This is a genomic window from Deltaproteobacteria bacterium, from assembly GCA_015233135.1.
Taxonomy (GTDB): domain Bacteria; phylum UBA10199; class UBA10199; order JADFYH01; family JADFYH01; genus JADFYH01.
This window is the reverse complement of record JADFYH010000004.1, coordinates 1-57671: the sequence shown is the minus strand read 5'-3', so window position 1 is coordinate 57671 and position 57671 is coordinate 1. Positions and strand designations below refer to the sequence as shown.

The following is a 57671-nucleotide window of genomic DNA, read 5'->3' as shown; positions in this document are numbered from 1 at the left end:
CAACTCTCCGCAGCGAGTGGGAAGACTACCACAGTGCCTTTTAGTATCGGCGGCACAGCTACTGACGGAACCGATTACACAATCACGGCTTCTCCTCTCACGATTGCTGCTGGGGAGACTACGGCCTCCACGACCATCAGCATTATTCCCGATGCAATTCATGAAGGCAATGAAACCGTGGTCTTGACAATGGAGGCTCCCACCAATGCCAGCCTGGGAGGCACCACAGTGCACACGGCAACGATTACCGACGATGACTTTGTGGGCGTCACTATTACCGAGTCGGGCGGAAGTACCAATGTCACCGAAGGCAGCGGCGTGACCGATTCTTACACCGTTGTGCTCACTTCTGAACCTACTCAAGATGTGGTGATTACAGTGACTCCGGATGATAAGGTATCTACTACTCCCCCAACCCTCACCTTTACTTCAGGCAACTGGAATAGCCCTCAAACCGTCACCGTGTCGGCGGTGGACAATCAGGTGGCTGATGGCCTGCACACGGGAACGATTACCCATACTGCCACAAGCTCGGATACTTTTTACAATGGGCTTTCCATTGCCTCAGTGGTCGCAAATGTTACTGACAATGATTCTCCTGGGGTATCGATTGCAGAATCTTCCGGATCCACCGTAGTCACCGAAGGAGGAAACACCGATACTTTCACGGTGCTGCTCAGCACTCAACCCATTTCCGATGTGACGATTACGATGCACCCCGACAGCCAGGTGACCACAAATCCTCCCAGTCTCACCTTCACTGCTTCAAACTGGAATCAGGTCCAAACGGTGACAGTCACCGCGGTGGACGATCACCTGGCACAAGGCAATCATACGGGACTGATCAGTCCCAGCGCCAGCAGCGGGGATAGTGCTTACAATGCGATTGGTGTTAATCCCATTACAGTTTCCATTATCGATAACGATTCTGCAGGGGTGACCCTCACGCAAAGTAATGGAAGCACTACCGTGGTAGAAGGTGGGGCCACCGATTCTTATACCATAGCCCTCACCAGCCAGCCCACCAGCGATGTAGTCATCACAGTAAACGCAGGCTCCGGAGTAACAGCATCGCCTACTTCCTTGACCTTTACGTCTGGTAACTCTGGCAACTGGAGCACGCCGCAAATGGTAACGGTTACAGCCGTGAACAACAGTATCGCCCAAGGCATACACACTGCCACAATCACGCACACGGCTGCCAGCAACGATACAAACTATGGGGCCAATCTTACTGTTGGATCCATCGTGGTCTCGATTACAGCCAGTGATTCGGCGGGAATCCACTTCAGTCCCAGCTCCCTTTCCCTTGCCGAGGGGGGAGACAATGCGACTTTGAGTATCCGTTTAAATTCGCAACCGACAAACACCGTGACAATCAACTATAGCCCCAATGCTCAAATTAATGTGACGCCGATCCAGATGAGCTTCACCGCCAACAACTGGAATCAGGCACAAAGCCTCTTGGTGTCGGCGGTGGACGACAACCTAGTTGAAGGTCAACACACAGGTGCCTTTACCTATCACAGTGTCAGTAATGATGCGAACTACAACAACCTGACCGGTTCTTATGCCAATATCAGCATTCAAGATAACGATTCCGAACCCAGTGGCGGTGGAGAAGGTGAAACTAACATCACTTTAAATGTGAATGCAGGCAGCAATCAGAGCCTGCGAGCAGGGGCCAGCATTGGTCTTTCTGCAAGCGTCACCCCTTCATCCACTCTGAGTTCAGGCAGCTATACTTATGTCTGGAGTGTGGACTCCACCTCGACAGGCAGTGGAACCTTGAGCGACACAAGCCTTGCAAATCCTGTGTTTACTGCAGGCTCTGACAGTGGAGAAGTACATCTCACTTTGAATGTCACTCACAGTTCGGGGGCCAGTGGATCAGGCACCCTCACCTTGTATGTGATTGCGGTCTCTGGTGTGCGCACCGAAGACCAGGAAGAACATGTCGTGGGAGTTCATGGATCCACTCACCTACTTCAAACCACAACCACGGTAAACACGAGTAACGGAAATGAAACGAGCAGCTCTCAGCGGGTAGCCTTGGGAGTAGGATCAGCCCAAATCACCCTCCCCGCGTCTGCCAATACCCAGTATAGCTTTACCGTAACAAATTCTGGACGTCTGATTATCGGAGTTCCTGGAGAAGAAGGCGGCGCAGGACGTGTGTATTTTTCTGAAGTAGCGCTGCAAGATCTTTCTCACAATATAAACTTGGGAGAATTGAATTTAAATAACTCGATCTCGAGAGTCTTGACCCAAAACAGCTCGGATCCCTCCAGCCCTCGTCGAAGCATCAGTAGTATAAACAACTCCTCCGACTTCACCTATGTCTCGGGTTCTCAAGCCCAGGGGGAATTTGGAAGCTATCTCGCCAGCGGAGATATCAATGGGGATGGAGAAGATGAAATTTTAGTAGGAGCCCCAAACTCTGGCCCCCACGGAATGATTTATATTTATGATTCCAGCTACAATTTAACGAGTACCATTTTTGGATCCGCAGAACATCCTGTCAGTTCGGTACTGGTTTCAAATTATTTAAATAGTTCTAGTAAAGCCGATATTTTACTGGGACCTGACAACCCTGCCCTAAACCAGAATCTCATGCAACAGGGAGCGCTGGATAGCGGCCAATTCCGATCAAACATCGCCCTGTTATCCTCGGATGCCCGAAGTCTTTCAGGCAGCGTGGAGTTGTCTTCTCGGGGAGTAGATGCCGATTTTGGAAGTGCTTCTAGTGAAACGGATTCCATCACGGGTTATCAATCGCTGGCGGTGGGAGATTTGAATGGAGATGGAGATCCGGATTTAGTGGTAATGGGAAACGATGGAACTGCCTACATTTATTTGGGACGAAAGAGTTTGGGAGATCATCTGAGTGCCAGTGACGCGAATGTACGGATCACAGGAGGCAGCGCGACTAACGGATTCGGACGAATGATCGCCATTGCAGATGTCAGTGGAGATGGCATTGCCGATTTGATAATTGGGGCGCCGGATTATGGGGCCAATCATAGCGGGGCAATCTACGTAATTTTCGGATCCAGCAACCTGGGATCAACTTCCACTCTCGATGTTACAAGCAGCTCCCAAGTAATCGTTGTTCCTGGAGCTTCCGCTGCCGATGCCATAGGCTCTGATCTCTTGTTGATCGCCAATCCGAACAATCCCAATTCTGCAGCGGACATTTATACGCTCAAGAGTAATAACACCGTGGTAAAACTCAGCGTGGCCAGCGCCTTATCCCCCCGAGCGGGCCAGACAGACGATTCCCGAGTCTCGGGATCGGGAGGCTGTAGTTTGTCGAACAACGCTGCACCCAATTACTTCTGGGCTGCTTCAATATTTTTAATGTGGATTTATCGAAAAAAACAAAAGCGTTGGCTTAATCACTAACTTGCCCCTGCCATTCTGTACCCTTAAAATTTCAAATTAGCCCCCTCAAAAATCTCAAAGCTGGAGAAACGCGTATCCCCTCTTTCGACAAATAATCTTTTTGACCAAACGCCGAGATCTGCCAGCACTCTGCCTGAGGGAATTTCGCTTTAAAATAAAGCAGCCCTTTTCCAAGCTCCTCATCTTTCAATTTACATTCGATGGCCTGAGTCACTTTCCCTTTTCGCGTCAAAATAAAATCTACTTCTCTTAAATCAATATCCCTAAAATAAAGCAGCTCATCGTCATAACCTTCTACATCTTGCTGATAATGCACCCATTTTTGTAGATGAACCGCGACGAGGTTTTCGAAACGGGGGCCGTCTTCGTCGAGTAAATTCCAATCAAAATGATAATGCTTCTGATCTTTTTTAATGGCCCTTAATTTTTTTGCACCGAAGGGTTTAAGACGAAAAATAAAATAAAGCCGCTCCAAAATTTCCAGCCAATTCGAAACCGTCTTATGAGCCACCTGCAGATCTTCTCGTAAACTATTAATGGAAAGGGGTGAGCATACACGTGAGGGCAAGGCAATCATGAGAGCTTCCAGGTTTCCTAGATCTTGAACTTGCTCGAGTTGCGTGATGTCTTCTTCGAGAATGCGAGTGCGATATTCCCGGGTCCAACGACGGGCTTCTTTTTGGGATTGGGAAAAATAGGGTTCTGGGAAACCACCTAATTTGAAAAGGGTTTCGAAATCTTTTTGATTTTCAATTTTCAATTCTGCAACGGTGTAGGGATAAAGGCGCAAAAGATGATAGCGACCCTGAAGTGAATCGCCTCCACGACGGTATAAATCAAGACGTCCAGAACCCGTCACCAGGATTTGATGCGTTTTGGCGTGGGCGTCGTAAATGCCTTTAAGGCTATTTCTCCAGGCTCTATACTTGTGAATTTCATCAAAGACCCAGAGTTTTTCTTCTGAAAATTCCTGCTTCAAAAAGCGTTGTCGCTCGTTCGGAATATCCCAATTGAGATAAAGCCCACCTTTTTCTTTGAGAAGCCTTTTCGAAAGCGTAGTTTTACCTACTTGTCGTGGCCCACTCAAAAAAACCATCTTCTTTTTGAGATCTTCTTTGATTTGTTTTTCGAGGTATCGAGGGTTTTTATTCATAAAAAAAAGCATACGAGTAATTTAGATAGGTGTCAAATTTACTCGCGAGTAATTTAGACAGGGGGCAAAACCACTCGAGCAGGGGGGCTGGGAATTTTTCAAAAAATATTGTAATCACGTGGTTTTCCCCTCCCTCGAGGGGAGGGGATCAAGGGGAGGGTGATCTCAAGTGCACTTAGGGTCACCCTCTCCCTAACCCTCTCCCCTCAAGGGAGAGGGGACTTTGCTCAAATACTTTTTTAGGAAACTCCCCGACCACGCAATTACTCGTACCTGAATAGTTAAAAATGACTTTTCTTTCCCATTTTAAATGCTAGTCTGGAGGGTATGAATTCTAATTCTTTTGATGATGAAGAGGACCAGACAATTGTAGAAGAAAAAGAGAAAAGTAAGGGAACGACTCCTCCTGCTAATCCACAAGCGGAAGAGGAAGCGGAGGGAACAGTTGCTTTCGTAAAAAAAAGTGACCTGTCTTCGCGTCCTTTGCATCGCAGTACTTTAGAAGACCTGGGCCCCCTGCCCTCTTTTTCTCAATACATTGAACGTTTTCCCATTCAGGCAGCCCTTCCCAAACAACGCTTTGCCGCTTTTTTCATTGATAGTCTTTTGCTTTTTTATCTTGTTTTTGGCTTTAAACTTATCCTCGAACATTTTGTGTTTCCACAAAGCTTTTTAAAAAATTACCCCAATGGAGTTTTAAGTTTTTCAGCCTTTCTTATTATCTTTTTGTATTACCTGCTATTGGAATCTCTCTGGGGGATAACCTTTGGAAAATGGCTCTGCCACTTAAAGGTGGTGGATTTAGAAGGTTTTCAACCCAAACTTTCCAGTATTTTCCTGCGTAACTTTTGCCGTCTTTTTGATTATCCTTTTGCCTTTCTGGTGGCGCTCCTTTCTATGGAAAGTTCTCCTTTCTATCAGCGTCTGGGAGATAGAGCTGCACAAACGGTGGTCATCGACAAAGCTCAAGCCAAACAAGATAGCATCGATTTACGCTCTGTCCCTCTAAGTTCCACTTACATCCGCATGCTTTCCTTCAGTTTCGATCTGGTCTTTTATTTCTCTTTGCTTTATCTCACCGCATCCACCTTAAATCCGGAAAAACCATACACCCTCTACGTTTTTGGATTCTTCCTTTCGATTTTTGTTCTAGGTTATTTTCCCCTGTTTGAATTTTTCACTGCGACCACGCCAGGAAAATTTATTTTAGGGCGTCGGGTGATTATGGAAAATGGCGAAGCCATTGATGCCACAGCTGCTGTCATTCGAAATTTTTTTCTTCCGATAGATGTCCTCATTGCCTATTTACTCATTGCCCTCAGCCGACGCAAACAACGCTTGGGAGATTTGGTAGCCGATACCCTGGTCATCAAAAAAATGAATCATCTTCGGGGCAGATACGGCTTCATTTTTCTGTTGCTGCTGCTGGGATTTTTTTCTTACACCAGTTACAAGAATCCGCAAAAACACTGGTGGATGGGGGAACTTAAAAATCTAAGTTTAAAAACCTCAGAACTTCTCTACCAAAAAACCCAGTTCTTGATGTTGGACGATACTGAAGACACTTCCGCAAAAAACATCTCCTCTTCTAGGCAAACCCTAGTTCCAGCTCCTACGGTAAACACGACAGCCTCAAGCCTCTCCCCCCCTCCGTCTTTGGCACAGGGGAATTTAAGTATTCCCGAATTTTATCTTTCTTCAGGCCCTAACCCCGCCCAAATCCGTCGAGAGGGTCAGTTTCAGGCAGGAGAAGAGGTTTACTTATTCTTTAAAGTAAGCGGATTTCAAATAGGAAAAATCCAAGATGTCAACGTAAGCGAAGATGCCCAAATTCTGAATCCGGATGCGAGCACTTTTTTAGCACAAAAGAAAGTGGTGGAATTCAACCAGACGCTTGCGGCTAACGTCTCTGCCTTAAATATTGCCAACTCTTTTAAATTACCCAAAGAAATGAACGCGGGGGTCTACAAGATTATTCTCACTTTGAGGGATCAATTGAGCGGGCAAAATTTGAATTATGAAAAGGGATTGATCGTGCAGAGCCCCTAACTACCCCACCACCCAAGTCTCTCCGCTATTCATTAACTTTTCAATATTCCCCTTGCCCTTATGTTCAATCGCAGACTGGACCTGATCTTCTAACAATTGCTCATAGCTAGGTTTCAGGATGGATCGAAACACACCGAAGGGAACTGGATATTCAGGCAGCTCAAGTCTGGCAAGAATAGACGCATAGGTAGAATCTTCCAGGTGAGTTTGATGAAGCATCAAATCGGAGGGAGGATTTGCCGCATCGAATTCAACGACTTCGACTTTAAAGCCTTTTAAGCGAAGGCCCTTGTTTTTTTCTTTTCCAAAAATAAGAGGTTGGCCTTCCACCAATTTGATCGACAGGTCTTCTTTGGTCGCTTTGTCACTGACGCTCGCATGAGCCCCGTCGTTAAAAATCACGCAGTTTTGTAAAATTTCTACAAAGGCAATCCCCTTGTGACGACCTGCTGCCTCAAAAACTTCACTCATGTGTTTCACATCGGTATCCAGCGTACGCGCCACAAAAGTGGCCTCAGCGCCCAAGGCCAACGCAATGGGACGCAAGGGATAATCCAAAGCTCCCTGGGGAGAAGATTTGGTCTTTTTGCCCCTCTCAGAAGTAGGGCTGTACTGCCCTTTCGTCAGACCATAAATACGATTGTTGAAAAGTAAGACCTTCAAATCGATATTTCGTCGCATCGCATGGATAAAATGATTGCCGCCAATGCTCAATGCATCGCCATCTCCAGTAATCACCCACACGGAGAGATCGGGTCTGTAACTTTTTAGGCCGGTCGCAAAAGTGGGGGCACGGCCGTGAATCGTATGAAAACCATAGGTGTTCATATAGTAAGGAAAACGGCTTGAACAGCCAATCCCCGACACAAAGGCATATTTTTCCCGAGGAATATTGAGCTTGGGTAGGGTATTTTGCAATTGAGCCAGGATGGCATAATCACCACAACCGGGACACCAACGTATTTCCTGGTCACTAATAAAATCTTTACGGGTTTGATTGAGAGAGATGGAGTTTTCTTGAGTCATAAATTTTTCTCCTAACCCACTCTTAAGCTAAGAGGGGGACAGGGGGCGTTATGGCAATTTGATCCAATTGGACCATAACCCCTCCTAACCTCCCCTTAGCTTAAGGGGAGGGAAATTATTATAAATATTTCTTCGCCTCTTTGACAATTTCCTGGATGCCAAAAGGCTTCCCTTGAACCTTAGTAAACGAGGCCGCATCTACCAAATACTTGGCCCGAATCAGAAAAGCAAGCTGCCCCAAATTCAATTCGCAAATCATTACTTTTTTGAAGTTCTTGAGAATCTGCCCCAAATTCCTGGGGAAAGGATTCAGATAACGGAGATGCACACTGCTTACCTTATGCCCCTGAGCACGCAACTGATCCCCCGCCGAAGTGATCGCTCCATAGGGGCCACCCCAACCTAGCAAAAGGACGTCTCCACTCGCTCCACCTGTCACTTCCAAATCAGGAACATCCTGGACAATCGCTTCTATTTTAGCAGCTCGTAAGCGAACCATTTTATCGTGGTTGATGGGATCATAGCTCACAGTTCCCGTTTTATCCGCTTTTTCTATGCCGCCGATGCGATGTTCCAAACCCGCTGTACCGGGGATAGCCCAAGGTCTGGAAAGAGTTTTTTCATCGCGCAGAAAAGGCATGAATTTGCCTTCACCCTTTTCGGCATACTTGATTTCAAATTTTTGGAGCGATTTTATCGAAGGCAGCAACCAAGGTTCCGATCCATTGGCAATGTAGCCGTCGGTGAGAAAAATAACAGGCGTCATATATTTGATGGCAATGCGCGCTGCTTCAATCACCATCAAAAAACAATCGGAAGGAGAAGCCGCCGCCAAAACAGGGACAGGACTTTCACCATTTCGACCGAACATACTTTGAAGCAGGTCGGATTGCTCGGTTTTGGTCGGTAACCCCGTACTTGGCCCACCCCTCTGAACATTGATCACCAGCAAAGGCAACTCGGTCATGACGGCCAGGTTAATGGCTTCAGACTTCAAAGCCAAACCCGGACCACTGGTGCTGGTAACCGCAAAAGCTCCTCCAAATGCGCCTCCAATGGCAGCTCCAACGGCTGCAATTTCGTCTTCCGCCTGAATGGTTTTTACCCCAAAATTTTTATGCTTTGAAAGTTCATGCAGAATTTCAGAAGCGGGGGTAATCGGGTAGCTGCAAAAGAAGAGTGGTTTTTTTACCAATTCCGATGCTACCACCAAACCCAGTGCTGTTGCCTCATTCCCCATAATATTTCGATATTTTCCAGGCTTCAATTGGGCAGGTTTTACCTTGAAATGAACGGACATAATTTCAGCCGTCTCCGCATAATTGAACCCCGCCTTTAAACTCAAGATATTGGCCTTGGCCACTTCTGGTTTTTTACTGAATTTTTCTTCAATCCATTTCAGCGTTACATCCAGAGGACGGTCGTACATCCAGTACATCATCCCTAGAGCAAAAAAGTTTTTAGAACGGTCTTTTTCTTTCCCTGTAAGACTTAACTCTGCCAGGCCATTTTGGTTCAAGGTTCCAATGGGAACCCGAAACAGCCTGAAACCCTTGAGGCTTCCATCTTCTAGAGGATTGGAAGTATAACCTGCACGCTCTAAATTGCGGTCGATGAAGGCATCTTCGTTGGCAATAATAATTGTATCTGGAGCCATATCTCCCAGGTTAGCCTTCAAGGCAGCGGGATTCATTGCCACCAAAACATCCGGCAAATCGCCGGGAGTTCGAATGTCTCTGGAGGAAAAATTCAATTGGAAGGAACTCACTCCCGCCAGGGAGCCCGCAGGAGCACGAATTTCAGCCGGATAATCGGGTAGGGTGGAAAGATCATTTCCAATGGACGCCGTGGTATGCGTGAATTGAGTTCCCGTAAGCTGCATCCCATCCCCGGAATCCCCCGCAAAACGGATAATGACATTTTCTTTTTCTTCTATTGTTTTTTTCTTTTGCATTGCTGCACTCGCCTGACTCATGATGGTAAAATCTCCTTTTAGTTTTGTCTATAGCTCCCTGTTCTTGCCTTTACAAGGGGGCTTCTGTTTTTTTAAAAAGATGGATGAGTTAATTAGCCTTCTGGCTTTGAGCAGAATCATTTCCCGAAAGAGAATAGCTCAACAAAGCAAGCCCTGCTTCTTCACGGACCACTGGTAAAACGATCGCACTCTCCTGCGATAATTCTTCAAACACTTTTTTTGCTTCCTCTTTTTTGGACTGGGCCTTCAACACGTAAGCTTGTCTCAGGCGGGCCATATCCTTCAGGGGATTTGTAGAATCTGAATAGGCCCTTTCATAAATTTCGATTGCTTTGCCCCAATCTTGTTTGTTCTCCAAACAAGCCCCCATCTTAAGGTAAGTCAGGCCTCTCAGGGGGGAACTTTCTCCATGCCCCACATAATCGGAAAGGGTTTTAATCACCTCGTCACAATCATTCGATTGCAGATCAGCAAGCTGCAAGGACATCCATATTCCCAGGGGGGCATAGCGATATTTTTTCACCAAATCAGAATAAAGCTGTTTTTGTTCCCCGGGTGTTTTCTTTTTTACTTCAAAAATCTGACTGGCTAATTGCTGTTCCTGGTTGGAATGATAAAACCTCCAAAACCAGGTACTACAAGCAACAAACAAAATGACAGCCGCCGTAAAAAGCACGACTGCACTCCTTTCCCGGGCATAGATCACAAGTTTATCTACAAGAGAGACAAATTCATCGGGTTGTTTTTTTCGAGGCCTGGGGTCTTGTCGGTAAATTGGCATGGCCGCTCCTTTAAAGGGTTTTGCACAAAGCGTCAATTGTCAAGATCGCTTTCGTCCTCCAGGCGGAAAAGTTTTTTCAGAATGTCCTGGTACAAGGAGGAAGGCTCCTGTTGTTCGGTTTTTAAGACCAACAAGGGATCATGCAACATTTTACTCACCATGGCCTGGGTGCAGGCCCGTATCTTCTGCTGCTGCTCTGAGGAAAGAGGCGCGAGTTGCAAAACAAGCTTTTCCAGCTCTTTTTCGCGAATCTGATTAAATTTTTGGGTGAGTTTGGCAATGGTGGGGCTTAGAGAGCGATGTTTTTCTTCTTCTTTAAACAATTGCACTTCATGGATTAAAATTTGTTCGGCCTTCAAGGCCTCTTTTTGTCGTTCTTTCAGATTTTGATCGACCACTTTTTGAAGATCATCCAGATTATAAAGATAAACATTATAAAGATCATTTACCCCTTCTTCCACATTTCGGGGCAAGGCAATATCGATGATAAAAAGGGCCTTGTTTTTGCGAAGCTTCATACTTTCTTGAACCGCTTGAACCTTCAAGATTGGCTCCTGGGCCCCCGTGGAAGTAATGACCACATCCACTTCGCTGAGTGAGCCCAGATAATCTTCAAAAGGAACCACCTGCGCCGCAATCTGAGAGGCCAGCGCCTTTGCTTTTTCAATATTTCGATTGCTGATTAAAATTTCCGAACAGCCCTGGCTTTTCAGGTTCTGCAAGGCCAGCTCGCTCATCTTACCAGCCCCCAACAAAAGGGCTTTTCTGTTTTCCAGAGAACCAAAAATTTTTTTAGCCAGCAAAATCGCGACATAACTCACGCTGACGGGATGAGCCCCCAACTGGGTTTCGTGTCGAATTTTTTTGGAAACGTTAAAACAGCGCTGAAAATATTTATTGAGACTGGTCCCCAAGCTGCCTTCTTGCTCTGCCTGACGAAAAGATTCTTTCATCTGCGATAAAATTTGATTCTCCCCCAACACCATCGAATCGAGTCCGCTCACCACTCGAAAGCCATGTAAAAAAGCATCCCCCTGATTGAAACTATAAATAATATCTTCATCAAAATCCGCTGAATTTGGGATTTCTTTCAAACAAATTTTAATTTGTTGGAGGGCCTTATCTTCCGCTGAAGCAAAGGCATAGACCTCCAGGCGATTACAGGTGGAAACCAGCACACACTCCTCCACCGCGCTCAAGGAAGAAAGCCTTTGGAGCAGCTGAATCTGCCTTTCGTCCGATAAGGCAAACTGCTCGCGTAAGGCAAGATTTGCGGTTTTGTGGGAGATCCCCACGATGATCAAGCTCATGAGTGACGAACCTCCAAAAACGTAAAGAGAATCACTACAAAGCCTAATAAAGAAAGTAAAACTCCTCTCCTTCCCCGCCAATTTGCGCGCACATGCACTTGAAGGAATAAAAGGTAGACGAGCCAGGCCACTAACGTCCAAAGCTGCCTGGGATCATTAAAAAAATAAAGCCCCTTCACCGTCTTGGCCCAGGCAGAACCGCTCAAGATACCCAAGGTCAGAAAAATAAAACCCAGGCGCAAGGCCTTGAAATGAAGCAGGTCGAGCAGTTCCAGGGAAGGCATTTTTTCTAGCTCCAAAAAATTTCTTTTGGACTTGAGTTGATATTCTTGAAGCAGAAACAAGAGCCCCATCAGGAAAGTAAGGGAAAAAAGCGAAAAGGCCAAAAAACTGAACACAATATGGATGGAGGCCCAGGGCGAATGAAACAATAAAACATTTTGGGCATAGTGCTCATTGGAGAAATGAGAAAGGGAATATAAAACAAGCACCGCAGGCATGAAAAACAAACCCAGCCAGGGAAGATGATATTTAAGGGAGAGAACCAGATAAAGAAAAGCCAATATCCAACCACTGAACAAGAAGGCCTCGTCGGCCTGTTGAAGCAGGGGGAAGCCCACCTTGGCAAAGTGGAGCGCAAAACCAAGGGCCTGAACCCCCAAACCCAGCAATAAAGCCCCTTGGGCCAGACTCCAAAGTTTTTTTCGCTTAGAGATGAAACTCCCCAGATAAAGAAGAGTCGCGAAGGCAAAAAACAGGGCGCTGGTGTGTGCGAATGTAGTGAGCATAAGTATTTTTCAACCACTCCACTTGGATTAGAAATCCCCTCCACCTTGAGGAGGGAGGGTTAAGGAGGGGGTGATATTTGATTCCACCAATATCACCCTCTCCCGTCGAGGGAGAGGGGGGGGGGAATAAAAATCGCGTAAGGTCAGTTAATTATTTAACCTCTTAAACCTCTCCAACATTTTCTCCCAATATTTTTCCAAAAAGGGCTTAATTTCCTGTTCGCGCCCTTGCCTGATAAAGCACTGACGGATTTTCTTAATTTTTCTGGAAAGTAGGCCATACTCCAACCCAAAACTTTTCTCCAATTGTTTTCTAAGCCTTTTTGATAAAAAGGGAGCTTCCCCCCCGGTAGACACCGTGAGCAGGAATTCTCCCCTGGACACTCGGGCGGGAATAATAAAATCGCAAAGCTCGGGTTGGTCGACTGCATTCAATAGAATCTTTCTTTGCTGAGCCTCCTCTAAAATTTTTTGATTTACCTCTCTATTATTTGTTGCAGCAAAGGCAAGAAAAGCCGATTTCAGATCTCCTTTTTTATATTTTCTTTGCTGCCATTGGATACGACCCTCACTCACCAGGCACAAAAGGTCTTTATGCAACAAGGGAGAAATAATTTCAATGATTGCCCCTGCCCCGAGCAAACCCAGAATCTTCTGCAAGGCCACAGAGCCGCCACCCACCACGACTACAGATTTATTTTGTATCTTCAAATTGAGGGGATAATAATTCATGGAATTCGTCTTATAACCGAATTGAACTTGACTTCAAGTCATAGAATTCGCAATTTCATTTCCGTCACACAATCACAAATCAGGAGGAAAATATGGCATCCGAACACGTAAAAGAAGCGAGTGATGGTAACTTTGAACAAGAAGTCTTGAAAAACCCCCTGCCCGTCCTCATCGATTTTTGGGCCGAATGGTGTGGCCCTTGCCGAGCGCTAGGCCCCACGGTAGATGCCTTGGCCAAAGATTATGCGGGCAAAGTGGCCGTCTATAAAATGAATGTGGATGAAAACCAGGGGGTTCCAGTCCAATACGGAGTGCGCAGCATTCCTACCCTTATTCTCTTTAAGGCAGGACAAAAAGTAGATCAGATCCTGGGATCGGTTCCCCGGGCTACGCTGGAAGATGCGATAAAAAAAGTATTATAATTTATACGGTTGTGTCTTTAAATAAAACCCATCTCTTACATTGATTCAATAACAGTAAGGATGGGTTTTGTTGAAATTTCAGGCAACTTTTCCCAGCTCTTACCGATAATGCCCTCATGTCGATAGATCGCAGCTTATCCCAATTTCATCATTCTTTTTACCAGACCTACGAAGCCCTGGTTGACACCTGCTCTCGCCCTGAGTTTTGGCGGCAGGTGAAGGATGAAGTGTGTACGCCCGAGATGCTGAGGAGTATTGCCTTTACGATAGGTACTGGCTTTGCGGGTGGTTTGATAGGCGGTGCGGTGGAACGCAAAATCCTTCGCACTTGTGGCCTTCGGGTGTTTGAGCGGTTGAGCTTTTCCCAAGTGGCCAGCATGGCCCTTCGCCGGGAGGGTTTCATTCGCTTTGCGGCACATATGACCAACACCTTTCTGGCCGCTGGGCTCTGCGAAGCCCTGGGCGGGCATTGGAGCCTTAGAGGAAACACAGCAGGTTTAATCAATTTTAACTCGTCTCATTTCATGAATTGGTTGGCCTTTCCCTTTTTTAACAATTCTATACAAAGTACTACTTTGCGCTATGTGCTGCAGCGCCTGTTTGGCGGTGCGGTGTTTACGGCGGCCAGTCATTTGCAGCAGGGGTTTGAGAGAAGGGTGGGGTGGAATCCGAGTGAATCCGAGACCACCCTCTCCCTGACCCTCTCCCCTCGAGGGAGAGGGGAAAGAGTTCCCTCCCCCCGTGCGCGGGAGGCTCAGGGAGAGGGGCAAATTGCAGATCTCCTGAGGGAATACCTCCACAACACCGTCATGGACGCGGGGGTGCACCATGGTAATCAAATCGCCCAAGTGGGCATACAAGTGAGTGCCCGGCATTTGTTGCGTTTTGCCCGCCAAGTGGGGCGGGCGACCTTGTGGAGCAGTCTGGGCTGCTTTGTAGGAATGGGACCTGGAGCGGTGATGCGAGCGCCTACTGAAAGGAAAACTTATCCTTCAGGGATAGAGAGCTTGGATCTTGCCTCCGTCTCTCGAGAAGTTTTTTTGGAGGTGACGGAGAGGGCCATCGCAAGTGAGGATGCAGACGAAAGGGCCCTGGGATTTACAAAAAGAGTGCTGCCCTTGAGTTTGCCGGGTTGGGATGAAGCGGAGATTTTTCCGGATTTCATTGTGGAAGCTCTTGAGAGAGAAACATCAGTACTGGGTCCACCAGCGGTGCAGGAAGCAGCATTTCAGGCAACGGCCAGGGCTTTAAGTCGTCTCAGAGAAAGCCCGGAAATTTTTCGAAGATTATTATATTCTTTTACCCTGGAATTGTCAGACCTTCCAAGATTAACAGCACAGAGAATAAGTTTGAGTGAGGCAATATACAAAAACCCACTCTTTAGGGGTTGCAAACTTACATTTGAATCGGGTTTGTTTGAGGCCTTGGAATTTATTACCTCTGATTTTGTTGATCGTCCTGAATCTACCCAAGAAGCTCGAAGGCTATTGAGCACTTTCCCTGCTGAAACTTTGGATTTGGAACATCCGAAGATGCTTAAACGGCTGTGGTGCTATCTTTTTTCCTGCCAGGTTTCATGCGACCATGAAACTGCCTTTTCTGAAGGTTCTCCATCTCTCGATTTATCTCGACTCAGACCGGATCAATGGAATGCGATTGTTGAACATTCGATTGAAGAATTATGGACTAGTGAATCGGTAGCAACTTTTTATCAAAAAGTGATTGAGCTTCTTTTGAGAGAAAAAAGAATTAATGCAGAGCAAGCCGAAAGAATTTGTTCGCGAATTGAAGAGAGGGTTCAAAAAGATGGAGTTTATGGTTATCTGCCTCTCATCCCTTTGCTAGCCCTTTTGGGTTACGAGACCAAACTTGGATTTCGGCCTGGATATACAGCACTGGGCGCTGACTCTGATGAATTGATAATTTTGTCACCCTTTATTCCAGAAAACAGGAGAGCAAGAAATTTATTGATAGAGCGGTTGAGCGCTTCGTTAGAAGGAGTAAAAGGAGATTTTTTATCGGCCTTTCAAGGGGTTTTATTTATACCTGGTTTTCGCTTTGATGAGAGCGAACTTGCAAAAATATTAGAAAACCCTTTGTTCATGAATCAATTGCCAACGCTTTTAGAGATGTTGGTTTTTAATTACGATCGCGAAGAATTCTTCAATGAAAAAAATCGAACAACGAGACGGGAAGATTCAATTTATTATTTGGAATTTTTGGCTCAAAAAATGTCGCTTTATAATTTCGATCGTTTTCTTGGAACGATACGGGGTCTTCGAGTTAGTCCACAAGCGAAAGAAACTTTTATCCTTAACGTGGTTCGAAATATTCGATTAGCTCAAGAATGTGATGTTTGTGTGGAACAGGTAGCTGAATTCAAGGCGTTACTGCAGGAAATGGAGGATCATTCTATTGTACTGAAGGGTAGTGACGCAATTTGGCGGGGCTGGGTTGTTGAAGTAAAAAATGCAGCCTTTGGAATTTTAGAAAAGCGTTTGGAGGAAATCCCTTCGAAAGACGCTGAACCTGTAGAAGATCGTAGAACTTCAGTTGTTGAAAACAATCCTGACCCCTATGCCCCTGCTCAAGAAGCGGCTCAAAGATTTGCCGAAAGATATCGTCTGTTGCCCAATGGGACTATAGTTTTAAGAAAAGATGCTGATCGAATTGAAGCTGAGCTTATTCGGAGATTTGAATTAGAAAGCCCTCAAACACCGCCACGTCCAGGCATTTTCGAAAGAATGAGAGCGGGGCTTCGTCGATTTTTGACCCGTGATGAAGAAGAATAGTTTTTGTCCTGTTGACCGTTATTTAATCTACGCTCGAGCGCTATTCCAAGCACCGGGGATTGCTCATTTTTCCCCCTGACGGAAAAATAATGAAAAAAATCTGCCCTGCACACGCAACATTTCTGTGGTCCTGCCGATAAGGTATTTAGGTAGGTGCCACTTATGAATCAATGCCGCCAAGCATCACAACCGTTACTCGATTCCTTTAGGGAAGAGCTTGGCCTTTTCTTCCACTTAGGAGGAGATCGGCAGCAAAACTATAGACACAACCAATTAAGTATTCACAATCTTGTCTTTGAAGTTCCTGCCTCCCCTCAAACCCCTGAAATGCAATGCACTGAGAGCCTCATCGCTCAAACTCCCGCTTCAAGCCACATTGAAGCCAGTTACCATGAAACCTTGGAGGCTCTTCGACAAGCCGATACAAATCACGACCATTTTGTAAGCCCCTTGGAAGTGTTGGCATTCTCTCAATCCCAAGCACCAGGCACTCGTTTTAATTCCGCCTATGCCTTTCGACGGGCGGCCGATTACTATACGAATGTCCTCCCCAATTATTTGAGCACCCCCAGCCCCAACGAACAAGCAACTCCCGTCGATGCACTTCGGACGCGTCTCACAGACTATGCAACAAGCTGGAGCACTTATGCCCGTGAACATCCCCAGGAGCTTCAAAGTGCGGGGATTCATCCATGGCAATGGGATCAGGAAGTAAGCCTGTACGGCCTCTCTTTGGATCCAGAAAAGATACAAGATCTTTTAAACCGCTTCCAACACGATCAAGAATTCCCTCAGGAGACCGCCCAAGTACAACCGGATGAAATAGCTGCTATTAATCTGTTATTTCGAGAAACTCAACTCCGAGGGGATACCCTTCACCTAGGCAGGGCCCCCTTTGAACCACAGGAATTTGTGCTTCTTTCTCAAATTCTTCATGAGAGGTTGAGAGGCAATGAACAGTTTTTGGGTCAGCAAATTGTGGAAACAAATCCTGAAAATTCCACAAATAAAATCACAATAAGTCAAATGTTGCAGCTCGCCTTGCCCAACTCTCCCGCCCCCGGACAATTGAATGCCTTGAGAATCTGGATAAATTCAAGAAACACAACCCTAGACTTGGGAATTCAGAAAACACGCAGTCAGGGACATAATTTTATCAGCCCCGGAAACCTTTTTTTTATGGGGGCCGCCTATGCTTACCATCATTTGCTTCAACCTTTAATTTTTCAGTTTCATTTCAACAAAAGTATTTTGATTTCTGAAGAAGCTTCTTTTGCCTTTCAAAGCTATCGTGCATACCTGAATCCGAGTCGTCCCGAATATCTAAGACGATTTTTGAATCATGGCACCGTTCATTATGTCCTGCTTCCCTTGATCTTGAGCCCCATTATTGGCGGAGCAATTCATCTCGTGACCACACATCTTATTCCTGAATCTGAACGCCACAACCCCTCGCTCAATCTGGCGCTTGAAAGCGGGCTCAATTCCTTTATAGGAATCCCTCTCATTGAATGGATTTGCCGCAGCGGGCGACTCAGCATGGGTGAATTCCTTGCCACTGCGAGAATTACTGCCCAACCTACAACCTTGAGTGCCCTGCTTCGCAACAGGGCCTTCGTGTTGGGATGGGTCGGAATTATGGGTGTAACAGCTCTTTCCTTGGCCTACCTGCATTATTCAGATGCTGAATAATTTCTAGCTTTTTGATTTCTTGCTTGAGCCTATTCCAAGCCTTTGTTATCCACTTCCTATCTTTCTTTTTCAAACAGTTACGACAACATCAATTTGAGGTCATCATGTCCGGACATTCAAAATGGGCGACGATTAAACGAAAAAAAGGTGCAGCGGATGCCAAACGCGGTGCTACCTTTACCAAACTCATCAAGGCCATTACCGTCGCCGCCAAAATGGGCGGGGGCGATATTTCGGGGAACCCTCGTCTACGCAAGGCCGTCGATGACGCCAAGGCACAGAGTATGCCGGTGGACAATATCAATCGGGCCATCAAAAAAGGAACCGGTGAGCTTGAAGGTGTAAATTACGAAGACAATATCTATGAGGCTTATGGCCCCAATGGCGTGGCCATCATGATAGATACCACCACCGATAATAAAAATAGAACCGTCTCGGAACTGCGCCACACCCTCTCCAGAAACGGTGGAAACCTGGGAGAATCCGGCTCCGTTGCCTGGGTCTTTCATAAAAAAGGACAATTCATTTTAGAAAAGACCTCCAGTCTTACCGAAGACAAACTCATGGAAATTGCCCTGGATGCCGGGGCAGAAGATATCAAAGACGAAGACGAACAATTTGAGGTCACCTGCGATCCCGCCAGCTTTGATGCCGTGAAAGCCGCACTGGACAAGGCAGGCCTTAAATGCAGTTCAAGTGACGTAGCCCTCATTCCTCAAAACCACGTGGAACTCAGCACCAAAGAAGAGGCCGAAAAGATGCTCAAATTGATGGATATCCTCGAAGAACACGACGACGTGAATAAAGTGTATGCCAACTTTGATATTCCGGAAAAATTGATGGAACAAATGGAGTAGCTTATTCATGCGCATCCTAGGAATTGATCCAGGAAGCAGAATCACAGGCTACGGCTTCGTTGAAAAACGAGGTTCCAAATTGGTTCATTTGGACAACGGCGGCATTTTTACGGATACCAAGCAAAGCTTTGCAGATCGCCTCTACACTATTTTCTCGGGCATTAAAGAACTCATCGAAAAATTTTCTCCCTCTGCGGTGGCCATCGAAAATATTTTTTACGCCAAAAATGTAAAAAGCACCATTCAGCTGGCCCATGCGCGAGGGGCTGCGATGGTAGGAACCTTGGAGAAAAAAATCCCCATTTATGAATACACGCCCTTGCAGGTAAAGCAGGCAGTGGTGGGCTATGGCCGTGCCAGCAAGGAGCAGATCCAGCAAATGGTGAAAACCATGCTCAAACTCCCTGAGAGCACTTACTTCGATTCGTCCGACGCCCTGGCCGTGGCGATTTGTCATCTCCATTCACTAAAATGGATTGAACAAGTGAAGCGTTCCTCTTAAGGTAAATAAATCATGATAGCCTACTTAACCGGCACACCCCTATTTTTTGGCGAGGACCACCTTATTTTAGATGTGAATGGTGTCGGTTATGAAGTCTTCCTTCCGCTGCCTAACCTGCTTCAAATTCAACAGGCAAATAACACAACTGCCCTCTCACTTTGGATCTACACCGTGGTTCGAGAAGACGCCCTGCTCTTGTACGGTTTCCTCCGACGGGAAGAAAAAGAGATGTTTCTAAAACTGGTCAGCGTTTCTGGAATTGGACCTAAACTGGCCCTGACTATTTTGTCGGGGATTGAAAGTGCCCAATTAGTTCGAGCCGTTTTAGAAGAAGATCTGGGCCGCCTCACGGCCATCTCCGGCATCGGTAAAAAAACCGCAGAACGATTAATTTTGGAACTCAAAGACAAGCTCAAACACTTCTCTGCTTCAGCAGAAAATTCAAAATCGATAAAAACTTCATCCCCCAAAAAGGATGAACTCTTGTCAGCCCTTTTAAACCTGGGCTATAACCGAAATGAAATTGAAAGATTTTTGAATGACCAAAAAAGAGATTTCAGCCAAACTTTCGAACAACTTTTTAAGGAAGCATTAAAATTTATTTCGCAGAAATATTGAATTCAGAATACAGAAGTAAGAATTTTTACTTTTTACTTCTTACTTCTACCCACTACCCTTATGACCATCCGCTCCAACACCGACATCATTGCCGCCCCTCCCTTGGAAGTGGAAGAAGTGGAGTTTGAGAACTCACTGCGCCCTAAAAACTTGTCTGAATATATTGGTCAAACCAAAGTAAAAGAAAAACTCCAAATTTTTATCGAAGCCACCAAACGCCGCGGTGAAGCGCTCGACCACTGCCTCTTTTACGGCCCGCCAGGATTGGGAAAGACCTCACTCGCCCATATCATCGCCTCTGAATTAGGGGCTAGCATCAAGACCACCTCGGGGCCGGTCATCGAACGTGCAGGTGACTTGGCGGCCATTTTGACCAATCTGGAAGAAAAACAGGTGCTGTTCATCGATGAAATCCATCGCCTCAATACCACCGTGGAAGAAATTCTGTATCCGGCCATGGAAGACTACCAGCTGGACATCTTGATTGGACAAGGTCCTTCGGCAAAAAGCATCAAACTCAACCTGCCCCAATTTACGCTGATTGGAGCCACGACCCGCGCAGGCCTGCTCACCTCCCCTTTGCGGGATCGTTTTGGTGTGGTCATGCGACTGGATTTTTATAGCCCCGAAGAGCTGAGTGAAATTGTGCTGCGATCCTGCAAGATCTTAAATCTTAAAATTGATGGGCAAGGGGCCTTCGAAATCGCCAAACGCTCGCGCGGCACTCCCCGCATCGTCAATCGCCTGTTGAAACGAGTTCGAGATTTTGCCGAAATAAAGGCCCAGGGTTTTGTAACCCTGCAGGTCGCCAAAGATGCGCTCAAACTTTTGGAAGTGGATGAAGCCGGCTTTGACCACATGGATAGGCGCATTCTACTGACACTCATCGAAAAATTTTCGGGCGGACCGGTGGGGCTAGAAACCTTATCCAGCTCGATTGGGGAAGAAAAAGATACGCTGGAAGATGTCTATGAACCTTTTTTGATTCAAGAAGGATACCTGCACAGAACTCCCCGTGGCCGCATAGCCACCGACCGAGCCTATCTGCATTTTGGCTTGCCTCTTAAAGAAAAGGAACAAGCCATTTTATTCTAAATCTATGCCTTCTTTATCCAAAATTTTTATTTATCTGGGCTTGTTTTTTTTATTGATTGGCATTTTTCTTTGGGTACGCCCCGAGATTGCAGTCTTGAAAAATTTAGGAAACTTGCCTGGGGATTTTATTATCATAATAGATGGGGCTTCCCTCTATTTCCCTGTTGTCAGTTCCCTGCTGATCAGTTTAATATTCACCCTTCTGCATTATCTTTTTTCTTGGTTAAAAAAATGATTAAATTGTTCAGTGAAAACAACTGGAAACTTTTTTGTGCTTTGGGTTTGGTGATCGTAGGGGCTTTCGTGTTTTTAACTTTGTTGGGGAATGAAGGTTTACTGAGACTCCGCGATCTCTACAGGATGAAGCAAAAAATCCAGGCCGAAAATCAGCTCATTTTCAATACCAACCAAAAGCTCAAAGAAGAAGTTTCTCTGCTCAAAGAACAGGTCTTTGCTGAAAGACTGGTCCGTGAAAAACTGGGCTACGTAAAACCGAAAGAATATATCCTTATTCTAGATCGGGCTCAAATCGCCGAAACCCAGCCTGTGCCTGCAAATCCCAGCCGCGATTAAGAGCTGATTTGCTGATGGGAAGAAGGGTCTACTCTCCCTTCAAATCTTTTTCCTTCACGGAAGAATTGGACTGAACTTCGCCTGAGGAAGAAATTTTAAATCTGCCAAAAGCAAACCCCAGGTCGTACCCTTTCCCCTTCCCTGACAGAGCGAGAGACACGCTTCCTTTGGTCATCGCTTGAACTTGTCCCGATTTGACAATACCGGCATGCGCTTCGGAAGCCACATAGCTACCAAAAATTTCGGAGATATCCTTCACTTTAGAAAAACTACCTGATCCCTCTGTGATTTTTGTTTTACCAAAGGTGATACCCCCTCCTACCGCACGAATAGCCACCTCGGCACTTTGTCCATTGTCACAAGTCACCTGCCCCTGGCCTTTGCCAGACTTGTAAAAAGCGGACCAAGAGCTGAGCTCAAATTTCAACTTACATTTGGTTTCTGTCTTCATCGTCTCTGTTTTTTGCACTTCTTCCAACTTTTTTTCTTCTATCTTTTTTTCTTCAGCTTGCAGGGAAAGGGGCAGAAGAAAAGAAAGGACTAACAATAAATTTAAAATATTCTTTTTCATGAGGGGCTCCTGTTGAGAATGTGGTTCATACTGATAGCTGAATCAAAATTTAGAGAAAGGCAATTAATAAAAAAGCCTCCAAGCGGAGGGAGGGTTTTCCACTTGAAGGCTAATTGTTTCGTACATCCTGAGGGGTATCAGGAGACTTTCTTCACTCGACTCGCCAAAACTTGAAAGGCTCGATTGTTCATTAAATTAAATTGCCCCAAGGCAATGACCGCCGCAGAAGACTTTGCCCAAGCGGGTAAACGGGTGACGGCCTTTTCTACAAACTGGGTGTTGTCTCCTGATAAAACATCATAAGACTTGTCTTCCGTTGTTTCCAAATTTTGAGTTGAATTTAAATCTTCGTGTAGCATCGCCGCCCTTTCTTAAAGATTACAAGCCATAGATAAAGCAAAGAGCTTGCCATTTTCAGGATCTCTAAAAAATGCTTAAAAAGGCCTGATTTTGGCTTGTTTTATAAAAATAAAAATCTTCTTCAAAGAAAAAGAATGGGGAATAAAAACCACAGAGAAGGATGAATTGTTTTAAAAGTGGGGGGAAGAGTCTACATAAAAAAGCCCCCCGATAAAATCGGGGGGCTTTCATTCATCTTAGCAAGGGAACGATAATCAGGGGATTGTCACACAAAGGCCGGTATTAGCGGTGGTTCCTCCAGCGCCCGTACAGGTAATCGTGGATCCCCCAGGAGCCGGACAAGCAATCGTCCCGTGGGCAGCAACCATCGTGTTGTGGGGAACTCCAGAATTCACACCCGCAGGGTAAACGGGATACGCAGAAAAAGTAGGGATGTGAGCGCAAGGATCTACACGAGACCCCCCTGTAAAAGAGGGATAGATACTATTCACTTCAATCGTATAGGTCTTCCCTGGCTGTAAACCTGTGATGCTATAGTCCCCACAGCGCTCCGTAGTCGACTCATCGCAGAGTGTGTACGTAGTTCCATCGGTATCCACAAGCGATCTATTTTTCTTTTCAGCCCCGGTAATAAAAGAGAGGGCATTGGTTTTACCGGCACCCGATGTGGTATCTCTTAAAACCACCTCCACACAACGCTGACCTGCCCCACCATAATAAACAGTTCCCGAGGCGGTACAAACACCCGCGGCGTAAGTCGATTTGGGGTAGAGATGCGAAATGCCCGCAATGTCATCGGTATGCAAAGAGGAAAGATCTACATTGGTGGTAGAAGTAGGCGAGGTCTGCACCAAAACAGGGAACATCGTCACAATATCGCCTGTATAAGAAGGATCGACCAAACTGGCATAACCATTACTATCGAAGGTCACTGAGGTGAGATTGACTTGAGAATGGGAAAGCCCCAGGGAATGCCCCAGTTCATGCACCATAATAGATCTCATGTCCGCAAGACTGATCGTACCAGTACCACAAGCCGCAGTGTCTGGGGCATCGCTTAAACAAACCCCATTCAACAAGGCCTGCATTCGGATGAATCCCGGCTGACCACTCCACACCGTAGGACCCGCAGAGCCTAGCAAGGTTGAACGATTGGCCTCCCCATATTCTGCCGCAACGATATCTCCATTCCCATCAAACACCACGGGGTTTACAGAGCTTCCAGAACAAGTCCCCAAGGCAGCGCAAACACGCGGATCAGTTGAGTCGCTGAGGGGAAACATGTCTGTCTCGATGTAATTGAAATAGTTGCAAAGATTGACATCTACCCCCAAAGAAGTCCCTTGGGAAAAAGATAAATCGGCAGTAGATACTGCCGCCCAAACCGCATAAGCATCATGAATAAGAGTAGTCCCTGTCGAATTGTCTGTTGCCGCATAGGCGATTGATTCAAAAGGATTCATCGAACATCCGCCGCTGCTGCTACCACCAGTGTCTGCAGGAGTTCCAAAACTGCTCGCCGTCCTTCCACCCGCGCTGGTTAATCCACAAAAATGAAGTAATTCCTGAAAGGCACTTACCTGGTCGGAGGTAGCATTCACCCTTTGCGTAACAAAAGTATGTTTGCTGCTTGTATCTTGCAAAGGCCCTGTTTCCGGATTCCACACCAGGGAATGAGTAGAACTTAAACCCACGTGTTTGATAGGTGTTCCATCCGCCTGCACGGCAATAGGACCATAGGCCCAGGCAGGTACGGCAATTAAACTGAGTAGTAATGCAGGAAGCCATTTTTTCATATTGTTATCCTTCCTATTCTTGAGTCTGATCTAAAAGTTTTTTAAAGTCCTGGTAATCGATACTGCCCTCGTTGCGGCCCTGCATATCGTTAACGATAGCACGCATCAGGGTATTTGTACTTTGTGTATCAATCAGGTTTCGATTGCCTAAGCCGTTCCAAATCAGGCTACGGCTGCCCACTTTTTTAACATAAAAACGGGATTGATCTTCACCCCCGATAAAGAAATCTTCCCCCCTCACGTTTTGAGTAACAAACAAAACACTTTCTTCATCTCTACTAAACACAGGGACTTTTTGCTGAGGCCAACCCAGGGTGTGAAGTTGGGCGGGCTTTTTGAAATTGAGAGTCAAAGTGCTCTCTCGTGGGACATCCCCTCTCAACACCTCCTGTATCTCAAAGGTTACTCTCTGATGATCTTTCGTGTCTTCTATATTAATCACCTTTCCCTTAAAACCTATGGAGGCCGGAGATTTGCTGAGGCTGGACAAATCTTTTACTCCCAAACTCCGATACGTATTGGCTTTCACGGGTTGGAGAAACCCTAGCGCCCCCAGGGCAAAAGCCCCGAACAATAAGCCGATATTTCTTTTTTTCATATTTTTTTCCCTTTCTTAATCAATTTCAAATCCACAAGCTCTAGACTCACTAAGCCTCTAAAAGGTTCAAGTCTATTTCAAAACTTAACTTGCAGCTTTTTTTAGCTGGGGTAGTATAGTCCCCCTATGGAAACAAAAAAATCAAACAAAAACTATTTTTTTAAAAAAATTCTTCTCTATTTTACCCTCAGCTTCATTGCACTGAGTGGCTCTTTACTCTACCAAAGCGGATTTAATTCCACCTCAAACGCCGCAGTAATAAACAATTCGGACGTCCCAGCGAATTACAGCGCGGGAGATATTTCCAAGCAAACCTTATTTTTTATCGGGCATAATTATTATGACCCCGCTCGCATCAATGCCAAACAGATGCTGAGAGCGGGTTTGCTGGCTGTTTCACGAACAGTCTCTGAAATTTTAATCGACTTTCCTGAAAATTCCTCGAAATTTACACTCACCGTAGAAAACCAGGAAAAGAAATTTAGCCTTCCCAACTTCAGCAATCAAAAGGCCGGCCTGGATCAGCTGCTTCCCTTGCTCAATCAGGTCTATGATTTTCTGCAAAAAAATTACAAGGGTGAAACCAGCATTGCAGACATTGAGCGCACCCTCATGAATGCCATGGTTGAAAATCTGGATCCTCATTCTGCCCTGCTTCCTCCAAAACTGTTCAAGGAATTTCGCACCCAAACCGAAGGGGAGTTTGGAGGATTGGGAATTGTAGTGGGATTGAAAGATGGCGATCTCACCGTCATCTCTCCTCTCGAAGGGACCCCTGCCTGGAAAGCCGGAATCAAAACCAAAGACAAGATTTTAAAAATCAACACCGAATCGACCATCAACATGAACCTGAACGAAGCAGTGGAAAAGCTTCGGGGAAAAATTGGGTCTTCGGTCAACCTTACCTTAGGTCGCGAAAATATTAATGAACCTTTCGAAGTTACACTGGTCCGCGCAAAAATTAAAATTGATAGCATTCAATCCAAACTTTTGCAGAGCCCCGAAGGCGATGTCGCTTATTTAAAAATCAAAAGTTTTCAGGAAGATACTTACAGAGAGTTGGTAAGAAACTTGAAAAAGCTGAAGGCCAATCCCACTAAATTCAAAGGCCTGATTCTCGACTTAAGAAACAACCCGGGAGGCCTGCTCGACCAGGCCATTAAGGTGTCGGATCTCTTTTTAGATCACGGCGTCATTGTTTCAACGGTGGGCGCGGAAGATAAAGTGTTGCAAGTCAACGAAGCGGTAGGAGCAGGCACTGAAGATCCTTATCCGATGATTGTATTGGTGAACGGTTCTTCGGCTTCGGCCTCTGAAATTGTAGCCGGTGCCCTTAAAAACAATAATCGCGCGGTATTAATTGGTGAACAAACTTTTGGAAAAGGAAGTGTTCAATCCGTTTATACGCTTCGTGACAACTCCGCGTTGAAATTGACCATCGCCCAATATCTGACTCCCGGCAATGAATCCATTCAATCGGTGGGCATCACGCCCGACATCAGGCTGGATCCGGTTTCGGTCAACTCCGAATCGGTACATCTTTTAGAAGGAGATACTTTTAGAGAAAAAGATTTGGAAAAACATCTGGAGTCAAATTTTAATCAAACCAAAAAACCCGTGTTTGAAAGTAAATATTTTGTCCCTAAAAAAGAAAGCACTGAAACTAACCCAAAAGACGAAGAAAACGACGACTATTCGCGGGATCTCAAACTGGATCAGGATTATTACGTTCAACTGGCCCGAAAAATAATCACCCAGGCAAAAACCTCCGAACGCCCCCAACTCCTGAAGCAATCGGACGGCCTGGAAAAAGAATCTGAAAAGGGAGAACTCGCTAAACTCGTTTCGGCTTTTGAAAAAATAGGCATCAACTGGAACGAAGAAGCAAGCAGTGAAACGCCACAGGCCCAAGTCACCTTCAATATCGAAGGGAAAAAATCAGGGGAGGCTTTGACTGGGGGGGAAGAAGTAAGACTCAACCTCAGCGTTAAAAACATTGGAAAAGGTGATTTTTACCGACTGATTGCCAAAACCGAATCGGAGAATCCCTACTTTAAAAATAAAGAATTTGCCTTTGGAAAAGTAAAAAGTGGTGAAACCAAAAACTGGACGGCAAAGGTTAAAATTCCAGAGTTCGCCCTTTCTCGCGAAGACGAAGTGAAATTCACCTTTAAAGAAGCGAATGGTAAAGTACCCGAACCTTTCATCACCTTAATTTCCACTCGCGCGAAAGCCAGACCTGTCTACAGCTACAAATATCATTTTGAAAACAATCAAAAACCTGGCAAGGGGAACAAAAGCACCCTCCTGCTCGATGTGAAAAACCTGGGGCCTGGTGTGAGTAAAGAAGTAGTGGCCAATCTGAAAAATCTGGAAGGCGAATCGCTGTTCATCTCCGAAGGCAGAAGCAAACTCCAAAACTTGGGCAAAGACGAAGTCAAACAGGCCCGCTTTGTTTTTACCGTAACCAAAGATTATTCCAAAGAGAAGATTGGCCTGGAAATTTCCTTGAGCGATTCAGCCTTGCAGGAAAATTTATTCGACAAGCTTAAGCTGAGCCTTACCGAGGCTGCTTCCCTGCCTCCCGCAGACATTTGGGTACAGGCACCTGTCATTGAACTGAGCGGCATTGACGGTGTACAGTCCAGCAACTCCGGTAAAATCAATATAGCAGGCACAGTCAGCTCGGAGACGCCTTTAAAAGATGTCCTCATTTATGTGGGTGAAAATAAGGTTTATTTAAAATCGGTGTCTGGCGAGGAAAATTCCAAAAAAATCACTTTTTCATCGAGCGTTCCCTTGGGAGAAAAGAATAATCTTATTTCGATTATTGCCAGAGATGAACGCGATTTGAGTTCACACAAAAGTTTTTATATTCGGAAACTGAAGTAATTTTCAATGCATGAAAATCTTTCACTCCTCAAAAGCAGCCCGAGGCAAATTTAAAAAGTTAGTCCTCGCCTTGGGCAACTTCGATGGCATTCACCTCGCTCATCGCAAGATGTTCGAATGGACCGCCTTATTGGCGAACGAATTAAAAGCAAAGGCCGGGGTTTATACTTTTGATCCGCATCCCGTAAAGGTTCTATCCCCCGCCTCTACCCCGCCTCTCATTGGGACTCCGGAACAAAAAATAAAATGGATTAAAAAAAATAAAATCAAGGTCCTCATTTTGGAACCTTTTGATAAGCATTTTGCAGCGCTTGGCCCAGAAGATTTTTTTAATAAAATTTTAATCGAAACGCTTGGAGTAAAAGGCTTGGTGGTCGGTTATGATTTTACCTTTGGGAAATCCCGGAGTGGAAATCTGGAACTGCTTGAAAAACTTTGTAAAGCCAGCGGGATAAAACTAAAAGTGCTTCCTGCTTTTTATCATAAAAATACGCTGGTTTCTTCCACACAGATTCGCCACTTTATTTTAAACGGAAAGATTTTAGAGGCCAATTTATTGCTTGGGCGACCTTTCACGATACAGGCAACGGTCGTACGTGGCAAACAGATAGGACGTACGCTTAATTTCCCAACGGCCAACCTGATGGTGGCCAACGAGCTTTTGCCCCTCAGCGGTGTTTATGCCACCCTGACTAAAATAGGACTCCGAAAACACCATTCAGTCACCAATATCGGTTGGCGCCCTACTTTTTATGGCAATCGACTCACCATTGAAACGCATCTTTTGAAATTAACAAAAAATCTGTACGGTAAAAAACTTCAACTTTCATTTATCGATCGTATCCGGGAAGAAAGAAAGTTTGAAAACCCCGAAGCCTTGGTTGCTCAAATTCATAAAGACATTGAATGCTCGAAGAAAATTTTTAAAAGATTTCATTTATGACCTTGGATCAGCGACATCAATTAGCAATTATTGGAGATCCTGTCGAACACTCACTCTCCCCCGTTATGCATCAGGCGGCGTTTAGAAAATGCGGCTTGCCTTATACTTATTCCAAAATCCATTTAAGACCCAATGAGGTGAAGGATTTTTTCAGGGCTATAAAATCCAGTAATTTTTTAGGCCTGAATGTCACTATCCCCAATAAAGAGGCCGTGCTTCCTTTTGTAGAGGAATTGAGCAAAGAGGCCAAGATGATTGGGGCCGTCAATACGATTAAAATCTGCGAAGGCAGGATCCTGGGCTTCAACACCGACGGACAAGGCTATATTGAGGCCTTAAAACGGGAAAAACACTTTGAGGTAAAAGGGAAAAAAATCCTTCTTTTTGGAGCCGGAGGGGCTGCAAGGGCCTTGATTGCTGCCTTGGCTTTCAATGGAGTAAAGGATATTTTTATTTGTAACCGTTCAAAAGACCGAGCAGAAAAATTAAGTAGAGAATTTTCTAAAAAATTTATAAAAACCAAAATATTAGCTGTAGAATGGGAAGAAAAGGCCTTAGCAAAAATATCCCCCAAAATCGACTTGGTGATTCAGAGCACTAGCCTGGGCCTAAAAGGCGAAGAGCTCCCTTATTTCCCTTGGGATAAACTTCCTTCACACTGCTTAGTCACCGACATTATCTACCTCCCCACTCCTTTTTTAAAAGAAGCCCAAAAAAGAAAATTCAAAACCCAAAACGGGCTGGGAATGCTGCTCTACCAAGGCGTCCTCGCTTTTGAGATCTGGACCGGAAAAAAAGCCCCTGTGTTGGTGATGAAACGGGCCTTGAAAGAGGCTTTAAGGGGAAAAAATGAAATTGCGGACTATCACTAAAGGAAATTTATGATTAGAAACAATTTAAAATTTGAGTTCCGCAGATTTTAAAAATGAAAACTGATTCAAAGTCCTCTCTCCCTTGAGGGGAGAGAGTCAGAGAGAGGGTGATCCTGAGTGCACTCGAGGTACCCCTCACCCTGACCCTCTCCCTCAAGGGGAGAGGGGAAATGCTTTTCAGATAAGCATTTGTAGGCCAGAATGACAAAAAAACAAAAAACTTAGCAACCTAAGCCTTGCTTTTGCCGATAGTCTCTTAGGTAGGCTTTTTTTTATGGCACCCATTAACGAAACTAACAGCAGAGTTCGTATTACCACTGAGCCCCCTCTCTTGGTGCCTATTGCTGCCCCTCAAACACCCGTAATTACTTCCATTGCAGATTCTATTTTTACCCATGGCCGTAAGACAGGCGCGGAAATTTATCATGGAGCTTTAACGGGTAGTACCAGGCTTTTTGGTCGTGTAGAACATTTTGTGGAAAGATTGCTTGATAACGTCGAAGAGGCGGCTTCAAGCACCCTTCATCGTATAGAAGATGCGTTGTCAGAATCTTTAGGTTTAGAGGAAGCGCCTGCAACTGCAGCTCAGATGACTCCTCTGGGTGGACCTCAAAGAAGCACGCTTTATTCTAAGACAGGGCTTCTTTCTTCTGCATTCAAATCACAAGGGCTACAAGGGCCTGCAGGTCCAACAAACTCAAGCTTTGTTGTTGATCGCCTGGCCACAGCCAATACAGCGGCAATTACGCCAGATGCAGTTTTGGCAAGATCACTTTTAAATTACTTAACAGGCACCTCTGAGGCAAGACCTGCAAACACCACTGCCGCAAACGGACACATTGCCCCTGTCTCCTCACCCTCTTGTTTTGTATCCAGTTTTGTTTCTACTTTTATTACGCCATTCGCCCAAGCCACAATGGAAATAGTGGCCGCCCCTGCTCGTCTGGCACTCTCTTTAGAACATTATCTGCAAACCCAATATGATCCTTTTCCAACGAGAACCGCGGCTCTCAATTTCACCGCTCAATTGAATCCAGTCTCTGCTCCAGCTCTTCTCAGCTCTATCCCTGAAGAGAATGATTTGTTACATTCTTTTGTAACCAGAACAGGCAAAACACTTTCAGAACTCCGGGAAGCCATTCGGGGGGAAAGGTTTTTTGTGTATAAATCTTTCAGAGAGGAAAACACCTCACAAGCTCGGGCAGATCAAGCAGACTCCCCTCGGCCTCTCTCACCTTGGAGAGGTCTGGATCTGGCTATTTCTGGAGACGCCCAAGGCAATGCGCAAGCTACTGATATCCACAGGGGTTGGAATAATCAAACTGCAGTTGCAAACGGTAGGGCTGTAGAAGAAAATCTTCCTGGCAGCAGTGTAGTCACTAACGCCATCGCGATAAATTTGGCAGCTCAAGGCTCGCGTGTGCGTGACACAAGCCCAGTCCACTTCGGACTAATGTTGAGCAGATTGGACGGGGAACACCAAAGAGTAGAAGCCAACGCGGCCAGTTCACATTCTGGCAGTGGAGAACATCGAGATTCCTCAAACGGCAGTGGATCTCGCGACCCTCAGCAACAAAACGAAAGCGAAATTGCCTCGGAAGATACCCTTCCTGAAAGCCCTGCTCCTGCTCGATTACCTGCTGGAGATCTTCAAGCCTCCGTCTTTTCACTTGCTTAACATTGAACCAATTCTACCATCTCGGGAAACTCTTCTCTTAAAATACCTTCTACCCCTTGACGCAAAGTGATTTGGGAACTTGGACAAGTGCCACAAGCCCCTACCAGCCTTACAAAAACGGAATTATCACGCACCTCCACCAGTTCTATATTTCCGCCATCCATTTGAATGGCAGGACGAATGCGCTTATCAAACACCTTTTCGACACTTTCTTTAGTCATCATACGGTCCCCCTTGTTCCCTGTTTCGTAGCAAATCCCAGAAAGCAAATCAATCGCGCTTCGATGCTGGATACGAATCCTGCACTTTTTTTTATTTTCTTAGCAACATTTTTCAGGGTTATGCCGAGAACACACTTAGATATAGGAGAAGTTATGAAAATCCAGCGATGGACAGCTCAGGATTTGGGCTTAAAATTAGAGACCGTAACCAAAAAAATTAATCAGAAAATGGCACAGATTGCCACACAAGATCCTACCCATATTGTGGAACAGCTTCAGGAAAAAGCGGGGCTTCTTTTTAAACTTGTTCGCAGTAACTTGTTAGCAAGCAGGCAATTAGGAAGGCCTATTCCTCTGACACGAAGTCAGGTGCGTAAAAAAGTTCAGGACAATCTGGAAGAAGTCTTTCAGAACCCTGAAATAATCGAATTGGTTACAGACAGTATTTATCAAGCAGCCCAACAAGACCCTCGGTATCGTCAACTCTTAAATTCCTAACCAAAGCGGTACTGGATGGCTTCAGCTACGGTAGACGAAGAAAGGGCTTCCTCTGCTTTTAAATCTGCAATGGTCCGTGCGACTTTTAGCGTTCGATTATAGGCCCTGGCTGAAAGTTGGAAACGCTTCATGGCCATTTCCATTAATTTTTGGGCCTCATTTTCCAGAGGACAAAATTTGCGCAACAAACGTGGCCCCATCTGGGAATTAAAAAAGAGGCCTTCCTCTATTAAGCGATGGGCTTGACGCTGATGAGCTTCCAATACTCGATGCCGAATCGCCGCAGATTTTTCTTCTTCTTGCTGAGACACCAAATCTTCATAAGTAAGAGAAGGCACCTCAATGCGCAGATCCATGCGGTCTAAAAGAGGACCTGAAATTTTTGATTTATATTTTTGCATCAATGTTGGGGAGCAAGAGCAATTCACTTTTGGATTTCCATAATGTCCGCAAGGACAGGGATTCATCGCGGCAGCCAGTAAAAAACGGGCCGGATAGGTAATTGATTGTTGTGCACGAGAGATGGTGACTTTGGCGTTTTCTATCGGTTGACGCAGCGATTCTAAAACATTACGACGAAATTCGGTGAGCTCATCCAAAAACAAAACCCCGTTGTGAGAAAGAGAGACTTCTCCGGGCTTGGGATGACTTCCTCCCCCAATCAGACCCGCATCGGAGATAGTGTGGTGAGGGGAACGAAAAGGGCGCGTACGCAACAAAGACTCGTCTTTGGAAAGAAGCCCCATCAAGCTGTAGACTTTGGTGGTGGTTAAGGCCTCCTCGAAATTCATCTCGGGTAGAATGCTGGGCAAACGGGAGGCCAGCATGGTTTTCCCAGTGCCAGGAGGACCTACCAAGAGCACATTGTGCATCCCTGAGGCGGAAATTTCCAGGGCCCTTTTTGCAAAGGCCTGTCCCCTCACCTCTGAAAAATCTTCGTTTGAAAATTCCTTTTCGTTGATTTCCTTCTTTTCAATTTGAGGCGCTTCAATGGTTTTGCCCAAGGCAAAGAACTCCACTACTTCCGGCAGGCTTTGAACTCCTAATAATTCGATCCCCTCTACCACCGAGGCCTCTGCCCAATTTTCCAAAGGTAAAATCAGACCTTTTTTGGAAAGCTGCTTTGCTAAAATAGCGACTGAAAGTGCCCCTCGCATACGGCGCACTTTTCCGCTGAGGGAAAGCTCTCCGACAATGAGATAGTCTTGCAATTTATCGTTGGGGATTACATCTGACGCCGCCAGCAAACCCAGTGCAATGGGTAAATCGAAGGCCGTGCCTTCTTTTTTGATATTGGCGGGGGCCAGATTAATGGTGATGCGACGATAAGGGAATTCATAGCCACTATTATGAATGGCCGAGACCACCCTATCCTTGCTTTCTTTTACAGCAGATTCAGGCAAGCCTACGGTGCTCCAGAGTGGAAGTCCCAGACTAATGTGCACCTCGACATCGATGGGATAGGCGTCAATGCCGATTAGACCCGCCGAATAAACATGGGACAATAATGAAGTCATATTTGCTCCTTTGCCAGAAGAGTAGAAGCAAAGGAGATGCCATACACATTCACTTACTCGATATTTGAAACTATCCTCCCCTCTCCCCTTGAGGGAGAGGGTTAGTGAGTGGGGTCAACTCTTCAAGTTATCTATGAAGTAACTTTTTTCTTCGTCCGAAAACAAAACGCTTGTTTGTTTTCCGGAATTCAAGAGAATGAATTTCATGCCCACTTATGCCATTGGCGACATTCAAGGTTGTTTCAACACCTTTCAAAAATTGCTGAAGCACATTCGTTTTGATGAGAATAAAGACACGCTCTGGTTAGCGGGAGACCTGGTGAACAGAGGTCCTCGCTCCAAAGAAACCCTGCAATGGGTTTACGAACATCGAACGCGCTTAGAAGTTGTATTGGGAAATCATGAGCTCCATCTGCTTTTTCGTTTTTGGGGAAAGCGGGAAGAAAAAAAAGGAGACACAATTAAAGGCATTTTGGAATCCTCCAAAGCTACTCTTTGGTTAAATTGGCTGAGCGAACGAGATTTTGTACATTTTGAAAACAACTATCTGATGGTACACGCAGGCATTTTACCCAGCTGGGATCTTCAGAAAATCCTGCAACACAATGAAGAAGCCAAAATTGCTCTTAAAAAGAAATTCATGCTCCCTGAATTATTCGCCATCTTTACTCGCATGCGTTGTCTGGATGAAAATCTCGTATTAAATCCAGACTTTTCAGGTCCCCCAGAGGCCTGTCCAAAGCCCTTTAAGCCCTGGTTTGAAATGAAAATGAGATTGGAAAAAAATATTACAATTTTGTTCGGACATTGGGCCGCTCTCGGAGTAAGGCAGGGTAAAAACTGGCAATCGTTGGATTCAGGCTGTGTTTGGAAGAGAGAACTGACGGCTCTGAGATTAGAAGACAGAAAAATTTTTCAGATGGGATATTGTGACTAAAATCTACAAGGATTAAATCTCCGAAAACACAGGCATCTGAAAGCCTACTCCCGCATCGGCCACTAGGGTTTCACCATTCATCCAATTGGCTGCATCGCTCAGCAAGAAGAGGATGAGATCAGCAACATCTTTGGGTGGCATGAGCCCATGTGGAGGAATAAGCTGGGCAAGTTCCGCCTTCTTTTTTTCGTATTCTTTCCCCCAATAAACTTGCATGGAATCGGTATCGACTAAACCGGGGTTTATGCCCTGGACATAGATTTCTTCCTTCTTCCATTCTTGGGCATAGTAGCGGGTAAGCATTTCTAAGGCAGATTTCGCTGCCGCCAGCAAACCGTGATTCATACAATATTTGATGGTATCAATTCCGGACACCGTGATAATTTTTGAGCCTTTTTTAAAAAGAGGTTTAAAGGCATTCATCGTTAAGACAAATGTAGAAATCGTGATGTTAAAAGTTTTTTCAATATGGTGCGCCTTGATTTGTTCCAGGGGTTTAAAGGCCGTGGCGGCAGCATTCGAAACAAAAATATCCAGGTGAGCATGCTCTTTTTTAATCTGCTCGTGCAGACTTTTTACTTGCTGTAAATCCGAAAGATCTGCCGCATATTTCCAACACCGAACCCCTTTCCCTAAAATTTCCTTTTCCACCTTTAAGGCTTCTTCCCTATTTTGTCGGTAATGCAACAAGATGTGACAACCTTCATCCGCAAGTCTCAAAGCCACAGCCCGCCCTATTCCACGGGAAGAGCCAGTAATGAATGCAGTTTTATTTTTTAATAAAGGCATAGTGCTCCTCAACAAAAAATACAAAAACAAAAATAAAAACTATTGAGAGTGATGTAGAGCCAATTCTAACCTCGGATCTTTGACAGCGACTGCAGAATTCTGGCCTAGCTTTACTCCAACCACCTTAAAAAACAAACCCGCAAACCCAGCAAAGATGCCAATTTCTATCCAACCAAATACAGGATTTTCTGGGTAAAAAACCGGAAAGATCAGCCAGTACATATCTAGATATTGGGCCAAGACAAACCAAGCACCCATAATCCCCATCCGTTTTGGGTTTCGCTTGGAAGGCCTGGAGACCAAAATAAAAAATGGAAGGACAAATTTAAAAAAAATCAAAATGTAGGAAAGACACTTCCAGTGGTTTCGGGCCCGGTTCAAAAAGAACACTGTTTCTTCGGGCATATTCGCATACCAGATGAGTACAAACTGCGAAAAAGCGATGTAGGCCCAAAACACCATAAAGGTGAACATGAGTTTTCCAATATCGTGCAGATGGTCTTCTGAAACATAATCCCCCAGATATCCATTTTTGCGGAGATTTACCACCCATAAAGCCAGCATGCCTAGGCCACTGTAAAAAAGACCAGCCCAGCAATAAATTCCAAAGATGGTACTAAACCAATGGGGCTGTAGAGACATTACCAAATCAAAAATAGCGAAGGTAAATAACCAACCAAAGAAAAGCATGAAAGGAGCTGCAATTTTCACGTTTATCCGAGTAAGACGAAGATCCCCACTTTGATCTTGTCGAATCGAGTTTTTTATCATCCAACCGCCCATTAAAAAAATGACTGTGTAAAGAGCGAGATGACGAACAATGAAGAAATTCTTGTTCAGGTAAGCGCTTTTCATCAGCAATAATTTATCGGCTTGAACGGCCTTGGGATCAAGCCACTCGTAGAGAGAACTCATGCCAAACAAAAGAAAAATAAAAAACAAGACAAAGGCACAGGGCAAAAAAGCAGAGAAAGATTCTGCAACGCGCCTCACGGTAACACTCCAATAAGACCCTGTCAGATGTTGCAAGGCAGCAAAAAAAACACCGGACAAACCGATGGAAAACCAAAACACATAGTTCAAAAGAAAATTAACCCAAGCCCTTTTCTCTTCGTGTTCATACACGGCAAAGCCAAAGGAAACAGCACCCAAGAGGATCAGTAGCGTCCAAAGAGTGCTGAGCCAAGGAGACCAAGAAAAATTTTTCAGGGATTTTGAGGCTGGACTCATGGCAGCGTTCCTTCCTTCGACATTTTTTTTACGAGAGCAATATCTTCACCTGTGGGGTTGGCCGCTCGCTGCAAGGCTCGCACATAATGAATAACGGCCCAGCGGTCTTCTTGTCTGATTTGGGTTGCATAAGAGGGCATCAGGTTTTGACCCATACTAATCACGTGGTAAATTCTGGCATCCGGCCAATTGCGAACCTTGTCTGAAAGTAAAGATGGGGGTTTTGGAAATTTAGGAATGATGTAACCATCCCCTTCCCCTTTAGGGCCATGGCAAACAATACAGTAACTATTGAATTGCAGCTGGCCTTTCGCGAAAACCTCTTTCGTGAGTGGCAAAGGATTCACCCCCTCGGCACCCGCTTTGTCCCCTTCTTCTTTGGTATAAGGATAAGGATGAAAATTTCTAGGGATAGTCCCCTCAACCGGCTTTCGTGGAACCTCTTCGTAGGCCTTCACCGCAGGAGAGTTAGTCATGTTGGCCATATATTCAAAAGGAGGCTTCTCACTTGTGCCTCCGCAGGCGGCCAGGACAGAAAGCAGAGCCATTAGACTTAAAATCTTAATAAATTTTGTTTTCATTTTAGTCGCCAAAATTTTTAATTTCTTTCACGTGACAATCTCTAAAAATCCCCTGGAGTTCCCCCTCATTAAAACGAGGGTCTGACTTTTCCACGTACAAACCAAACAGATCGTCGGTGAGCCGATGATCCAAAACAGCTTTGTGACGATTTGGAAGACCACACATTAAAAAGAGCAACACAACCGTACTGATTCCACCGATTAAAACCGTAAGCTCAAAAGTAATGGGAACAAAAGCCGGGGCCGAAATAAAAGGTTTGCCTGCAACATTAATAGGCCAACTGATTCCATTCATCCAGGCCTGCATTCCAAATCCCAGAGTCCCTCCCAGCAAACACATGAATAAAGTTCCCCAGGGAATTTTTGAACGCTTGATTCCCAAGGCGTGAATCACTTCATGGATGGGAAAGGGGGTATAGGCCTCCACTTTGCGATATCTTTGCTTTTTGACTTTTTCAATCGCATGCACAAGATCGTCCGGGCTTTCAAATAAGGCCAGAAGTCCTGCATCCGGAGCTTCATCCATCAAATTCATAGTCAGACCTCATTACTTTTTAGCTTCATAATACTCTTCACTTCAAACATGGCAATCGTGGGCATGAAGCGACAGAAGAGCAAAAAGAAAATAAAGAAAAAACCGAAGCTGCCCACCAACATCGCAACCTCGTAAATGGTCATTCGATAATAGCCCCAGCTTGCAGGCAAGTAATCGCGATGCAGAGAAGTGACAATGATCACAAAGCGCTCAAACCACATTCCAATATTAATCACGATAGAAACCACAAACATCACCGCCAAATTGCGACGCAGTTTTTTGAACCAGAAGATTTGGGGAGAGATCACGTTGCAGGTCATCATGGTCCAATAGGCCCACCAGTAAGGCCCCGTGGCGCGATTGATGAAAATAAAACGTTCGTAAAGATTGCCGCTGTACCAGGCCGTAAAAAATTCGATGATATAGGCGTATCCCACCATCATGCCCGTGAGCAGCATCACCTTGTTCATATTTTCAAGATGCTTGATTTGAATATAGTCTTTCAAGCCAAACACCTCACGCGCAATCACCAGCAAGGTGACCACCATCGCAAAACCTGAGAAAATGGCCCCGGCTACAAAGTAGGGAGGGAAAATAGTGGTATGCCAACCCGGCAAGATGGAAACGGCAAAGTCAAAGCTAACGATGGTATGCACGGAAAGCACGAGAGGCGTAGAAAGACCCGCCAGAATCAGACAGACGATTTCATAGTGGTTCCAGTTTCTTGCAGAACCCCTCCATCCAAAAGAAAGAATCGTATAAATGGTTCTTCGGATTTTATTTTTTGCCCTATCGCGCACGGAGGCGATATCGGGAATTAACCCCAGGTACCAGAAAAGCAGGGAAATGGTCAGATAGGTAGACACCGCAAACACGTCCCACAAAAGAGGCGATTTAAAGTTTACCCACAATCCACGCTGATTGGGATAAGGGAAAAGCCAGAAGCAGGCATACCAGGGCCGACCGGTATGCAAGAGCGGAAACATGCCCGCCGTCATCACTGCAAAAATCGTCATGGCCTCTGCCGAACGGTTGATCGCGGTTCTCCATTTTTGTCTGAATAAAAGCAGGATCGCTGAGATGAGCGTTCCGGCATGACCAATACCAATCCAGAAAACGAAAGTGGTGATGTCGACCGCCCAACCCACAGGATTGTTCAAACCCCAGGTTCCAATACCATCGGCAATAGTGATGGACACCATGCGGGCGCCAAAGGAAAAAAGAACCAAGGCACTCAAGAAGGCAATCCACCACATCTTGGTCGGAAAACTTTCCAGGGGTTTACAGACATCGTGGGTCACATCCCCGTAAATTTTATCGGGGGCAATGAGGGGTTCTTCTTCGAGTGGATTTAAAAGTACCTGTGTCGACATTTTTTTCCTTTCCCCCCTCTTAAGCTAAGAGGGGGTTAGGGGGCGTTATGGCGAAATGGATGCAATTGACCATAACCCCTCCTGACCTCCCCTTAGCTTAAGGGGAGGAAAAAACTCTTAAACATTCCTCATTTTTTTCAAATACGTGACTTGAGGTTTCACATTAATCTCTTCTAAGACACTATAGCCTCGTGGATTCTTTCTAATTTTTGAGATCTCTGAATGGGGATCGTTTGTATTTCCAAAAACGATGGCGTTCGAAGGACAAGTTTGTTGGCAGGCGGTTTTTATTTCACCGTCTCGAACTTGTCTATTTTCTGCTTTTGCCTTGTCTTTAGAATCACGAATACGTTGCATACAAAAGCTACACTTCTCCATCACTCCACGACTACGCGTCGTAATGTCGGGGTTCAAAACCAGATTCACCAATTCCTCATATTTGGGTTGCTTGCCAAAACTTAAAAAATCCCCGGAGTAATCGTTGTCTTTCCACTCGTATTTTTCGAGAAATTTTTTTGCATAATCATAGAAGTTGAAACGACGTACTTTATAAGGGCAGTTGTTGGCGCAATAACGAGTTCCCACGCAACGGTTGTACACCATGCTATTCAAACCTTCGTCGCTATGTACCGTCGCCAGAACAGGACAAACGGTTTCACAAGGGGCATTTTCGCAATGCTGGCAAAGCATGGGCTGGTGCGAAACGTCGGGGTTCTCGATCTCGCCCGAATAATAACGATCGATTCGAATCCATTGCATTTCACGCCCACGAATCACTTGATCTTTCCCGACGGTAGGGATGTTATTTTCAGACTGGCAGCCTATGACACAGGCATTGCAACCCGTGCAGGCACTCATGTCGATGGCCATCCCCCAACGATAAGTTTTGTATTCATGAGAATCCCACATCGAAGGGAGAGGCCCTTCCTGTTCTTCTTCAGAACGACCCTGATTTTTTCGATATTCCTCGTAATTCAACTCTTTGATCACCTCATTTTTTCGTGCCAGAGGAAGCTCATTGCCAGGCTCATTCGTCAAAGAACTCTCCCCCACTTCTAGATTATGATGGCCTTGGGTTTGAGCGAGTGGACTATGCGCACCCGTTTTTGTAATTTCGACAGGAAAACCAGTCCACACAAGAGAGTTTGCTTCCACTTTTTGGAAAGGGGCCACATTCACACCGATGTTCGAACCAACTCGACCCGCTTTTTTACGCCCATAACCCATCGCCAAGGTCAGCATCTCGGTAGATAATTTTGGCTGAACAATCACCGGCACCTCAAAATCAAAACCCTGCCCTTTCACCCTCACCACATCCCCATCTTTCAAGGATAATTCTGAAGATTTTTTAACCGAGACCGACAAGGCGTTTTCCCAGGTGAGTTTGGACAGAGGATCGGGCAATTCTTGCAACCAGGCATTGTTGGAAGAACGACCATCGAGCACGGCGTAAGAAGGATAGAAAGCAAGGCTCAGTCCCGCAGAAGAAATTTGGGCGGGGATTTTTTCAAGTAAGGCAGACACTGTAAAAGGACGACTAGGCAAATCGTCTCCGCTGTTTTCATCTAACACCACACCGCTTTTTAGGCTCTCCTCCCAAAAGACTTCAAAACTTCTTCCCTGCACATGCGAGGCATAAATTTCATTTTTCCAATTTTCTTTTAAAAATTCATACCAACTTTTGGCAGGCAATTTAGCCCAGGTTAAAAGTGAATCCTGAAAACTGCGCGTTTGATACAAAGGCGACACCACCGGCTGAGCAATACTGATAACACCTTTGCGCGGCTCGGCATCCGACCAAGCCTCCAAATAATGGGCAGCAGGGCTAACAAAATGCGCCAGCTCTGCCGTTTCATCCACACGATCAGCCAAACTCACCACTAAAGGAATTTTTTTAAGGGCATCCTTAAAACCTAAAGAAGGCGGTAAAACATAAACAGGGTTGACTCCAGCCACAATCAAGGCACCCACTTTGGAATCTTTCATGTCTTGAATTAAGGCCAGTAAATCGACCAGAGAACTTTTGGACTGATTGGAAGTTTGCCTGTAATCTACGGTTTTCCCATCACTTTCCAAAATGGAATTCAACAGGGCCGCCACCAATTCGAGAGCCACTGCATTTTTGGCTTTTAGGGCAGAACCTAAAACCAGCACCTCACCTTCTGCTTCCAGCAGATCCTTCGCCAATTTTTGGAGGGCCTCCAGTCTCAAACCTGTTTTTTTGGAAACTTCACTTAAAGAGTAAGGCGCCAAGGCCACAGCCAAACCCAACTCGGAGGCATAACGAGAAACTTTCTTTTGCACTAAAATTTCATTCAAAAGACCCAAGGCCACCCACAACTCGTCTCCTGACGAAACGGCCAAATAGGCGTCTGCATTACTTCCCGTGAGAGAAAGTACAGATTCGACTACTGCCAATTTTGCCATGGATCCGTTTTCCACTCGACGAGCTTTTGCAAAATCTTTGGCGAATTGAACGGGAGAGATCCAGGTTCCTAAAAAATCCGCACCAAAACTTAAAATCAGTTTTGCCTTCTCCATCTTATAAGTAGGGGCCAAGGCCGGACCATAAGCCAACTTTTGGGCTTGGGAGACTTCTTCCGGCACAATCGCATCAAAAGACACCTGTTGAGTTTGAGGGTAAACTTTAGAAAATTCAGAAATTAATTTTAAGGTAGAAGGGCTATTCACCACTCCTGTGAGGAGATAAATCTTTTGTCCCTTTTGGGAAGCCTCCGACAAAGCAGCCTGAATTTTTTGGTCCAAATCGGCCCATTTTATTTCCTGGGCTTTGCCCTCCGTTAAGGCGACAGGAAATTTGAGACGATCCGGATCATAAAGATTTAAAATGGAAGCCTGGCCTCTGGCGCACATTCCGCCCTGGTTCAAGGGATTCAACTCATTCCCTTCTAATTTAATGGGACGGCCCTCCCGAGTCTTCACCACAATTCCACAAGAAGCCGCGCATTCTCCACAAGTGGAGGAATACCAATTGGCTACTCCAGGAACCACCTCTTCGGGACGATTCACATAAGGAATTATTTTTTCTACAGGTCGACGATAACAGGCTGCAGAGGCAAACAACAAACCCGCCCCCATCACCTTAAGAAAAGAGCGCCTATCCATGTCGGTCAAATTCTGTTTTTCCGGAGCTTCCAAAAATTCTTTTCCTACAGCTTGCTTATAAGCCTCGGTTTGAAGCCGCTGACCGATACTCGTCCAATATTTCGCTTGGTTTTGACTCATATAAGGATACCCAAAAAAATCATAAAGTACAAAAAACTGACAACTAGTAACTGCTTTATTAGTGATGACAGGTATTACAGTTCACAGGCCCACCGTTCTGCCTATGGCAATCGACACAGAAGCCCATGTTCAAAGGTTTGGCCTGTTCTATCCTCGACATTTGTTTCACATCGCCGTGACAAGCCGCACAGTCGAAGCCTTTGGCAATATGCGGTCTGTGATTAAAAAAGACGAAATCGGGTTGATCATGAACTTTAATCCATTCGATCGGCTTATCTTCCCTATAGTGTTGAATTAAATCTTGAATATAAGGACTGTAATCTTTGCTGCTAGGATCAGGGTTTGATCGAACCATGAGGTGGCAATTCATACACACGTTCATGCTAGGGACTGTGGCATGACGACCTTTGTCGACATTGACATGGCAGTAGAGACAGGGAATTTTATTGTCGCCTGCATGAATTTTGTGGCTGAAGGGAATAGGTTGAACAGGTGCATAGCCCACGCTGTTTCCCAGGTTCCACCAAAAATTCAAAAAGATCCCCAGTAACATCAGGACAATAAGAGTCAAAGCGGTTGGAGAAAATTTGCTTTTCAAGGCTACTCACACTCCTTGCAGCTTGTCTTTCGATGATAAGGTGCCCCAGCAATTCGTATTGACACTTCAACACACAACAAGCGCAGAAAAAAATTTAAAAATTGAGCCCAAAAGTACAAAGGATACGCCCTTATCTTGGGCTAAAAAATCTGTCTAGCAAAAAAATGAAAATGATATTCATTTTTCAGAGGATTGTTTTTCGACAATGGGGATAAAATATTTCATCAAGTAATTCACTCCTGATCCCAAAGATACAACCAGTGCCAGACTGAGCACCACCCAGCCTACGACCCGGCTATCGGCCCACAAAAAACGGTGGGGGAGCATAAAACAAGTGAGAGAACAATTCAGCAAGGCAGTCTTCTTTTTCCCCCAATAATCAGCGGCCATCACAAAACCATCTTCCAGGGCAACCGAACGCAAGGCGGTAATCGTAATTTCACGAAACAAAAAAAGAATCACCAACCAAGCGGGGAGTTCTTGAAGAGGAATCAACATGATCATCACGGCCATATGCATCAATTTATCGGCCAAGGGATCAATCAGCTTTCCAAAAACACCACTGATATTCATTCGCCGGGCATAATAGCCATCAAAGAGATCCGAAATTCCTGCCAATACGAAAAAAAATGAGGCAATAACACCAAGCATCGGACTGAATTTTTCGGAGTGCAGAGGATACTGAAAGCCCAAGAAAATCATCACCAAGGGAATAAAGGCAATGCGAGCAAAACTAAAATAGTTTGGGACATTTAAATACACATTCTTGGTGGGCAATGAAAATTTCATATCCTATTTTTTTTAGAGAGATTCACATCGATTGTCCATGAAATTAAGTGATAAAAAAATTCAGTAGCTGCCTGTTTAATTTTTAGAGGGCAGCTTTCTCTATTTTCTTGACATTTACTTCGTATCCGTACAATCCGTCTCCATACTATATGGTTTCGAATATAAAGCTCACTGCCGATAATTTAACTGATTGCCCCTACTACCTGGTTTCGCGAGTCTCGCTTCTGGTGACGTCAGCACTGAAGAAGGCCCTTCAAGAGGGTGGGGTGGAAGAGGTGCGGCCTGCGTATTTGGGAGTTTTGATGAGTCTTTGGCATCAAGACGGTGTGAAGGGGGTTGCGCTGGCACAGCGTGCTGGGCTTGAGCCATCGACGATGACGGAACTTTTGGACCGCATGGAGGGAGATCAATTGGTGTTGCGCACCAAGGCCCCTGGAGATCGGCGGGCACAGTTGATCCAGTTGACGGACAAGGGGCACAAGCTTCAAAAGCCTGTTCTCAAAGTGCTGGACCGAGCTCTGCCCCAGGTTTTTCAGGGAATTTCGAAGGCTGAGATGGCCCTGACTAAAGATGTGCTTCGTCGCATTCTCAAAAACGCCCAACAAGGAAAATGATCATGACGGAAAAGATCGGATTTGCTTGCGCCTATACACCCCTTGCCTTGATTGATGCTGCGGGCTTTTCTCCCTATCGCATTCTTCCTCTTGGAGAATTCCTGGATCGAGCGGGTCACGTCCTGCATGATAACCTCTGCCCTCACGTAAAGAAAATTCTCGATCGTGCCTTGGAAAATGATCTCCCTCCGCTCGCGGGGCTTGTCTTCATGAACAGTTGCGAGGCGATGCGTCGTCTCAGTGATGCCTGGGCCCATGTTCGACCGAATGATCGCCTCGTGCTTTTGGACCTTCCTCTGACGGCAAGCAACCCATCGCTTTCTTTTTTTAAGGGTGAACTGTTACGGCTTGCGGATCTGTTGTCGGATTGGCGAGGGCGGAAGATTACAACCGATGATATTGAAAATAGCCTCGCTCGTCTTGCCACACTCTCCGATCTTTTTTTGAAACTTCGTGATCGTCAGAAACGCTCTGCCCTTGAAGGCGGGAGCGCCAAGCTACAAAGGCTTTACAATCAGTCCATGATGGAACCACTTGATGAGACTCTTCGTATTTTGAAAGAGGAACTCTCTCAAGCGGAGCTGAAAGAACGTAGTTCTAATCCGATTCCACTTTTTATCTTTGGAAATATTCTTCCGGATCCAGAGGTTTTCTCAATCATCGAATCTTGCGGGGCAACTATTATTGATGAAGATCTCTGCACAGGATCAAGGATGTTTGCTCCTCTGGAAATGAATTCCTCCGGAGACATTTTTGAACGCCTGGCCCGCGCTATCCTGACACGAGCCCCTTGCGCCCGAACCTTTGATTCAGCCTCGCCCCTTGCGATGGCGGATAATCTTGTCACCCGCGCCCGGGCCTCGAAGGTGCGGGGGATTATCGGACATGTGGTCAAATTTTGTGATCCCTATCTGTCTCGATTTTCCACCATTCGTGAGGTCCTGAAAAATGCAGGAATCCCCTTTCTTATTCTTGAAGGGGATTGCACCCTGCGATCGGTAGGACAGCAACGAACACGGATCGAGGCTTTTATTGAGATGTTGAGGTGATATTTTATGATGCAACAATTTCTTGAATCTACAGTCTCAAGGCTCCAGTCCGAGCTAGAAGGTTCGCCTCGTCCTCAAGGCAGGAAGCGATTTGCCCTCGAAGTGGCTCGTTTGGGCGCACGACTTTTTTCGAAGGACGAAAAAGTTGCCTGGTGCGGACTGACGGTCCCTTTTGATCTTCTAAGCACGATGGGAGTCACTTCATGTTTTATCGAATTTGTCGGTTCTATCCTGGCCTCTTCTCAAATGGCGTCGCCCTTTTTGGATGAAGCGGAGCACATGGGCTGTGCCTTGGATACGTGCGCCTATCACCGCGCCGTGCTTGGTGCGGCTCACAAGGGCATGATTCCCACACCAGACTTTTTGATCGCCTCCAGTGCCCCTTGTAGTGGAGGGGTGGCCGCTATGGAGACATTGGCGCGAGGATTCAAGAGAGATCTCTTTGTCCTTCATGTCCCTCAGTCCAACGACGAGCCGGCTGTTCGTTATCTGGCGGATCAATTGCGGGAAATGGAAAAATTTATCAGCGATCATACGGGCAAGAGTTTGGATCGGGATCGATTGCGCAAGGCGATTGTTCGTACCAACGAGGCACGAGGTCTCTTAAACGAGGTCTTCGCCCTGGCTCAACAGGTGCCTTCACCGGTGAGAAATCGCGATCTGGGAAACTTTGGTGTCACGATGTCACTTCTCTTTGGAAGCCAGGCCGCCATTGAGATTGCGCAGGCCTATCGGGATGAATTCGCAGAACGAATCCGGAATAAGAATGCTTCTCTGCCAGAAAATCGCATCCGTCTCCTTTGGATTCAAAATCGAATCCAGTTCAAAACGCCCCTCATTCCGTGGTTGGAAGAAAAATTTCAGACCTCGATTGTTATTGATGAACTCAATTCCATCACCTGGGAAGCCATTGATCCCGAGGATCCCTATCTAGGACTGGCCCGTCGTGCGATCTCGAATCCCTTCAATGGCCCCATCGAATATCGCATCCAGAATCTCAAAAAACTGGCAAAAAAATATCAGATCCATGGGGCCATCAATCCTTGTCACTGGGGTTGTCGACAAGGCACGGGAGCTCGAGGACTCATCGAATCAGGGCTCAAGGAGATCGGTGTTCCGGTATTGAACCTCGAGATCGATTGTATTGATTCGAGAAATTTTGCCGAGGGTCAGGTGCGGACACGACTCGAAGCATTTTTGGAGATGATTCAATGTACTATCTAGGTCTCGATATCGGAAGTCTATCGTGTGATGCCGTTCTTGTGGATCATGAGGAACGGATCTTGGCGTCTTCTGTTGTTCCTACAGGCGCAAAAAATCGTGAGGCGATCGCTCGTGCGACGGATGAGGTGTTGCGTGCCTCGGGTATTTCTCGATCCGATGTAAAGGCTATTGTTTCGACCGGTTATGGCCGTGAGCGCGTGGAGGATCGATTGGCCACGGTGACCGAAATTAGCTGCCATGCCCGAGGCATCCTCGCGCGTGTTCCGAAAACTCAAATCTTGATCGATATTGGCGGACAAGACAGCAAGGCTATTCGAATTGATAAGTCAGGGCGTGTGGCTGATTTTGCCATGAACGACAAATGCGCAGCGGGGACGGGTCGATTTTTAGAAGCCATGGCTCGTGCCCTTCAGATTGATCTCGAGGAGATGAGTCAGTTTCACGGAGAAATTAAAGACGCCTGCACCTTGAGCAGTATGTGTACCGTCTTTGCCGAGAGTGAGGTGGTGTCTCTGATCGCCGACGGGATTGAGATGAGAAAAATTGTCAATGGCCTGAACGCTGCCATCGCGGCCAGAACCGTCACCTTGGTCAAACGCATTGCCCCCAATATCGAAGGCCTTTCCATCAGCATGTCTGGTGGTGTCGCTCGAAATGCCGGTGTCGTCCGGGCCTTGAGTGAAGCCTTGAAACGTGACATTTCCATCCCTGAAAATCCCGATACCATCGGGGCTCTGGGAGCAGCTCTCATTGCACGGGAACGGGCAATTTGAATTTTAGCTGGCTCTATTTTTAGGATTGCGTTCCTAAGGGTTCTCTATAGAGTGAATAAAATTTCTTGAACACCCAAACAAAATAAGGTTAGGGAACTGGACCATTCTTGGGTATGGCTATCGCTGTAGCTGAGAGTATTTTTTTCCGCAGATTTGCGTAAATGGAGGGGTGGCCGAGTGGCTTAAGGCAACGGTTTGCTAAACCGTCGTAGGGTGAAAATCTTACCGAGGGTTCGAATCCCTCCTCCTCCGTTGCTGAAAACAGTCTTGTTGCACCCATAGCTCAGTTGGATAGAGCGACGGTCTACGAAACCGTAGGTCGCATGTTCGAATCATGCTGGGTGCATCATATAAATCAAACACTTAGAGTTTTCGCTCTGAGTGTTTTTTTATTTTATGGGTACGGTATATGCAATTCCTCCCACTACAATCTCTGGAATTCTCAAAGTTGGCTGCGCATCCGCTACTGGTACGCCTTGGCCGTCTTTACCGCAGGTGCCGATGCCGAAGCCTAGATCGGAACCTACTTTATCAATCTGCATTAAAATCTCTGGTCCATTTCCGGTGAGCGTAGCGCCGCGTACGGCCTCACCCATTTTACCTTTCTCCAACAAATAGCCTTCGGTCACTTCAAACATGAAGTCGCCATTTACCGTGTTTACCTGGCCGCCGCCCATGCGTTTGACATACAAACCTTTTTCAACCGAGTGAATAATTTCTTGGGGATCCTCTTTGCCCGAGGCGATCATTGTGTTGGTCATGCGAACAATAGGTCGACATTTGTACGATTCACGTCGGCCATTTCCAGTAGAAGCCACGCCTGCTTTTTCGGCGTACAGACGAGAGTGCATATAAGTTTTTAAAATCCCTTGATCGATGAGGATGGTTTTTTGAGCCGGGCTACCTTCGTCGTCAAATACGAAGGAACCTCTTTTGTAGGGGAGAGTCTTATCATCCACTACAGTAATTAGTGAAGAAGCCACTCGTTCACCAATTTTGTTTTGGTATACCGAAAGCCCTTCCATCGCCAAATCGGCTTCCAATCCATGCCCTACAGCTTCATGCACCATTGTGCCACCTGCCTCTGCAGCAAGCACTACGGGCATGCTTCCCGCAGGAGCTGGCCGTGCATGCAACATTTGATAAGCCTGTGCTGCAGCGGTGGTGGCTACTTCTTCGGGACAATGTTCATCAAAAAGTTCAAAGCCCAAAGTGCCTCCCACGCCTTCGTAGCCGGTTTGGAGGATTCCGTCTTTTTGAGCCACCACCTGGGTTAAGAAGACAGTATAAATTTGTTCGTCTTCACAAAGCTCCCCCAAAGAATTGGCAATGAGAATTTTTTTTTCAAGGTCCCGATAAGTGATTGTGGCTTGTTGAATATATTCATTGTGTTTCCAGGCAACGTCACTGGCTTTTAACACGGGGATGATTTTTTCTTTAAGTTCAAAATGGGATGGATTTTTGGAGGGTGAATTTTTCCAGGAAGGCTTTACGGAATGCAGGACGAAATCCCTGTCAAAATATTTGGCCTCCACGGCCTCCGAAACTCTCGCAGCAAGGCTCAGCAGACCTTGCTCACTCCAATCGTTGGTGTAACCATACGCCGTTTGCCCCTTGAACAAAACGCGAATGCCTACTCCTACATCAATACCGGAGACAATTTTTTCAATTTGCTTTTGTTCGCAGACAATTTGATTACTGAGGCTTTGTTCAAAATAAATTTCAGCAAAATCACCTCCTTTGGAGAGGGATTTTTTCAAGATTGCGGATAAATTGTAGTCTTGTATCATGCTTGAGACCCCCGAGTTTTCCCTACCCCGCTAAACGCAAACCCTCAGCCCTGTCTATGTCAATTTTTTTATAGGTGTACTACGCACATCATACACCGTAAGCAATAAAACACAAAAGAACCCACAAAAAACTTGCGAGCGTCGTCTCCAAATGATTGAAAAGAACTCGGGGCTCTCAAGTCCTTTTACTTTAACTACTTAAAAACCGAGACTGAATAAGGAAAAACATGATTAAGCCCCAAAAACACATCCTCCCCAATGGAATGACTCTACTGCTCATCGAATCGCACCAAAACCCTGTCGTCTCTTTTAACGCCTGCTTTAGAGTAGGCAGCGTGGTGGAAAGCGAAAAAGAGGCCGGGATCTGCCATTATATCGAACACATGATTTTTAAGGGCACGCCCAAACGCCCAGCCGGCCAAATCGCCGGGGCCATTGAGGCAGCGGGTGGAGAGATCAACGCCTACACCAGCTTTGATGAAACGGTTTATTATTGCACTCTCTCTTCTCGTTATTTTGATGAGGGGCTGGATATTTTAAGCGACGCCATTTTGAATCCCCTGTTTGATGCCGTAGAGATGGAACGCGAAAAACCGGTGATTATCGAAGAAATGAATCGCTCTTACGATAGCCCGGGCAAAGTGCTCTCGGAAAGCCTGTTCAAGACTGTTTACCAAGTGCATGGCTACGGAAGGCCCATCATTGGCAGCAAAGAAAGCGTGATGGCCTTTACCCAAGAGGATCTGCAAAGTTTTTACCACCGTTGGTATGTGCCGCAAAATCTGGTCTTTGTGGTGTCGGGAAATTTCGATTCGAAAACTGCCTTGGAAAAAATAAAAAAGATTTTTGCAAATTACTCCGACCAGGCCGCCCTCTTTAGAATAGAAGATGCCGAACCAGAGCAGACCCACCCACGCTTGACGATTAACCGTAAAAATTTTGAAGGACACTATGTGCAATTGGCCTTCCCCATTCCCAGCCTGTCGCACGGCGATTTGCCGGCGCTGGATCTGCTTTCCCATCTTCTGGGAGAAGGCCTGAGTTCGCGTCTGGAGCAGCACATCAAAGAAAAAAAAGGTCTGGTCGATTCGATTTATTCCTACGCCTATACCCCCAAAAGCCAGGGCCTGTTTGTGGTGGGATTTACCACCCAGGAAAAGAAAGTCATCAAGGCCATCAAGGAAATTATAAAGGAGCTTTTTACCCTGGAACACAATCCCATTTCTCATGCCGAGCTGGCCCGCGCGCGCCTTAACATTAAGAGCGATGCCTTTTACGAACGTGAAACAGTGGAAGGTATTGCCCGGAAATATGGATATTTTGAAACCACTTTGGGCGATTATTTATTCGATAAAAAGTATTACCAAAAAATCGATGAAGTCGATCCTGACGAATTGCATGAAGTGGCGGAAAAATATTTTGTGAAAGAAAAAATAAATTTCAGCGTGTTAGTGCCCGAAAAAAGCAAGTTGCGTGAAGGCGATTTCAATATCGATGCCCTCTGGAGCGAGGTTTCGTCCAAGGCAAAAAAAGTGATGAAATCTGCCCCGGAAATCAAGACCTATACCCTCAAAAACGGGATACGCCTGCTCTTCAAGCAAAATCAAAATCTCCCCCTGGTTTCGCTGCGCCTCAGCAACCTGGGCGGTTTGCGTTATGAGAACCCGAAAAATAATGGGGCCCATCATCTCTTTGCTCAGGTGTTCACCAAAGGGACTCAAAAACAGAGCGCAGAAGAAATTGCCTTTACGATAGAAAACCTGGGAGCCAATATCGACGCCTTTTCCGGAAGAAATGCCGATGGCTTGCAGGGGGATTTTCTGAGTGAAAAACTGGATGATTCTCTTGATTTATTTTTTGAACTGCTGCTCGAACCCAAATTTGACACGAAAGAAATTGAAAAAGAAAGAGCCCTCATTCTGCAAGCGATCAAGCGGGAAGAAGATCAGCTGGCCTCTCTCGCCTATAAACGATTTTTGAAAGATCTTTATCCCCAGCATCCTTACGGTTTACCGGCGATTGGCACTGAAAAAACCGTCAAGAGTCTGAAACGAAAGGATCTGCTGGAGATCCATCAAACGATGCTGAATCCCAAAGCCATGGTGCTTTCGATGGTGGGAGATTTTGATCCGGAAACTTATAGGGATTTTTTTGAAAAAAAATTATCTCCTCTCAAGAGTCGAATGATTTATGCTTCACCCTTTAATATGCCCCAGGCCCCTGCTCAAAAAATTGAAAGCCGGATCCCCAAAGATAAAATGCAGACCCATATTGTTTTAGGATTTCTGGGAACTAGCATTTACAACAAAGACCGCTACGCCATGGAAGTGCTCAACCATATTTTGGCGGGCCAGGGCGGACGATTGTTCATGGAGCTGCGCGACAAACAATCCCTGGCTTATAGCGTCACCAGCTTTTCTCAGGAAGGTTTGGAGCCCGGCTTTTTCGCCGTCTATATTGCCACGGAACCTCAAAAGGCAGAACAAGCCATTGCCGGAATTAAAAGTGAACTGAAAAAAATCCAAAGCGAAAAAGTAAGCCCCGCCGAATTGGAACGCGCCAAAAAACATTTGATTGGTACTTTTGAGATCGACCTGCAACGCAACTCCCATCTCAATTCGCAGCTGGCCTTCAACGAACTTTACGGACTGGGCTACAAAGAAATCGCTCTATTTCCCGATAAAGTTTTGAAGGTGACTGAAAACGATATTTTGAAAGTGGCACAAAAATATTTTGATTTGGACCGCTATGTGCTGGCGGTGTTGGGGGGGAAGGAGTGAGCACAGAAGTTTGATTTGTCCCCTCACCCTAACCCTCTCCCTCAAGGGGAGAGGGGACTTCCACGGAGTCGATTATTGAAAATATCGCGTAACGTGAATTACAAATACTGCCTCAACCTCTCTATCCTCTGTTCCAAAGGAGGATGCGTCGCCAGCAAAGAGAGAAAAGAAGTGGTCTTCCCGGAAATCTTGAAGTTCGCTATCGCAGGGCTTTCATTGGATTCACGAATCTCCACATAGCGTTGTAATGCCTGCAGGGCGGAAATCATATTCTGACGACCCGCTAACGTAGCCCCACCTTTATCCGCACGGTATTCTCTCCACCTTGAAAAAGCGGCCAGTACCAAAAAACCAAAAAGGCTGAGAGTCATTTCCAAAACAAAGGTCACCAGAAACCGCACCCAGTAACGCGACTCTTCTTTTACATTTTGACTGACCGCAAAGGCGATCACACGAGCCAGAAACATCACAAAGGCATTGAGGATTCCCTGCAGCAAGGTCATGGTCACCATATCGCCATTGGCGATGTGTGTAATTTCGTGACCTAAAACCCCGTCAACTTCCGAATCCTCCATACGACGAAGCAGCCCGGTAGAAACCGCTACCAAAGCGCGTGAGCGCGTGGGACCCGTCGCAAAGGCATTGAGTTCTTCACTTTGATAGACTCCCACTTGCGGCATGGTGGAAAACCCCGCTGCCTGTGCCAGACGATGGACACGCTGCACAAGACTTGCCCATTCTCCAGTCGCCTGGCTTGGATCAATCACCTGCACCCCCATGATCCATTTGGCCATCACTCGGGAAAGCGCGAGAGAAATCAAGGCGCCACCCATCCCCCAAACCAGGCAAAAAATGGCGAGTGACTGATAATCGATCCCATAATGTTTTGAGAGATAGGGATGTACACCCAAGACAGACAGCAGCGTAGAGAGAGTCAATACCACCAAAATATTAACCACTGCGAAAAGAAAGATGCGTTTTATCCAGGCCATAGAAAACTCCTTTTTTTAAAGTAACTCCCTCGCCTTCACGTTTTTTGAAACCCAATCTAAAATACCTGTCAGCGGTGTGCCCGGTGTAAAAATTTCAGCCACTCCCTGCTTTTTCAACTCCAGCACATCTTCCTCGGGAATAATTCCACCCCCAAAAATACACATGTCGGTGATCCCCTTATCCTTCAGCTGCTGGACGACTTCCGGAAAAATATAATTGTGCGCGCCGGAAAGAATGGAAATGCTGATGGCATCCACATCTTCCTGAATGGCCGTGCTGACAATCATTTCAGGAGTCTGATGCAGACCCGTATAAACTACTTCGTAACCCGCATCGCGCAAGGCCCGGGCCACTACTTTAGCCCCCCGATCGTGGCCATCCAGGCCAGGTTTACCGACTAGAATTCTGATTTTGCGTTCCATATTTTTTCTCCATTTCCCCCTCTTAAGCTAAGAGGGGGGTGGGGGAGTTATGGTCCAATTGAGTGCAAGTGCACCATAACCCCTCCTCACCTCCCCTTAGCTTAAGGGGAGGAAGTAAACTTAAATCACACAGGGATCCCGATACTCTCCCCAAACTTCCCGTAACACGCCCATGATTTCTCCCACACTGGCATAGGCCTTTACGGCCTCTAAAATGTAAGGAATCAAATTTTCCGAAGTCTCCGTCTTGGCTTTTATGGTTTGTAATGTGGCTTGAACTTGCTGGTTATCCCGTTCGGCCTTCACTTTTTTAAGGGCGGCGATCTGTTCTTTTTCCACCTGATCATTGATTTTCAAGATGGGCAAAGTGGTTCCGTTCTGACTGGTGAAGTCATTCACCCCTACGATAATTTTTTCATTTTTTTCGATTTGATGCTGAAACCTAAAAGAGGCCTCCGCAATTTCCCGCATGGGATAAGCCAGCTCTACCGCGCGCACCATACCTCCCAGGGTATCAATCTTGGAAATATAGTGATTGGCTTCTGCTTCCAAGTCATCGGTTAGCTTTTCGACGTAATAACTACCTGCCAAAGGATCTACCGTAGAGGTCACTCCGCTTTCGTTGGCAATAATCTGTTGGGTACGCAGCGCAATCTGCACCGCCTCATCACTAGGCAGGGCCAGAGTTTCATCCAGCGAATTGGTATGCAGCGACTGAGTTCCCCCCATCACCGCGGCCAGGGCCTGCAAGGTGACGCGCACCACATTGTTGTAAGGTTGTTGTGCGGTAAGGGATACCCCCGCAGTTTGGCAATGGAAGCGCATTTGCCAGGAGCTTTCCTTTTTTGCACCAAAACGTTTGCGCATGATCTTGGCCCACATGCGACGGGCCGCTCGCATTTTCGCGATCTCTTCAAAAAAATCGTTGTGTACATCCCAAAAAAAAGAAAGCTTGGGTGCAAAATCATCCACGTTCAAACCCCGCTCTATCGCAGCTTGTACGTAAGCGATGCCATCGGCAATCGTAAACGCCAATTCCTGTACCGCTGTAGAACCCGCTTCCCGTATGTGATAGCCGGAAATGCTGATGGGATGAAATCTGGGGACTTCATTGCAACAAAATTCAAAGGTGTCGACAATGAGACGCATGGAAGGCTGGGGAGGGAAAACATAAGAATGCTGGGCAATGTATTCCTTGAGGATGTCGTTTTGGAGGGTTCCCCCAATTTTATTTCGGGGAATCCCCTGCTGATCCGCCAAGGCCACGTACATGCAAAGCAAGACCGCAGCGGGTGGATTGATGGTCATTGAGGTCGTCACTTTATCCAAAGGAATTCTATCAAAGAGGATTTCCATGTCCTTCAAGGTATCAATGGCCACCCCGCAAACCCCCACTTCTCCTCGCGCACGGGGAGAATCGGAATCGTAACCCATCAAGGTGGGAAAATGAAAAGCCGTGGAAAGCCCGGTTTGTCCATGTTCTAAAAGATAATGAAAGCGTTGATTGGTATCCCGTGCCGAACCAAAACCCGCAAACTGGCGCATGGTCCAGAATTTTCCACGATACATGCTGGGATACACTCCGCGGGTATAAGGATATTCACCGGGAAAGCCTATTTTTTCCTGATATTCCGGATCTTCAGGATTTTGAGGAAGATAAACCGCATCAATTTTACGATTGGAAATGGAGACAAATTCTTTCTCGCGTTCCGGATGTTTTTTGACCCATTCGGAGGTTTTTTGTTTCCAGTTTTGATATTTGTTTGAGGAAGAATTTTCCATGCCCGGGGGCTGTTAGCAGGGCTGAGGGAGTGCGGTCAACAATTGTGTTAGCCACTAAGCGAAGATTCACTTTAATGTTTTAGATTTCGTAGGAACTCTAAATCCTGGGCATCCGCGGCACTTTTGCGATCGGCATAGGCGATTTCTTTGAGGCGAATGAGATCTTGAGGGGAAGCAACTCGAAGAGAATAACTTTTTACTTTAATTTTTACTGCCCTCTCTGCCACTTCCTTAGCAAGGATAGGAAAATCAAAAAGAAGGTCAATTTTAAAATCTTTTTTCGGGTAATAAAAAAACGCACTGTCGGGAACGTCCATATTCAAACGAAGGGCCGCTATTCTAGGATTATCAATAGTCCTAATAATTTCTCTCTTCTCGTTAAACTTGGATACCAATTCAAAACCATGTTTATAAAAAATATTTACTATTTCTTTTGAAATTAAATCCTGTTGACCTAAGCGCGAAACTAAAAAATCAAAGTCTTTCGTCACACGCTGAGAACCTAAAATAACGAGTGCCACACCTCCTATAAGGACTGGCATTAAAGCACATGCCTCTAATTCTTGAACGAGAGGCCCTACGATATCAAAATAATCACTTTGGACAGGCATAGATTTCAGGTAATCGGTAATTCACACGAGAAACAGATTTTACTTTTTGAGAAGGTCTTAAAATTTTCATAGTCTCCCAAAAACGAAAATTGCTCTCAATACGCTCATTGGCCTTTTGGGATAAAGATTTACTTACTCCTCCTAATGAAGCAATTTCTTTTCTTCGCTTGGCCGAAAGTTTCTGAGCACGAGCTAACCCCCCTTTACGCCCCAATTCCTTTGCGAGTTTATGTATATTCATGACTCTGATTGTATGCTTAGCGCTAAGCAGAAATCAAGGAGATCTTCTTCTAGGTTGCACAGGGCTTGGCAAGGAGAGGATTTGATTCCAATTGTTTGGTTATAAAATGAGGCATTTTCCTCTCGGTCCCATGCTCTGCGTGGGAACGAGTAAATGGCTTACCTGTCAGAGAGTTAAGAAAACAAAGGGGAAACATTAGTCCTGGGGCACAACAACGGCCCGAAACCCGGCAAGACTGTAGCGAATAACAGGCATGCAGTTGTCCCGAAAGGCCGCTCGCGCGTCCCTGGCACTAAAGTGGTTCCAGGAAACACCCCGCAGCTCGCGTCTAATAGATTTATCAATTATTTCCGGATCTGGAAACCCTGCTGTTGTCTTGGCCAGCCCCTCTAAACTCTTTCGATACCAACCATTGCACCATTCCCATACTCCGTTCATCCTTACGCCTAAGGGATTTACTGGAACGGCATCCACATCCTTCGGGCCTTCTGCAAAGGGTCTATCAAAATCGGCATTGCTCCCATTAGGTGGCGTTCCATCACTCGTCCTATATTTAAAATTGCGGCATTGTTTTGTTTGAGGATCAATCCCTCCTCGTCTCACAAATTCAGCCTCTGCGGCACTGGGCAGGCGACCAGGAAGACCACTTCTTAATGCACGCCCCAGCCAATCGGCACAGCCCAAGGCCTCAAACCAAGTGACTTCAGCGGCAGGTTGATTGGGTCTAAAAAAGTTTTTCGCTCTTTCTATAGATTTCGGGAACCACTCGGACAATCTGCAAGCCGTTGGGGTTGTCTTTAAGATTTTCATCTTGAAGACCCGTCACAAACCTTCTTTGACTAAAAAAATCGTAAGCTCCTGGATTATTTCCAGCGGATTCACTTTCAATGATTTCGTTAATATTTCCCTTACTTCCTTCACCCACGTATCTTCTAGCTGCTTCCTCACTAGCAAAGCGCCCAATCACCCAGCAATAAGGGTTTTCCGCTTCGGTAGCAATCACAGCAAAAGGCTTTTCTTTCATCGCCTCTCTATAAAGTTCAAGGGCCGCATTCGTCACCACGGTCTCGGTCACTTCAAAACCAGGCAGGGTGATTTCTTGAACAGGGTCTTCATCGTCATAAGCATCTACATCCTCTCCTCCCATACGGAATCTACCACCTTTTACAGACACTAGGCTCATCAAACTAGCTACAGGGTGGGCTTTGGCAAGCATTTGAACAGTTTCAGTTTCAAGGCCAGCAATCTTTTGTTCTAATTCGTGAATCACCAAACGAGAAGCACCTTGATCGCTTTCATCTCCTCTTCTTTCTGCACTAGCCAATCGATTACGAGCATCTTCCAGACGAGCTCTCAATCCTTCAAGCTCAAACGTCCTACTTGGACGAGACCTGGCTCCTCCTCCCACCGCTCCCATCGCCAGCATCAAGGTTTGCAGCTGTGTTTGACGCAAAATCTCTGGGGTTCGGCGCGCAAATTCGATGAAGTCTTGGCAGCTGGGGGATTCTACCGTAGGGGCGGCCCTCTGTGGCCGCCCGTCACCATTTGCGGTCGGGCACGGAGGCCCAACCCTACGAAGAAGATGACTTCCAACTGCA

The 57671-nt window shown here is 45.9% G+C and carries 51 protein-coding genes and 2 tRNA genes (1 of these 53 running past the window's edge); 24 read left to right on the top strand and 29 right to left on the bottom strand.

The window, feature by feature from the left end:
* On the top strand, positions 1-3405 hold the 3' end of the coding sequence (locus HQM15_02110) for an FG-GAP repeat protein (GenBank protein ID MBF0491558.1). The gene continues 3651 nt to the left of window position 1, outside the view; 3405 of the gene's 7056 nt are visible here — the last part of the coding sequence; the start codon falls outside the window, past its left edge; its stop codon occupies positions 3403-3405.
* A 31-nt stretch (positions 3406-3436) separates the two neighbouring features.
* Here the strand turns inward: HQM15_02110 and HQM15_02105 are convergent, their stop codons facing one another.
* A complete protein-coding gene (locus HQM15_02105; protein MBF0491557.1) occupies positions 3437-4558 on the bottom strand; it encodes an ATP-binding protein in 1122 nt (373 codons plus the stop codon).
* A 327-nt stretch (positions 4559-4885) separates the two neighbouring features.
* Here HQM15_02105 and HQM15_02100 point away from each other — a divergent pair, with 327 nt between their 5' ends.
* A complete protein-coding gene (locus HQM15_02100) occupies positions 4886-6607 on the top strand; it encodes an RDD family protein (protein ID MBF0491556.1) in 1722 nt (573 codons plus the stop codon).
* Here the strand turns inward: HQM15_02100 and HQM15_02095 are convergent, their stop codons facing one another.
* From HQM15_02095 to HQM15_02070, 6 genes are all read right to left on the bottom strand, one after another.
* Positions 6608-7633 (bottom strand): 2-oxoacid:ferredoxin oxidoreductase subunit beta, encoded by a 1026-nt coding sequence (locus HQM15_02095; protein ID MBF0491555.1) that lies wholly within the window; start codon positions 7631-7633, stop codon positions 6608-6610. It abuts the gene before it with no gap.
* A gap of 118 nt (positions 7634-7751) precedes the next feature.
* A complete protein-coding gene (locus HQM15_02090) occupies positions 7752-9608 on the bottom strand; it encodes a 2-oxoacid:acceptor oxidoreductase subunit alpha (GenBank protein ID MBF0491554.1) in 1857 nt (618 codons plus the stop codon).
* An 88-nt stretch (positions 9609-9696) separates the two neighbouring features.
* Positions 9697-10389 carry a hypothetical protein gene (locus tag HQM15_02085; GenBank protein MBF0491553.1) on the bottom strand — a complete coding sequence of 231 codons (693 nt, stop codon included), beginning with the start codon at positions 10387-10389 and terminating at the stop codon, positions 9697-9699.
* A gap of 32 nt (positions 10390-10421) precedes the next feature.
* A complete protein-coding gene (locus HQM15_02080; GenBank protein ID MBF0491552.1) occupies positions 10422-11699 on the bottom strand; it encodes a glutamyl-tRNA reductase in 1278 nt (425 codons plus the stop codon).
* Entirely contained in the window at positions 11696-12487 is a 792-nt protein-coding gene (gene ccsA, locus HQM15_02075) for a cytochrome c biogenesis protein CcsA (GenBank protein MBF0491551.1), read from the bottom strand. Before ccsA ends, HQM15_02080 begins: the two co-directional genes overlap by 4 nt.
* A 147-nt stretch (positions 12488-12634) precedes the next feature.
* A complete protein-coding gene (locus tag HQM15_02070; GenBank protein ID MBF0491550.1) occupies positions 12635-13219 on the bottom strand; it encodes a bifunctional precorrin-2 dehydrogenase/sirohydrochlorin ferrochelatase in 585 nt (194 codons plus the stop codon).
* A 92-nt stretch (positions 13220-13311) separates the two neighbouring features.
* Here HQM15_02070 and trxA point away from each other — a divergent pair, with 92 nt between their 5' ends.
* The 9 genes from trxA (at position 13312) to HQM15_02025 (ending at position 21770) form a co-directional block, all read left to right on the top strand.
* Positions 13312-13641: a thioredoxin gene (trxA, locus tag HQM15_02065; GenBank protein ID MBF0491549.1), complete on the top strand. Its 330-nt coding sequence runs from the start codon at positions 13312-13314 to the stop codon at positions 13639-13641.
* Positions 13642-13757: 116 nt separating this feature from the next.
* Positions 13758-16433, top strand: coding sequence for a hypothetical protein (locus HQM15_02060; protein MBF0491548.1), 2676 nt, complete (start codon positions 13758-13760; stop codon positions 16431-16433).
* Positions 16434-16595: 162 nt separating this feature from the next.
* Complete coding sequence (locus HQM15_02055; GenBank protein MBF0491547.1) at positions 16596-18125, top strand: hypothetical protein; 1530 nt, start codon at positions 16596-16598, stop codon at positions 18123-18125.
* Positions 18126-18229: 104 nt separating this feature from the next.
* Positions 18230-18982 carry a YebC/PmpR family DNA-binding transcriptional regulator gene (locus HQM15_02050; protein MBF0491546.1) on the top strand — a complete coding sequence of 251 codons (753 nt, stop codon included), beginning with the start codon at positions 18230-18232 and terminating at the stop codon, positions 18980-18982.
* Between the two features lie 7 nt (positions 18983-18989).
* A complete protein-coding gene (gene ruvC / locus HQM15_02045) occupies positions 18990-19484 on the top strand; it encodes a crossover junction endodeoxyribonuclease RuvC (GenBank protein MBF0491545.1) in 495 nt (164 codons plus the stop codon).
* Positions 19485-19496: 12 nt separating this feature from the next.
* Positions 19497-20102 (top strand): Holliday junction branch migration protein RuvA, encoded by a 606-nt coding sequence (gene ruvA, locus HQM15_02040; protein MBF0491544.1) that lies wholly within the window; start codon positions 19497-19499, stop codon positions 20100-20102.
* Positions 20103-20162: 60 nt separating this feature from the next.
* Positions 20163-21197, top strand: coding sequence for a Holliday junction branch migration DNA helicase RuvB (gene ruvB, locus HQM15_02035; GenBank protein MBF0491543.1), 1035 nt, complete (start codon positions 20163-20165; stop codon positions 21195-21197).
* Positions 21198-21201: 4 nt separating this feature from the next.
* Complete coding sequence (locus tag HQM15_02030) at positions 21202-21432, top strand: DUF2905 domain-containing protein (GenBank protein ID MBF0491542.1); 231 nt, start codon at positions 21202-21204, stop codon at positions 21430-21432.
* Positions 21429-21770 carry a septum formation initiator family protein gene (locus HQM15_02025; GenBank protein MBF0491541.1) on the top strand — a complete coding sequence of 114 codons (342 nt, stop codon included), beginning with the start codon at positions 21429-21431 and terminating at the stop codon, positions 21768-21770. Before HQM15_02030 ends, HQM15_02025 begins: the two co-directional genes overlap by 4 nt.
* 28 nt (positions 21771-21798) lie before the next feature.
* Here HQM15_02025 and HQM15_02020 read toward each other — a convergent pair whose 3' ends face one another.
* From HQM15_02020 to HQM15_02005, 4 genes are all read right to left on the bottom strand, one after another.
* Positions 21799-22341 carry a hypothetical protein gene (locus tag HQM15_02020; GenBank protein MBF0491540.1) on the bottom strand — a complete coding sequence of 181 codons (543 nt, stop codon included), beginning with the start codon at positions 22339-22341 and terminating at the stop codon, positions 21799-21801.
* A gap of 137 nt (positions 22342-22478) precedes the next feature.
* Positions 22479-22700 (bottom strand): hypothetical protein, encoded by a 222-nt coding sequence (locus HQM15_02015; protein MBF0491539.1) that lies wholly within the window; start codon positions 22698-22700, stop codon positions 22479-22481.
* A gap of 255 nt (positions 22701-22955) precedes the next feature.
* Entirely contained in the window at positions 22956-24497 is a 1542-nt protein-coding gene (locus HQM15_02010) for a hypothetical protein (GenBank protein MBF0491538.1), read from the bottom strand.
* Between the two features lie 13 nt (positions 24498-24510).
* Positions 24511-25095, bottom strand: a complete 585-nt coding sequence (locus tag HQM15_02005; protein ID MBF0491537.1) for a hypothetical protein — start codon at positions 25093-25095, stop codon at positions 24511-24513.
* A 126-nt stretch (positions 25096-25221) separates the two neighbouring features.
* Between HQM15_02005 and HQM15_02000 the strand changes: the two genes are divergently transcribed.
* The 4 genes from HQM15_02000 (at position 25222) to HQM15_01985 (ending at position 31480) form a co-directional block, all read left to right on the top strand.
* Positions 25222-27987, top strand: coding sequence for a PDZ domain-containing protein (locus HQM15_02000; protein ID MBF0491536.1), 2766 nt, complete (start codon positions 25222-25224; stop codon positions 27985-27987).
* 10 nt (positions 27988-27997) lie between these two features.
* On the top strand, positions 27998-28930 hold the full coding sequence (locus HQM15_01995) for a bifunctional riboflavin kinase/FAD synthetase (protein ID MBF0491535.1): 933 nt from the start codon (positions 27998-28000) through the stop codon (positions 28928-28930).
* Positions 28927-29802, top strand: a complete 876-nt coding sequence (gene aroE, locus HQM15_01990; protein MBF0491534.1) for a shikimate dehydrogenase — start codon at positions 28927-28929, stop codon at positions 29800-29802. The genes HQM15_01995 and aroE overlap by 4 nt, the downstream gene beginning before the upstream one ends.
* A 274-nt stretch (positions 29803-30076) precedes the next feature.
* Positions 30077-31480, top strand: a complete 1404-nt coding sequence (locus HQM15_01985) for a hypothetical protein (GenBank protein MBF0491533.1) — start codon at positions 30077-30079, stop codon at positions 31478-31480.
* Here the strand turns inward: HQM15_01985 and HQM15_01980 are convergent.
* Entirely contained in the window at positions 31477-31704 is a 228-nt protein-coding gene (locus tag HQM15_01980; GenBank protein ID MBF0491532.1) for a NifU family protein, read from the bottom strand. The genes HQM15_01985 and HQM15_01980 overlap by 4 nt on opposite strands.
* 150 nt (positions 31705-31854) lie before the next feature.
* Between HQM15_01980 and HQM15_01975 the strand changes: the two genes are divergently transcribed.
* Positions 31855-32199: a hypothetical protein gene (locus HQM15_01975; protein MBF0491531.1), complete on the top strand. Its 345-nt coding sequence runs from the start codon at positions 31855-31857 to the stop codon at positions 32197-32199.
* On the opposite strand, the gene HQM15_01970 is transcribed toward HQM15_01975, so the two are convergent.
* Positions 32196-33716: a YifB family Mg chelatase-like AAA ATPase gene (locus HQM15_01970; protein ID MBF0491530.1), complete on the bottom strand. Its 1521-nt coding sequence runs from the start codon at positions 33714-33716 to the stop codon at positions 32196-32198. The genes HQM15_01975 and HQM15_01970 overlap by 4 nt on opposite strands.
* 205 nt (positions 33717-33921) lie before the next feature.
* On the opposite strand from HQM15_01970, the gene HQM15_01965 reads away from it, so the two are divergent.
* Complete coding sequence (locus HQM15_01965; protein MBF0491529.1) at positions 33922-34653, top strand: diadenosine tetraphosphatase; 732 nt, start codon at positions 33922-33924, stop codon at positions 34651-34653.
* 12 nt (positions 34654-34665) lie between these two features.
* Here the strand turns inward: HQM15_01965 and HQM15_01960 are convergent, their stop codons facing one another.
* The 8 genes from HQM15_01960 to pgsA form a co-directional block, all read right to left on the bottom strand.
* Positions 34666-35442, bottom strand: coding sequence for an SDR family oxidoreductase (locus HQM15_01960; GenBank protein ID MBF0491528.1), 777 nt, complete (start codon positions 35440-35442; stop codon positions 34666-34668).
* A 39-nt stretch (positions 35443-35481) separates the two neighbouring features.
* Positions 35482-36672 carry a hypothetical protein gene (locus tag HQM15_01955; GenBank protein MBF0491527.1) on the bottom strand — a complete coding sequence of 397 codons (1191 nt, stop codon included), beginning with the start codon at positions 36670-36672 and terminating at the stop codon, positions 35482-35484.
* Positions 36669-37253: a c-type cytochrome gene (locus tag HQM15_01950; protein MBF0491526.1), complete on the bottom strand. Its 585-nt coding sequence runs from the start codon at positions 37251-37253 to the stop codon at positions 36669-36671. The genes HQM15_01955 and HQM15_01950 overlap by 4 nt, the downstream gene beginning before the upstream one ends.
* Position 37254: 1 nt before the next feature.
* On the bottom strand, positions 37255-37788 hold the full coding sequence (locus tag HQM15_01945) for a DUF3341 domain-containing protein (GenBank protein ID MBF0491525.1): 534 nt from the start codon (positions 37786-37788) through the stop codon (positions 37255-37257).
* Positions 37789-37790: 2 nt separating this feature from the next.
* Positions 37791-39161, bottom strand: coding sequence for a polysulfide reductase NrfD (gene nrfD, locus HQM15_01940; GenBank protein ID MBF0491524.1), 1371 nt, complete (start codon positions 39159-39161; stop codon positions 37791-37793).
* Positions 39162-39278: 117 nt separating this feature from the next.
* A complete protein-coding gene (locus HQM15_01935; GenBank protein MBF0491523.1) occupies positions 39279-42407 on the bottom strand; it encodes a TAT-variant-translocated molybdopterin oxidoreductase in 3129 nt (1042 codons plus the stop codon).
* Positions 42408-42465: 58 nt separating this feature from the next.
* Entirely contained in the window at positions 42466-42960 is a 495-nt protein-coding gene (locus tag HQM15_01930) for a cytochrome c3 family protein (GenBank protein MBF0491522.1), read from the bottom strand.
* 222 nt (positions 42961-43182) lie between these two features.
* Positions 43183-43794 carry a CDP-diacylglycerol--glycerol-3-phosphate 3-phosphatidyltransferase gene (gene pgsA, locus HQM15_01925; protein MBF0491521.1) on the bottom strand — a complete coding sequence of 204 codons (612 nt, stop codon included), beginning with the start codon at positions 43792-43794 and terminating at the stop codon, positions 43183-43185.
* A gap of 149 nt (positions 43795-43943) precedes the next feature.
* Between pgsA and HQM15_01920 the strand changes: the two genes are divergently transcribed.
* From HQM15_01920 to HQM15_01895, 6 genes are all read left to right on the top strand, one after another.
* Entirely contained in the window at positions 43944-44408 is a 465-nt protein-coding gene (locus HQM15_01920; GenBank protein ID MBF0491520.1) for a MarR family transcriptional regulator, read from the top strand.
* Positions 44409-44410: 2 nt separating this feature from the next.
* Positions 44411-45457 carry a 2-hydroxyacyl-CoA dehydratase gene (locus tag HQM15_01915; protein MBF0491519.1) on the top strand — a complete coding sequence of 349 codons (1047 nt, stop codon included), beginning with the start codon at positions 44411-44413 and terminating at the stop codon, positions 45455-45457.
* A gap of 6 nt (positions 45458-45463) precedes the next feature.
* On the top strand, positions 45464-46681 hold the full coding sequence (locus HQM15_01910) for a 2-hydroxyacyl-CoA dehydratase (GenBank protein ID MBF0491518.1): 1218 nt from the start codon (positions 45464-45466) through the stop codon (positions 46679-46681).
* Positions 46669-47454 carry a 2-hydroxyglutaryl-CoA dehydratase gene (locus HQM15_01905; GenBank protein ID MBF0491517.1) on the top strand — a complete coding sequence of 262 codons (786 nt, stop codon included), beginning with the start codon at positions 46669-46671 and terminating at the stop codon, positions 47452-47454. The genes HQM15_01910 and HQM15_01905 overlap by 13 nt, the downstream gene beginning before the upstream one ends.
* Before the next feature lie 163 nt (positions 47455-47617).
* A tRNA-Ser gene (locus HQM15_01900) sits at positions 47618-47706 on the top strand.
* Positions 47707-47726: 20 nt separating this feature from the next.
* Positions 47727-47800 (top strand) — tRNA-Arg (locus HQM15_01895).
* A gap of 43 nt (positions 47801-47843) precedes the next feature.
* Here HQM15_01895 and HQM15_01890 read toward each other — a convergent pair.
* Complete coding sequence (locus tag HQM15_01890; GenBank protein ID MBF0491516.1) at positions 47844-49244, bottom strand: TldD/PmbA family protein; 1401 nt, start codon at positions 49242-49244, stop codon at positions 47844-47846.
* Positions 49245-49471: 227 nt separating this feature from the next.
* Between HQM15_01890 and HQM15_01885 the strand changes: the two genes are divergently transcribed.
* On the top strand, positions 49472-52024 hold the full coding sequence (locus HQM15_01885) for an insulinase family protein (protein MBF0491515.1): 2553 nt from the start codon (positions 49472-49474) through the stop codon (positions 52022-52024).
* A gap of 98 nt (positions 52025-52122) precedes the next feature.
* Here the strand turns inward: HQM15_01885 and htpX are convergent, their stop codons facing one another.
* The 7 genes from htpX to HQM15_01850 form a co-directional block, all read right to left on the bottom strand.
* The gene (gene htpX / locus HQM15_01880; GenBank protein ID MBF0491514.1) at positions 52123-53016 is read right to left on the bottom strand and encodes a protease HtpX; all 894 of its coding nucleotides are present in this window, start codon (positions 53014-53016) and stop codon (positions 52123-52125) included.
* A gap of 15 nt (positions 53017-53031) precedes the next feature.
* Complete coding sequence (locus HQM15_01875; GenBank protein MBF0491513.1) at positions 53032-53439, bottom strand: cobalamin B12-binding domain-containing protein; 408 nt, start codon at positions 53437-53439, stop codon at positions 53032-53034.
* A gap of 120 nt (positions 53440-53559) precedes the next feature.
* A complete protein-coding gene (locus HQM15_01870) occupies positions 53560-55221 on the bottom strand; it encodes a methylmalonyl-CoA mutase family protein (protein MBF0491512.1) in 1662 nt (553 codons plus the stop codon).
* A 71-nt stretch (positions 55222-55292) separates the two neighbouring features.
* On the bottom strand, positions 55293-55742 hold the full coding sequence (locus HQM15_01865) for a nucleotidyl transferase AbiEii/AbiGii toxin family protein (GenBank protein MBF0491511.1): 450 nt from the start codon (positions 55740-55742) through the stop codon (positions 55293-55295).
* 73 nt (positions 55743-55815) lie between these two features.
* A complete protein-coding gene (locus HQM15_01860) occupies positions 55816-56073 on the bottom strand; it encodes a hypothetical protein (GenBank protein MBF0491510.1) in 258 nt (85 codons plus the stop codon).
* Positions 56074-56268: 195 nt separating this feature from the next.
* Complete coding sequence (locus HQM15_01855; protein MBF0491509.1) at positions 56269-56847, bottom strand: SUMF1/EgtB/PvdO family nonheme iron enzyme; 579 nt, start codon at positions 56845-56847, stop codon at positions 56269-56271.
* Positions 56798-57671 (bottom strand): SUMF1/EgtB/PvdO family nonheme iron enzyme (locus HQM15_01850; GenBank protein ID MBF0491508.1); only part of this gene is annotated, 874 nt, incomplete at its 5' end. The genes HQM15_01855 and HQM15_01850, both read right to left, overlap by 50 nt.

Coding starts and splice junctions, on each gene's coding strand:
- HQM15_02105 (MBF0491557.1), bottom strand. CDS start 4,558: ATGAATAAAAACCCTCGATACCTCGAAAAACAAATCAAAGAAGATCTC.
- HQM15_02100 (MBF0491556.1), top strand. CDS start 4,886: ATGAATTCTAATTCTTTTGATGATGAAGAGGACCAGACAATTGTAGAA.
- HQM15_02095 (MBF0491555.1), bottom strand. CDS start 7,633: ATGACTCAAGAAAACTCCATCTCTCTCAATCAAACCCGTAAAGATTTT.
- HQM15_02090 (MBF0491554.1), bottom strand. CDS start 9,608: ATGAGTCAGGCGAGTGCAGCAATGCAAAAGAAAAAAACAATAGAAGAA.
- HQM15_02085 (MBF0491553.1), bottom strand. CDS start 10,389: ATGCCAATTTACCGACAAGACCCCAGGCCTCGAAAAAAACAACCCGAT.
- HQM15_02080 (MBF0491552.1), bottom strand. CDS start 11,699: ATGAGCTTGATCATCGTGGGGATCTCCCACAAAACCGCAAATCTTGCC.
- ccsA (MBF0491551.1), bottom strand. CDS start 12,487: ATGCTCACTACATTCGCACACACCAGCGCCCTGTTTTTTGCCTTCGCG.
- HQM15_02070 (MBF0491550.1), bottom strand. CDS start 13,219: ATGAATTATTATCCCCTCAATTTGAAGATACAAAATAAATCTGTAGTC.
- trxA (MBF0491549.1), top strand. CDS start 13,312: ATGGCATCCGAACACGTAAAAGAAGCGAGTGATGGTAACTTTGAACAA.
- HQM15_02060 (MBF0491548.1), top strand. CDS start 13,758: ATGTCGATAGATCGCAGCTTATCCCAATTTCATCATTCTTTTTACCAG.
- HQM15_02055 (MBF0491547.1), top strand. CDS start 16,596: ATGAATCAATGCCGCCAAGCATCACAACCGTTACTCGATTCCTTTAGG.
- HQM15_02050 (MBF0491546.1), top strand. CDS start 18,230: ATGTCCGGACATTCAAAATGGGCGACGATTAAACGAAAAAAAGGTGCA.
- ruvC (MBF0491545.1), top strand. CDS start 18,990: ATGCGCATCCTAGGAATTGATCCAGGAAGCAGAATCACAGGCTACGGC.
- ruvA (MBF0491544.1), top strand. CDS start 19,497: ATGATAGCCTACTTAACCGGCACACCCCTATTTTTTGGCGAGGACCAC.
- ruvB (MBF0491543.1), top strand. CDS start 20,163: ATGACCATCCGCTCCAACACCGACATCATTGCCGCCCCTCCCTTGGAA.
- HQM15_02030 (MBF0491542.1), top strand. CDS start 21,202: ATGCCTTCTTTATCCAAAATTTTTATTTATCTGGGCTTGTTTTTTTTA.
- HQM15_02025 (MBF0491541.1), top strand. CDS start 21,429: ATGATTAAATTGTTCAGTGAAAACAACTGGAAACTTTTTTGTGCTTTG.
- HQM15_02020 (MBF0491540.1), bottom strand. CDS start 22,341: ATGAAAAAGAATATTTTAAATTTATTGTTAGTCCTTTCTTTTCTTCTG.
- HQM15_02015 (MBF0491539.1), bottom strand. CDS start 22,700: ATGCTACACGAAGATTTAAATTCAACTCAAAATTTGGAAACAACGGAA.
- HQM15_02010 (MBF0491538.1), bottom strand. CDS start 24,497: ATGAAAAAATGGCTTCCTGCATTACTACTCAGTTTAATTGCCGTACCT.
- HQM15_02005 (MBF0491537.1), bottom strand. CDS start 25,095: ATGAAAAAAAGAAATATCGGCTTATTGTTCGGGGCTTTTGCCCTGGGG.
- HQM15_02000 (MBF0491536.1), top strand. CDS start 25,222: ATGGAAACAAAAAAATCAAACAAAAACTATTTTTTTAAAAAAATTCTT.
- HQM15_01995 (MBF0491535.1), top strand. CDS start 27,998: ATGAAAATCTTTCACTCCTCAAAAGCAGCCCGAGGCAAATTTAAAAAG.
- aroE (MBF0491534.1), top strand. CDS start 28,927: ATGACCTTGGATCAGCGACATCAATTAGCAATTATTGGAGATCCTGTC.
- HQM15_01985 (MBF0491533.1), top strand. CDS start 30,077: ATGGCACCCATTAACGAAACTAACAGCAGAGTTCGTATTACCACTGAG.
- HQM15_01980 (MBF0491532.1), bottom strand. CDS start 31,704: ATGATGACTAAAGAAAGTGTCGAAAAGGTGTTTGATAAGCGCATTCGT.
- HQM15_01975 (MBF0491531.1), top strand. CDS start 31,855: ATGAAAATCCAGCGATGGACAGCTCAGGATTTGGGCTTAAAATTAGAG.
- HQM15_01970 (MBF0491530.1), bottom strand. CDS start 33,716: ATGACTTCATTATTGTCCCATGTTTATTCGGCGGGTCTAATCGGCATT.
- HQM15_01965 (MBF0491529.1), top strand. CDS start 33,922: ATGCCCACTTATGCCATTGGCGACATTCAAGGTTGTTTCAACACCTTT.
- HQM15_01960 (MBF0491528.1), bottom strand. CDS start 35,442: ATGCCTTTATTAAAAAATAAAACTGCATTCATTACTGGCTCTTCCCGT.
- HQM15_01955 (MBF0491527.1), bottom strand. CDS start 36,672: ATGAGTCCAGCCTCAAAATCCCTGAAAAATTTTTCTTGGTCTCCTTGG.
- HQM15_01950 (MBF0491526.1), bottom strand. CDS start 37,253: ATGAAAACAAAATTTATTAAGATTTTAAGTCTAATGGCTCTGCTTTCT.
- HQM15_01945 (MBF0491525.1), bottom strand. CDS start 37,788: ATGAATTTGATGGATGAAGCTCCGGATGCAGGACTTCTGGCCTTATTT.
- nrfD (MBF0491524.1), bottom strand. CDS start 39,161: ATGTCGACACAGGTACTTTTAAATCCACTCGAAGAAGAACCCCTCATT.
- HQM15_01935 (MBF0491523.1), bottom strand. CDS start 42,407: ATGAGTCAAAACCAAGCGAAATATTGGACGAGTATCGGTCAGCGGCTT.
- HQM15_01930 (MBF0491522.1), bottom strand. CDS start 42,960: ATGTTACTGGGGATCTTTTTGAATTTTTGGTGGAACCTGGGAAACAGC.
- pgsA (MBF0491521.1), bottom strand. CDS start 43,794: ATGAAATTTTCATTGCCCACCAAGAATGTGTATTTAAATGTCCCAAAC.
- HQM15_01920 (MBF0491520.1), top strand. CDS start 43,944: ATGGTTTCGAATATAAAGCTCACTGCCGATAATTTAACTGATTGCCCC.
- HQM15_01915 (MBF0491519.1), top strand. CDS start 44,411: ATGACGGAAAAGATCGGATTTGCTTGCGCCTATACACCCCTTGCCTTG.
- HQM15_01910 (MBF0491518.1), top strand. CDS start 45,464: ATGATGCAACAATTTCTTGAATCTACAGTCTCAAGGCTCCAGTCCGAG.
- HQM15_01905 (MBF0491517.1), top strand. CDS start 46,669: ATGTACTATCTAGGTCTCGATATCGGAAGTCTATCGTGTGATGCCGTT.
- HQM15_01890 (MBF0491516.1), bottom strand. CDS start 49,244: ATGATACAAGACTACAATTTATCCGCAATCTTGAAAAAATCCCTCTCC.
- HQM15_01885 (MBF0491515.1), top strand. CDS start 49,472: ATGATTAAGCCCCAAAAACACATCCTCCCCAATGGAATGACTCTACTG.
- htpX (MBF0491514.1), bottom strand. CDS start 53,016: ATGGCCTGGATAAAACGCATCTTTCTTTTCGCAGTGGTTAATATTTTG.
- HQM15_01875 (MBF0491513.1), bottom strand. CDS start 53,439: ATGGAACGCAAAATCAGAATTCTAGTCGGTAAACCTGGCCTGGATGGC.
- HQM15_01870 (MBF0491512.1), bottom strand. CDS start 55,221: ATGGAAAATTCTTCCTCAAACAAATATCAAAACTGGAAACAAAAAACC.
- HQM15_01860 (MBF0491510.1), bottom strand. CDS start 56,073: ATGAATATACATAAACTCGCAAAGGAATTGGGGCGTAAAGGGGGGTTA.